This window comes from Massilia sp. 2TAF26, from assembly GCF_052115005.1.
In the GTDB taxonomy this organism is placed as follows: domain Bacteria; phylum Pseudomonadota; class Gammaproteobacteria; order Burkholderiales; family Burkholderiaceae_D; genus Telluria.
In genome coordinates this window covers 57,672-113,823 of the sequence record NZ_JBFRFV010000016.1, presented here as the reverse complement: position 1 = coordinate 113,823, position 56,152 = coordinate 57,672, and the positions used below count along the sequence as shown (strand labels likewise).

Here is a 56,152-nt window from a genome sequence, read left to right as displayed (position 1 = left end):
ATGGTGTTGCGCGCCATGATCAAGCTGATGAAGGACGACTGCGGCGGCGCCAGTGGCACCACGGAAACGCCGGACGGCGTCATCCTCGACGGCATGAAGTCCTGCAAGACCTTCTCCCGCGACGCCTACGTCACCACGATCGAGGGCTTGCCGGTATTCGGCGACCCCGCCACCGGTGCCGCCATGACGGCCGCCTGCACTGCGCGCCATGCGCTGGTGCTGGGCCTGAAGGACGGCGGCACGCTCAGCGCGCCTTGCCCCGAACCCTACCGGATGCGCACGGCCTTCTACCAGGTTGACATCGGAAAGCTGCTGGCCGCGCTGCGGCGCGCGGAATAGCCGCCGAATGACCGCTAGCGCGCATCCTGGTAGCTGCGCAGATAGGCCTGCAGCGCGAGGATCTGGTTGGCGTCGCTGATGCCCCAGAAGCGCATCTTCGTGCCGGGCACCGCCTTGCCGGGGTCGCGCAGGAAGGCGGCCAGGGTCTGTTCGTTCCAGACGATGCCGGCGTTCTTCATCGCCGTGGAATAGGCGTAGTCGGGCGTGGAGCCGGCGCGGCGGCCGAACAGGCCGTTCAGCTGGGGGCCGAAGCCGCCGTGAGCGTTGGGGCCGACCTGGTGGCAGGAGGCGCATTGCTGGAAGATGCGCTGGCCGGTGGCGGCGTCGGTGCCGGAGGGGGCGCAGCCTTGCAGCAGCGATGTTGCGAGCAGGAGAGTGACAAAATGCTTCATGCCGCGATTATAGGCTGCCGGCCCAGACCGGACCGGTAGCCCGGCGGGCGGCGTCAGGCGCTGGCCTGGGCTTGCGCTTGTGCCTCGGCTTGCGCCGCGGCACGCACTGCCAGCCGGGCGGCGTTGCCGGCGGCGCTCTCGGCCGCGGCCGGGAAGTGTTCGCGCCAGTGGCGGTAGATGCGCAGGGCCACGTGGGCATCGTCGGCCGCGTACTGGATCTGCTGTTCGGACAGGCGCGGCAGCGCCCAGTTGGTGGTGGTGATACGGCGCGACTTCTGCAGCCGCTTGCCGAAGAAGCGCGCGACCGCGGTCTTCGCGCCCCAGGCGTTGCGATCGCGCGGCTGGACCGAGCGCAGGGCGGTGGCGAGGTCGATCACGTTGCGGGTGTCGATGCCGAGCTTGGCGCGCAGGCGGCGCAGGTCGTCGCCGAGGCCGAAGCCGACCTTCAGGATCGCCGGCGACTCCAGCACTTGGCGCAGTACCTCGGCCAGGTGCGGCGCGGTGGCGGAGCCGGTCTGGAACAGCCAGGCGCGACGGTCGTCCGCGAGCTGCACCAGATGCGGCCCGGTCGATACTTCGCCTTTCTGGAAAGTCGGCTTCGATTCGGTATCGAAGCCGATCGCATCCGCGGCCAGCAGGGCGGCAAGCGCGGCCTGCGCATCCTCACTGGAACGCACCAGCCGCACGTCCGCCAGCGCGATGCCCTGGTAGGGCGGCAGCTCGTCTTCGGCGGCCGGGATGGGTTCGCTCATATGATCAGTTTTATCTGCTCATTTGCGCGAGAACTTCGACGCCAGCTGCTGCAGCTTTTCCTGGCGCTTGCGCTCCGCCTCTTGCTGGGCCGCGGCTTCGCGCTCGGCCTTCTTGCGCTCGGCTTCCTTCTTGAAGCGCTGCTGCAACAGTTCCTTGGCGTGCTGGCGATGGGTGTCCGTCACCTCGGCGCCCGGCTTGCCGTCCAGGTCGTAGCGCACCGTCGCCTTTTCCATGGCGCGCAGGTAGCGCATCGAACCGGTGTGGATGCCGAGTGCGGCGCGCATCAGCTTGCGGTTCAGGCTGGGCAGGCGGGCCAGCAACTGCTTGTCGATGCCGATCTCGAGCGGCAGGCAGTTGCGGAACGCTTCGAACTGCTGCTGCAGTTGCTTGAGCAGGGCGCGCGGAGAATCCGCGGCCGGCGTCCCGGCGGCCGGCGCTCCGGCGGCCGGCGCATCGGCCGGCGTGGTGGCGGCAGCGACCGGCTCCGGCGTGGTGTCGGCAGCGTTGTTTTCGTTGGCCTCGGGGGATTCGGCGACGTTACTAATCGTATTCATTGACTTCATGGTAAGAACAGGAAGCGGAAGGATAGCATGGCAAGGCGGCAGATGTACCGCTGAGCCGTGTAAGGGTTCGTCGACTCCGCCGGCAGACCGTGATTTCCTTCGCGTGCGGCGGGCGCGGCAGCAAGAAATCGTGTATGATCCGCCCCTTTGCTTGCGCACGGCTTGCGCCGACGCAGACCGGCCAGGGGTCGGAGAATGCAGCGCCAATATGCGGATTCGTTATATCCATTATCGGATATTTCAATTATCGCTAAATATTTCCTTGGTGCATAATATGCCTGTCTCCTCTATTTCTCCCTTTGGAAAATAGCTCAAGCCCGTTCCTTGACGGGCTTTTTTTCGTTCCGACATGCTAAACCGCGATTTCAACCATTTTCCGAGCTGCTCTTGCCCTCCGTCCGTGCGTCCCGATGCCGCCAGTCCAGGCCGCGTCCCACGTCCGCCGGCAAGCGCTGTACGAAGTGCTTGATATCCGGCCGTCTGCCCTTAGTTAGGGCCATCCCGTTATTCCTCGCCCGAGGTCCGCAAGCGGACCAGGTGGCTTATTGACTTCGCAGGCGCGCATCCCGCCTCGACTGGAGAATGTTAATCATGAAAAACACCGCCAAGACATTGACACTGACAGCGAAGAAGGCGCCGGCGAAGAGCACGGCCCAGCTGTCCGTGCCGAAAACCGCGACCTCCTACTTCCTCGAAACGGAAGCGGCGGCAGGCGGTCCGGCGGCCAAGGTCACGGTGGTCAAGACGCGTTCCCGCCTGGCCTCGCTGAAAGCGGCCCAGGCCGAGCAATCGGCCGCCGCCAGCAGCCCCGCCGAAGTCCAGGCCGCGCAACTCCAGCCGGAGCAGTTCGAACGGTCCGCCGCTGCGGAAGCCGTCGCCGAAGGTGAGCAAGCCGCCGAGATCGTCGCCGAGACCGTGGACGACGCCGCACCGGAGGCGGCACCCGTGGTTGGCGCAGTTGCCGCGGTCGCCGCCGACGACGCCGATCCTGTCCCGATGCCGACGGCTCCGGCCGCGCCGCCGGTGATCGTGCGCAAGCGCACCTCGAAGCTGGCCGCCCTGAAAGCCGCCGCCGACACCGCCGTCGTAGCACCGGCCGCGGCACCCGCCGCCGCCGCGGCACCGGTCGCCGAAGAAGCGCCGGCCGCGCGCGTGGTCCGCACCCGCACCCGCCGCATCGACCCGTCGGCGTCGCCCGCCGCCGCGCCGACCGGCAGCGTCAGCACCACCACCGACGCCGCCGCGCTGGCCGCGATCGACACCTCCGGCTATCTGCTGCCGCAGGTGAAGGTGCCGGGCCGCCGCGGCCGCAAGCCGAGCGAGTTCGTGCCGGAGAACGACGAGATCGCCGCGCTGAACGCGGTCGAGCGCGCCGAAATGAAGGCGGCGTCCAAGCTGCGCGAACGCAAGGCCAAGGGCATCCCGGCCATGCTGGGCGCAGAGCAGGGCTTCTCGGGCGAGGAGCTGGAAAAGCGCCGCACCCAGCTGAAGAACCTGATCAACATGGGCAAGGAGCGCGGCTACCTGACCCATGCGGAGATCAACGACCACCTGCCGGAAAACATCATCGATCCGGAAGCGATCGAAGGCATCATCGCGACCTTCAACGACATGGGCATCGCCGTCTACGAGCGCGCTCCGGAAGCCGAAATGATGCTGCTGTCGGACGCCGTCGTGACCCCGACCAGCGAAGACGAAGTCGAGGCCGCCGCCGCGACCGCGCTGTCGACCGTCGACTCCGACTTCGGCCGCACCACCGACCCGGTCCGCATGTACATGCGCGAAATGGGCGCGGTGTCGCTGCTGACCCGCGAAGGCGAGATCGCGATCGCCAAGCGCATCGAGGAAGGCCTGAAGGACATGGTGCAGGCGATCTCCGCCTGCCCGGTGACGATCTCGGAAATCATCGCCCTGTCGCACAAGATCGCCAGCGACGAGCTGAAGATCGATGACGTGGTCGACGGCCTGATGGCGCCGGACGAAGGCGCCCCGGCCGCGCCGGCCAGCGCATCGTCGGACGAGGACGACGAGGAAGAGCTGGAAGACGAGGAAGAGGAAGAAGGCGCTACCTCCGGCAGCGCCGCCGCCGGCTACTCGGCCGAGCAGCTGGCCGCGCTGAAGAAGACCGCGCTGGACAAGTTCTCCATCATCGAGAAGCAGTTCGACAAGATGGGCCACGCCTTCAAGACCCACGGCTACGGTTCGCTGCAGTACATCGCGGCCCAGGACGTGATCTCGACCGAACTGCTGGGCATCCGCTTTACCGCCAAGATCGTCGAAAAGCTGTGCGACACCCTGCGCGGCCAGATGGACGAAGTGCGTTCGATCGAGCGCGCCGTGCTGGACATCTGCGTGAACCGCTGCGGCATGCCGCGCGCCCACTTCATCAAGGTCTTCCCGGGCAACGAGACGGACCTGGAATGGGTGCAGCGCGAAGTCGATTGCGCCTACCCGTACAGCGCCGTGCTGTCGCGTAACGCGCCGGCCATCATGGAACTGCAGCGCCGCATGATCGACCTGCAGGCGCGCGTGGCGCTGCCGCTGGCCGATCTCCGCAAGATCAACAAGCAGATGGCGGCCGGCGAAAAGCGCGCCCGCACCGCGAAGCGCGAAATGACGGTGGCCAACCTGCGCCTGGTGATCTCGATCGCGAAGAAGTACATCAACCGCGGCCTGCAATTCCTCGACCTGATCCAGGAAGGCAATATCGGCCTGCTGAAGGCGGTCGACAAGTTCGAATACCGCCGCGGCTATAAATTCTCGACCTACGCGACCTGGTGGATCCGCCAGGCGATCACCCGTTCGATCGCCGACATGGCCCGCACCATCCGCGTGCCGGTGCACATGATCGAAACGATCAACAAGATGAACCGCATCTCGCGCCAGATCATGCAGGAAACCGGCAGCGAGCCGGACATGGCGACCCTGGCGGCCAAGATGGAGATGCCGGAATCGAAGGTCCGCGAGATCATGAAGATCGCGAAGGAGCCGATTTCGATGGAAACCCCGATGGGCGAGGACGGCGATTCCCAGTTGGGCGACTTCATCGAGGACAACGCGACCCTGGCGCCGCTGGAAGCCGCGATGCACGCATCGATGCGCGGCGTGATCAAGGAAGTGCTGGACTCGCTGACCCCGCGCGAAGCCAAGGTCTTGCGCATGCGCTACGGCGTCGAGATGTCGAACGACCACACGCTGGAAGAAGTCGGCAAGCAGTTCGACGTGACCCGCGAGCGTATCCGCCAGATCGAAGCCAAGGCGATGAGCAAGCTGCGCCAGCCTTCGCGTTCGGACAAGCTGAAGACTTTCCTGCAGAATCAGTAAGCCTCGCGCTTTCTTCTAAAACGCCCCGGTCCGCCGGGGCGTTTTTTTGCCAGGAACAGGGGCGCCAGCACAGGCGCGCTAGAATAGGTCACATGACGAACCGACGACTTCTTTCACTGGCGGCGGCCATCCTTTGCGGCCTGGCCGCCGCCGGCGCGCGCGCCGATGACGGCGATGCAATCTCCACCGACCGTCCCGGCTTTGCCGAATCCAGCCAGACCGTCGGCAAGGGCCGCGTCCAGCTCGAGACCAGCCTGCAGTGGGACCGCCAGCGCGACGACGAACTCCATACCCGCACCTTGAGCACGCCGACCCTGCTGCGCATCGGCCTGGGCGCGAGCAGCGAGCTGCGCATCGAGACCGATGGCCGCACCGTGGTCCACGCCAGCGAGCCGTCCAGCGGCGTGCACACGACCGTGGCCGGCTATGCGGACACCGCGCTCGGCATCAAGTGGCACCTGGCCGATGCGCAAGCTGAAGGCCTGGCCGGCCGGCCCTCGCTGGGCCTGCTGCTGCACGCCGACCTGCCGAGCGGCAGCCGCGAGCTGCGCGGCCATGGCCTGCGGCCCTCGCTGCGCCTGGCGGCCGACTGGGACCTGGCGCAGGGCACCACCTTCAGCCTGATGCCGGGCCTGGCCACCGACAGCGACGACCAGGGCCGGCGCTACGGCTACGGTCTCCTGGCCGCCAACCTGGGCCGGGAATTCAGCGAGCGCCTGCGTGGCTTCGTCGAAGCGGCGGCGACCCAGATCGCCAGCGCCAAGCATGGAGGCACCCAGGCCAGCGTCGACGCCGGCCTGGTCTACCTGGTGAACAAGGATTGCCAGCTCGACGTCTCGCTGGTCCATGGACTCGACCGCCGCAGTCCGGACCTGAGCCTGGCTTTCGGGCTGTCGCTGCGCCGCTAGTGCGGCGGCTCGATCGCCAGGTACATGACGCCATGCAGCAGGGCGTACCAGGACAGTCCGAATTCCTTCGGCAGGCGTGGATGGACGCGATTCCAGGGCCGGGTGTCCGCTTGCGGACACTGTCCGCCGGCTTTCCCTCAGCTGTGGTGTGAGCAAATTGCAGTCTTGCAATCTGGCATGTTAGGATATTTTTAACTTAACATTTGCATAGGCAAGCCATGGCAGAGCTGGAAGTCGCCAAGCACGGCAAGAACGTCATTCACCTGATGACGAAAAAGGAACACAAGGTCTCGCACCGGATCCGCGAAATCGTCATCGAGATCGCGATCATCGTGTTTGCCGTCACCATGAGCATCTGGCTGCATGGCCTGAGCGAGCACCATCACCAGCAGCAGGAGGTGAGGACCTTCCTGATCGGGCTGAAGAGCGACCTGGCCGAGGATGCCGCCTCGCTTGCCGGCATCAAGGAAGGCTACCGCGGCTTCGATGCGAACTATGCCTACCTGGCCAGCCTCGATCCGGACAAGCAGCCGGACTGGGCGAAATTCCGGACCGCCTACGCCGGCTTCGACAGCAACTGGTTCTTCATCCCGACCAGGAGCCGCTACGACGGCTTCCTGATGAGCGGCAAGCTGACGAACATCGAGGACCAGAAGCTGCTGGCCGCCATCCTCAACCTCTACCAGTCCTTGCTCCCGCAGATCCAGACCTCGGAGGGAGGATGGCTGACCCGCCAGCGCAAGCTGCGCGACTATCGCGACGACAAGCTGGAGGCCGATGACGACCTGGCGCATTACCGATTCCTGACCGCGCCGAAGGCCAAGCGCCTGGTGGGGCAGATGCAGACCAGTCCCCAGCTCTACGAGCGCTACCAGGCCTATATCGACCAGAGCAGGCAGATCATCAAGACGGTCGACGCCCTCTATCCGGACCAGGCCGGCCGCAAGGCAAACTGAGCGGGAGGGAACCGTCGCTCCCGCTTTCGCGGGGACGACGGCAATGTCGGATCAGCCGGTGTTGCGCAAGCCAGCCGCAACACCGTTAATCGACAAATGAATCCCCCGATGCACCCGCACATCGATCTGCTCGGGATCCTGCGACAGCGCCCGGTGCCGCTGGATCAGCTCGACCTGCAAGTGGTTCAGCGGATCCAGGTAGGCGAAGCGGTTCTGGATCGACCGTGCCAGCAGCGGGTTCGAGGCCAGGCGGTAGGCAGCGCCGGTCACCTGTTCCAGGCAGCGCAGGGTCGCGCCGTACTCCGCCGCGATGCGCTTGAAGATGCGCTCGCGCAGCTCCACGTCCGGCACCAGCTCGGCGTAGCGGCCGGCGATCGGCAGGTCGGTCTTGGCCAGCACCATGTCCATGTTCGACAGGAGCGTCGCGAAGAAGGGCCACTGCCTGAACATCTCCTGCAGCAGCGCCAGGCGCTCCTCGCGCTTGCCTTCATCTTCGCCAAGCCAGCCCGAGACGGCGGCGCCGAAGCCGTACCAGCCCGGCAGCAGCAGGCGGCACTGGCCCCAGGAGAAGCCCCAGGGGATCGCGCGCAGGTCTTCGATGCGGCGGGTCGACTTGCGCGAGGCCGGGCGCGAACCGAGATTCAGTTCCGCGATCTCGGCGATCGGCGTGGCGGCGAAGAAGTAGTCCGTAAAGCCCGGGGTCTCGTACACCAGGTTGCGGTAGGCGCGATACGCCCGTTCCGACAGCTCGGCCATCACCTTTTCGTATTCGGCCAGGCGCGCCACCTGCACCGGGTCGACGCCGTGCGGCATCAGGCCGGCTTCCAGCGTGGCGGCCACCAGCAGCTCGAGGTTGCGGCGGCCGATTTCCGGGTTCGAGAATTTCGAGGAGATGATCTCGCCCTGTTCGGTCAGGCGGATCTGGCCGTTCACGGTGCCCGGCGGCTGGGCCAGGATCGCATCGTAGCTCGGGCCGCCGCCGCGGCCGACGGTGCCGCCGCGGCCATGGAACAGGCGCAGCTTGACGCCGGCCTGCTCGAACACCTTCACCAGCTTCAGCTCGGCCTGGTAGAGCTCCCAGTTCGAGGTCAGGAAGCCGCCGTCCTTGTTCGAATCCGAATAGCCGAGCATGACTTCCTGTAGCCGGCCCTGGTGCTCGATCAGCTCCTTCACGCCAGGGATCGCCATCCACTCGCCCATGATCTCGCTGGCGCGCTGCAGGTCGGGGATGGTTTCGAACAGCGGGATCACCATCACGTCGCATTCCTTGTCGCCGGGGCGCAGCAGGCCGGTCTCCTTCTGCAGCAGCAGCACTTCCAGCAGGTCGGACACGGTCTCGGTGTGCGAGATGATGTAGTTGCGGATCGCGCGCGCGCCGTAGCGCTGGCGGATCTCGCGCGCCGCGCGCAGCACGCCCAGCTCGGACTGCGTCTCGTCGGAGTAGGCGGCGTAGGGCGTGGTCAGCAGGCGCGGGTGGGCGATCTCGGCCAGCAGCAGCTTCACCTTGGCGGCTTCGTCGAGGCCGGCGTAATTCGCTTCGACGCCGGCGCCCTTGAACAGCTCGGCCAGCACGCGCTCGTGGATGTCCGAACTCTGGCGCATGTCCAGCGAGGCCAGGTGGAAGCCGAAGATGGCGACCGCGCGCAGCAGGCCGGCCAGGCGCGGCTTGACCAGGATGGCGCCGTGGTTGTTGGCCAGCGAATCGGCCAGCACCTGCAGCTCGGCCTGCAGCTCGGCCGGGCCGCCGTAGGCGTCGGCGTGGCCGACTTCCTTGCGCAGCGGATTGGTGGCGCCCAGCAGCCGCGCGGTCGAGGCCAGGCGCGCGTAGATGCCGATCAGGGCGCGCCGGTAGGGTTCGTCGGCGCGGTGCGGCGAGGTGTCCGGCGAGGCCGCCGCCAGGGCTTCGAGAGCGGCGTCGGCCGGCACCAGCAGGGTCGAGGTCGACAGCTCGGCGCCCAGCGCGTGCACTTCGTCGAGGTAGAAGTCGAAGATGGTGGTGGCGTGGCGCACCAGGGCGCGCTGCATGGTGCCGGCGTTGACGTTCGGGTTGCCGTCGCGGTCGCCGCCGATCCAGCTGCCCATCTGCAGGTAGGTGGCATCGCCCAGCTCCGCCTGCAGCTCGTCCTCGATGTCGTCGTACATGGCCGGCAGTTCGCGCAGGAAGGTCGTGCGGTAGTAGGACAGCGCGTTCTCGATCTCGTCGGCCACGGTCAGCTTTTCGTAGCGCAGCATGCGGGTCTGCCACAGCGTCGCCACGCGCGCCTGCAGCAGCATCAGGTTGTGGGCGCGCTCCTTCGGCGTCAGCGGCAGGTCGCGTTCGGCCAGCAGGCGGGCGATGTCGTGCTCGGCGTCGAGGATGGACTTGCGCTGCACCTCGGTCGGGTGGGCGGTCAGCACCGGCGAAATCAGGGCTTCGCGGAGAAAAGCCTTCACCTGCTCGCGCCCGACGCCGGCATCCTGCAGGCGCGCCAGCGCATAGGCCACGCTGGCCGGCTGGGCCTTCGATCCGGCCAGCTGGTGGGCGCGGCGGCGGCGCACGTGGTGCTGGTCTTCGGCGATGTTGGCCAGGTGCGAGAAATACGAGAACGCGCGCACCACCGAATTGGTCTCTTCGCGCGTGAGCTTCTTCAGCAGGGTGGTGAGTTCTTCGCCGGCCTGCGGATCGTCTTCGCGGCGGAAGCGCACGGCGGTCTGGCGAATGGTCTCGACGACGTCGAACACCGCTTCGCCCTCCTGGTTGCGCAGCACGTCGCCCAGCAGGCGGCCGAGCAGGCGGATGTCTTCTTTCAGCGGCGCGTCCTTGTCGCCGGCCTGGACAGGGGCGGCGGTTTGCGGATCGGCTTGGGGATCAAGGTTTGCAGCTTTGTTCATTATCGAGCACAGGTTGAATGATCGGGGTCCCATTGGGGGCACGGATGTACAACGATGCCATGGCGGTTGCCACGGTTCTGCAAGGGGCCGCATGCTAGAATTTGTGGTTGCAGGCATGCCGCCAACCGGCGTCGGCCGATCCTGGCACAACGACAGTGAAAGAAATTGTTTTGAACGCTAATAACGACACGACGCAGCGCGTTCCAACCCGCCTCATTATCGCATCCCGCGAGAGCCGGCTGGCCATGTGGCAGGCCACGCACGTGCGCGACCGCCTCGCGGCATTATATCCGCATTGCCAAATCGATATTCTCGGCATGACCACCCGCGGCGACCAGATCCTCGACCGCACCCTGTCCAAGGTCGGCGGCAAGGGCCTGTTCGTGAAGGAGCTCGAGGTCGCGATGCAGGAGGGCCGGGCCGACCTGGCGGTGCACTCGCTCAAGGACGTGCCGATGGAATTGCCGGAAGGCTTCGAACTGGCCGCCGTACTCGAACGCGAGGATCCGCGCGACGCCTTCGTCTCGAACGACTACGCCAGCCTGGCCGGACTGCCGGCCGGCAGCGTGGTTGGCACCAGCAGCCTGCGCCGCCAGGCCCTGATCGCGGCGCGCTATCCGCAGCTGGTGATCAAGCCGCTGCGCGGCAACCTCGACACCCGCCTCGGCAAGCTCGACCGCGGCGACTACGCCGCCATCATCCTGGCCGCCGCCGGGCTCAAGCGCTTGGGCCTGGGAAGCCGCATCCGCGCCTGTCTGCCGCTGGAAGAAAGCCTGCCGGCTGCCGGCCAGGGTGCGATGGCGATCGAGATCGCTTCCGCCGAACGCAGCGACGGCGTCGACCTGCGCGCACTGCTGGCGCCGCTGAACCACGACGATACGTCGCGCGCCGTGGCCGCCGAACGCAAGGTCTCGCGCGTGTTCGGCGCCAGCTGCCAGATCCCGCTGGCCGCCCACGCTACCGTCGACGGCGCCACGCTGCACCTGCGCGCCATGGTCGCGACCCCGGACGGACGCCGCAGCGCCTTCGCCGAAAGCCACGGTCCGGTGGACGGACCTGAACAGCTGGGCCAGCAGGTATCGGACCGCCTGCGCGAACAGGACGCCGACGCCATCCTGGCCGAGTGCAAGGCCGAGTCGGCCGCACCCTGATGACCGGCGCGGTCGTCATCACCCGTCCCCGCCAGCAGGCCGAGCCGCTGGCGCGCGCCGTGGCCGCCCTCGGCCGCAGGCCGGTGCTGCTGCCGCTGCTGGAGATCTCGCCGCTTTCTGAAACGGAGCAGGGCGGGCTGCGCCGGGTGCTGGCCGGCCTGGACGCCTATGCGCTGGTGGTGTTCGTCTCGCCGAACGCGATCGACGCCGCCTTTGCCCACCTCGCGCACTGGCCCGAGGGCGTCGACATCGGCGTGGTCGGCGAAGGCAGCCGCGCGGCGCTGGCCAGGTACGGCGTGCCGGATGCCGGCGTGCGCGTCCATTGCCCGGCAGACCCGGCCCACAGCGATTCCGAACACTTGCTGCAGGCGCTCGACCTGCGGGCGCTGGCCGGCCGCCGCGTGCTGGTGGTGCGCGGCGACGGCGGGCGCGAGCTGATGCCGGACGCGCTGCGCGGCGCCGGCGCCACGGTCGAGACGGTAACGGCCTACCGTCGCGCGGTGCCCGAGCTGACCCAGGCGCTGGCCGAACAGCTGTCCGGCTTGCTGGCCGCGCCGAACGACTGGATAATCACGAGTTCGGAAGCCCTGCGCGGACTGGTATCCCTGGTCGAGCGCATGGGCGAGTCCCCACAGCGGCTGCGGCGCCAGCGCCTGATCGTGCCGCATGCGCGCATCCACGAGACGGCGCTCGCGCTCGGGTTCGAACAGCTGGTCCTCACCGGTTCCGGCGACGAACGCCTCCTTGCCGCGTTACAATCACAAGCATGAACGAATTGCCCAAACATTCCGAACAACCGAGCACGGGCGGCCAGGTGGTCCCGGAGACCTATATCTCGCCTTCGCCCGCCGAACCGCGCGTGCCGGAAGGCCCCCGCGTGGGCGGGCTGCTGAACAAGCCGCAGAACGTCGCCATCATCGTGCTGGCCCTGCTGCTGGGACTGCAGACCTGGTCGACCCACAGCCGCTTCAACAAGCTGCGCGAAGACGTCGCCAAGACCCTGCAGAAGGATAACGCCGCCAACGCCGAGACGTCCCAGCGGTTGGCAGACACCCAGGAGACGGCCAAGGAGCTGCAGGTCAAGGTCGGCGTGCTGGAAAGCCGCCAGACCGAGTCGGCCAGCCAGCAGGCCGCGCTCGAGCAGATGTACCAGGACATCTCGAAGAACCGCGACGAATGGGCGCTGTCCGAGATCGAGCAGGTGCTGTCGACCGCCAGCCAGCAGCTGCAGCTGGCCGGCAACGTGCAGGGCGCCCTGATCGCGCTTGCCAACGCCGACCGCTCGCTGTCGCGCTCCGACAAGCCGCAGTTCATCACGATCCGCCGCGCGATCGCGCGCGACATCGACAAGCTGAAGGCGCTGCCCCAGGTCGACCAGGCCGGCATCGCCCTGCGCCTCGACAACGCGATCTCGCAGATCGACAACCTGCCGCTGCTGGCCGACGAGAAGCCGGCCGAGCCGATCGCGCAGACCCGCGTGAATCCGCCGGCAAAGGCGGCAAAGCCGGCGACCGGCGCGGTGGCCGGTGCGAACGCGGTCCCGGCGGAAGAGATGTCGCTGGGCCGGCGCATGATCGGCACCTGGCGCAACTGGAGCCAGGAGATGTGGGACGACATGCGCCAGCTGATCCGCGTGCGCACCGTCGACCATCCGGAGGCGCTGATGCTGTCGCCGGGCGAGGCCTATTTCGTGCGCGAGAACCTCAAGCTGCGCCTGCTGAACGCGCGCCTGGCCCTGCTGTCGCGCAACGAAGGCACCTTCCGCGACGATATCGGCAGCGCCCAGGAGACGCTGGCGCGGTATTTCGACACCAAGGCGCGCTCGACCCAGTCGGTGCAGGCACTGCTGCGCCAGGTCCAGGCCAACAACGTCACCATCGAGGTGCCGGACCTGTCGGAGAGCCTGAACGCGGTGCGCAACTACAAATCGAAACCATGAGGAGCTGACGATGCGCTTGCTCCTCTGGTTGGTCGCCCTGATGGCGACGGCGATCGGCATCGCCGTGACCGCCCGCTTCAACCCCGGCAACGTGGTGTTCTTCTACCCGCCGCACCGGATCGATCTGTCGCTGAACCTGTTCGTGGTGCTGGCGGCGCTGCTGTTCCTGGTGCTCTACGTGCTGTTGCGCGCGGTGCGCGCCACCCTCGGCATGCCCGAGCGCGTGGCCGAGTACCGCCAGCGCAAGCGCGAGCGCGAAGCCAACCGCGGCCTGCGCGAAGCCCTGAAAGCCCTGTTCGAGGGCCGCTTCGGCCACGCCGAAAAGGCCGCCAAGCGCGCCGCCGAACTGCCCGAGAACGCCGGCCTGGCGGCCCTGATCGGCGCCCGCGCCGCCCACCGCATGCGCGAACCGGCGCGCCGCGACGCCTGGCTGGCCGGGATCGTGCACGACCAGTCGCTCAAGACCGCGCGCCTGATGACGGTGACCGAACTGCTGGTCGACGAGCACAAGCCGGAAGGCGCGCTGGAAGCCGTGGCCGAGCTGAACGCCAGCGGCCAGCGCCACATCCACGCCCTGCAGTGGGCGATGAAGGCCAACCAGCAGGCGCGCAACTGGCCCGAGGTGCTGCGCCTGGTGCGCACCCTGGACAAGCGCAACGCCCTGCATCCGGCGCTGTCGAGCCGCCTGCGCGAGATGGCCTACGAGGCCCTGCTGTCGGAAGGCGGCCACGATGCCGAATCGCTGCGCCGCATGTGGTCGACGGTGCCGAACGTGGACCGCTGCAAGCCGTATATCGCGGCGCGCGCCGCTAGCGCCTTCAATGCGCGCGGCCTGCACGACGAAGCCCGCCTGATCGTCGAGAACGCCTTGGCGTCCGAGTGGGACGAGCGCGTGGTGCGCGCCTACCGCGAAGCCGCCGGCCCGGAAGGCTCGGCCACGCTGCTGGCACAGATCGAGAAGTGCGAGGGCTGGCTGCGCGAGCACCCGGGCGACCCCGAGCTGGCCCTGACTCTGGGCGCGCTGTGCCTGCGCCAGAAGCTGTGGGGCAAGGCCCAGCGCTACCTGGAGGACGCGCTGGTCGATGCGACCAATCCGGAGCACGTGCGCGAAGCCCATCTGAAGCTTGCTCAATTGCACGAAGCCCTCGGCCAGCAGGACGAGGCGAGCCGCCATTTCCGCCAGTGCGCGCTGGCGACGGTGCTGTAAGCGGCGTCCGCTCGGGCTTGTGCGGCGCACAAGCCCAGGCCGATTCGCTATAATGGCCCCCTTTATTATTCCTACAGCAACCAAGCAAGGACCACCATGAGCCTGAACAACGTCAACGCCGGCCGCGACGTGCCGAACGATTTCAATGTCGTCATCGAAATCCCGATGAACGGCGACCCGGTCAAATACGAAGTGGACAAGGAATCCGGCGCGATCTTCGTCGACCGCTTCATGGGCACCGCGATGCACTATCCGTGCAACTACGGCTACGTTCCGAACACCATCGCCGACGACGGCGACCCCTGCGACGTGCTGGTGATCACCCCGTTCCCGCTGATCCCGGGCGTGGTGGTGCGTTGCCGCGCGCTGGGCGTGCTGAAGATGACCGACGAAGCCGGCGGCGACTCGAAGGTCCTGGCCGTGCCGGTCGAGAAGCTGGCTCCGCTGTACGCCAACATCAAGACCCATGAAGACGTGCCGGAACTGACCCTGCGCCAGATCCAGCACTTCTTCGAGCACTACAAGGACCTGGAGAAGGGCAAGTGGGTCAAGGTCGAAGGCTGGGAAGGCCCGGAAGGCGCCAAGGCCGAGATCCTCAACGGCGTGAAGACCTACGACGCACAGGCGAAATAATCGAAGTCTTTGCTGAAAAAACAGAGCCGGGCTTGCCCGGCTTTTTTCATGGTCGCTGCTTTATTCAGCGGCAGTCGTCCGGATGCAGCGCGACCCGGGTGGTGCTGGTGTGGTCGTTGAGCGTCTTCGGCGGGATCCGGATCTCGAATTCGACCGAGACGCCGGCGTTCACGAAGGCCGTCATGTCCTTGCAATACTTCGTCTTGAGGCCTTGCTCGACCGACTGCGCTTCTTCCGGCGAGCGTTCGAACCAGGTGCTGGACTTGGCGTCGTAGTGCAGCGTCCTGTTTTCGTAGGAAACGTCGGTCAGCTCGATCTGGTCACTGATCTTCACCGGCAGCATGGCCTGCTGCTTGGCCACGAGCTGAGGAATTTCCTCGTCGGCCCGCTTGCCCTGCCTGTCGTGGATGAAGGTTTTCGCTACCGCGATCACGACGACAGCGACCAGAAAGACTTTCAGATATCGCCACATTGCCGACCCCCAGGTTTGTATTTTTAGATAATGTTGATTCCAGGCAATTTTACAACAAGTTATAAATAATTGCCGGAATTACACATCAACACAACCCCTGGGTGGCCTGCTTCTCCTCACCAGCCGCTCGTCACCAGCCAATGTCCTGCAGCAGCGGATAGGTCAAATCGCGCGGCGGCGTCACGTCATGCGTCAGGTCGTCGTTGATCGACGGTTCCATCAGCTGGTTCGGCTTGGTCTCGGTGGTGTAGTGCGACACCGTCGAGCCGGGCGAGTAGATGGTCGGCGTGTACATCAGGATCCGGCCCTGCGCATCGGTGCCGGCCAGCCGGTTCTGGTTGATGCCCAGGCTGGCGACCACGCCCGACTGAGTGCGCGAGCGGCGCTGCAGGCTGGCTTTGATCGACACCCCGTTGGCCTGGGTGATGCGCACCGAGGGGATGGCGATGGTCGGATCGTTGCCGCTCATGCCGGTGACGTCGCCCGGCTGATTGTCCGCCACCACCATGCCGATCGCGCCGGCGGTCTGCACGTTCTTCGCCTTGGTGACGAAGTCGCAGCTGCCGCGGTCGACCAGGGCGATGTTGCCGCGTACGGCCAGCGCGTTCAGGGCGCTCAGCGGCGTGCAGGCCAGGCCGTTGCCGTCGCCCTGGTCGACCACCGGCATCAGCTGGCCGCTCACCGGCGGATTCGCCAGCGGCGGGCCGAAGGAGGCGTCGCCGACCTCGTAGTTGCCGGCGGCCTGGCCGGCGGCGCTGCCGGAGACCGCCAGGTTCGACATCGGCGCCAGCACCTGGGGCACGGCGGCGGTCACGCGTGGACCGTTCCACGACAGTCCGCGCCAGGTCACGGCCGAATGGGCGCGCTCGGCGGCGGTGCTCTCGACCCAGGTGCGCTTGGTCTGGTTGTTCAGCAGGTAGTAGTCCCAGATCGAGGGAATGTCCATGATCTCCTGGCCGGTCTCGTCGTCGGTGAAGGTCTGGAAGCCCAGGCCGTGGGCGAACTCGTGCAGCAGCACGGTGACGAGGTCGATCTGGTCGCCGAAGTTGCGGTCCAGGCCGAGGTAGAAGCCGGAGCCGGGCAGGCAGTCCGAAAACAGGCCCAGACGCGAATTGAAACGCGCGATGATGTGCGGCTGACCCGGGGTGGCGACGTCTTCGCCGGCCAGCTTGCTGGCCAGGGCGCTCGGATACCAGGTATTGGCGCGCGGCGCGTTCGGAAAGTCGCTCCAGATCTCGTTGGCGCCGGCCGAGCCCAGCACAGCGCTGGTGGCGGTGCAGGACAGCGGCACGAAGGAAGCGCCGATGCGGATCGTGACGTTGCTGCTCAGGGTCGAGCCCCAGAGGCCGGCGGCGTTCTGGAAGGCGACCAGGCGCTGCTGGCCCAGGGTGGTGCCGGGATTGCCGCCGACCGGGGTGGCCGGGGTCGGGTCGTTGAAGCCGACGCCGGGATCGTTCAGGTTGACGATCACGATGTTGGCGGCCGCATGCGCGCTGGTGACGGCGCCGATGGCCAGCGCCAGGGCCAGGGCGATGGTGGCGACGGCGGCGCCGGCGGCCTGCTGCAGGCGTGGATGGCCATTCGGCTTGTCAGCGGGCTTCATGGCTGTGCTCCTTGTGCTCGGCGTTGGCGGGATGGTGCAGCGCATCGTCGGCGGCGGCATCACCCTGCACGCACTGGCTGCTCAGCTTGCCGTCCGGGCCGCGCGTGACGACCTCGTAGACCAGGTTCTTCTCGCCCAGGCGCACGCCGCGCGCGCCGTCGCGCCGCGTCAGGGCCTTGTTCTGCTGCGGCGTGCCGCTCAGCGCGGCGGCCGAGGGCGGCGCCTTGGCGCGCAGGACGCGCAGTTCTTCCGGCGTCGGCGCCCGCATCTTGCCGGTCTGCGGATCGCGCACCACCACCATGCCTTCCTGGCGGTCGCCCCGGTCCTGCTTTTCCTGCTGGCCGGCGGCCTTGGCGTGCATGGCAAGCGAAGCCGGCACGCACAGCGCGGCCAGCATGCTCATGGTCATCATCTTCTGTCTGGACATGGCATCCTCCGGTCAGGCTTGCGATTTACGGCGGCGCAGGCCGAGCAGGCCGAGGCCGGCGCCCAGCATCGCCCAGGCGGACGGCTCGGGCACCGCGGTCACCACGCTGACCGAATCCAGGCCGACGTAGCTCAGGGTGTCGGCCGGTCCATGGTAGCGGAAGGCGAAGCGCCCGGTGCCGCTGGCGTCCAGCGTGGCGCTGAACTGCTGCCAGTCGGTGGGGTAGTCGGCATTCCCGCCGATGGTGGTGAGGATGGTGGTGAAGCCGGCCGGATCCAGGCTTGAACCGGACGAGAAGCGCACTTCGAGCAGGTCGTTGAAGCCGGGATCGGCAGAGTAGCGGGTAGCGAAGTTCAGCACCGTGATGCCCGACAGGTTCAGGGTCGGGGTGATCAGCCAGTTGTCGACCGTGCCCATGCCGTTGGCCGCGCCGAGGAAGTTGGCGGCGGCATAGGCGTCGGCGGCGCCGGCCTGGGCGGAGAAGATGGCGGTGTTGCCCTGGAACCAGCCATCGCCCGCCGCCGGCAGGCTGTTGTTGACCTGGGCCCATCCGCTCAGGCCGCCGACATTGCCGAATCCTTCGTTGAGTACTTCGACCCCTTCGGCCTGCGCGGCCGGGGCGCCGATCGCGGCCAGCGAGAAGGCCGCTGCCGCAATCACATTGTTGACGGGTTTCATTGAAAGCCCTTTCCTGTTAGCCAGTAGGATGGTGAACCGCTCGCGCTGGCTGATCGACGAGGCCATGCTGAACTCATCATATGATCGAGATGACAACAGGCGTTGATATCCAACTAAGGTGCGGGCTGGACTTTGGAAGTACCGCCGCGCTGGCTGGAAGGGGGCGTGGAGTGGGACTGGGGCGGGACGAAAGAGGCGGAGAGAATGAGGCATGTCGCTCCCGCGAAAGCGGGAGCGACGGGGCATCATTTGCGGCGGAACCGCAGCTTGCCGACGATGCCGATCGGGAAGAAGTAGATCGAGAGGATGAACAGCACGCCCAGCCACAGCATCCAGCGGTCGGGATGCAGGGCGGCGGCCAGCATCGGCAGGCTGGACAGCGCCTCGGAGGCCTGGCCCATCAGGGTCTTCAGGTAGTTCTGCGCGATGATGAAGAGGGCGGCGCCGACCACCGCGCCGTACATGGTGCCCATGCCGCCGATCACGACGATCAGCAGGATGTCGGTCATCACCTCGAAGCCGAGCGACGTCTTCGGGCCGACATAGCGCAGCCAAAGAGCCATCAGGGCGCCGGCCAGGGCGGCCACGACGGCGGCCAGCACATTGGCCCAGATGCGGTAGACCACGGTGCGGTAGCCCAGCGCCTCGGCGCGGAACTCGTTCTCGCGGATCGCCTGCAGCACGCGGCCGAAGGGCGAATTCACCAGGCGCAGCAGGAACAGGAAGAGGACCAGGCAGCCGAGGAACACGATGTAGTAAGTGATCAGCTTGCCGTCGATCGAGCGCCCGAAGACCTCGTTCTCGACCAGGGTGAAGCCGGGCGACAGCAGCTCGGGCACGCTGAAGGTGCGGCCGTCCTCGCCGCCCGTGAAGTCGGACAGCTGGGACGCCAGCACCGCGAACGAGGACGCCACCGCCAGCGTGATCATGGCGTAGAAGATGGCGCGCACGCGCAGCGCGAACAGGCCGATCACGAAGGCCAGCACGACGGTCAGCAGCAGGGCCAGGCCGATGCCGGCGAAGACGATGCCCCAGCTGGGCTCCTCGCTGCTCGCCAGGGCGATGCCGACGCCGTAGGCGCCGATGCCGTAGAACATGGTGTGGGCGAAGGAGACGATCCCCGTATAGCCCAGCAGCAGGTCGTAGGACGCCACCAGCACGATGTAGACGCAGATGGTCGCCGCGGTGTTCAGCGGCCGCGCGCCGCTGAACAGGAAGGGCGCCAGCAGCAGTCCCAGCAGGGTCAGGAGCAGGAGGGCGGTCAGCGCGCGGCTGCGCGGCAGGTCGCCGGAAAGAAGTTTGATCAGCATGCTCAGCCTCGCGACTTCGAATACAGGCCGGCCGGACGCCATAGCAGGATGGCGATCATCAGCACGATATTGGACACCAGCGCCACCTTGGGCGCCAGGAAGCCGGCATAGTTGGCCAGCAGGGCCATCAGCAGGGAGCCGATGAAGCAGCCGCCCACCGAGCCCAGGCCGCCGATGATGACGACGATGAACACCATGATCATGACTTCGCTGCCCATGCTGGCGACCAGGGTTTCCTTGTACAGGCCCCACATCACGCCGCCCAGGCCGGCCAGGCTTGAGCCAGCCGCGAACACGCCGACGAACAGGCGGCGGATGCGATAGCCCATGGCTTCGACCATTTCGCCGTTCTCGACGCCGGCACGGATCAAGAGGCCGATCTTGGTGCGGTTCAAGGTCAGGAACATCGCGGCAAAGACCAGCAGGCCGACCACCACCGCCAGCAGGCGGTATTTCTCGATCGCGGCGTCGCCGATGAAGATGGCGCCGCGCAGGGTGGCGGGCAGGGGCAGCGGGATCTGCTCGGCGCCCCAGATCACGTTGATCAGCTGCTCGGACACGATCATGCCGCCCATGGTGATCAGGATCTGTTTCAAGTGCTGGCCGTAGACCGGCATGATGACGATGCGTTCGAAGGCCCAGCCGATCAGTGCCGTCACCAGCATGGCGACCAGCACGGCCAGGCCCAGCACGCCGAGGTTGGCGAGCAGGGAATCGGCTTCGAGCCAGCCGCGCATCGGCAGCAGCACCATGGTGGCGCTGAAGGCGCCGACCGAGACGAAGGCGCCGTGGCCGAAGTTCAGCACGCTCATCAGGCCGAACACGAGGGTCAGGCCGCTGGCCATGATGAAGATCATCATGCCCATGGCGAGTCCGGCCACGGTCAGGGTGAGCCAGGTCGGCAGGGAGACGAAGGGCAGCACGGCCAGGGCCAGCGCCGGGACCAGCAGCAGGGGCGCGAGGTCGCGCCGGGCCGCCGGCAGCGGGGCCTCCGCCTGGGATTGGGAGATGGGAAGGGTTGCGCTCATTGATGGCTCATTGATGGGAATCCAGTGAAAGGCCGAGCAGGCGCTGCTGCAGCGCCTCGTCCCCGGCCAGGTCGTGCATCAGGCCGGCATGCGCGACCCGGCCGTCGTCCATCACGCTGACGGTATCGCCGAGGCTGCGAACGAAATTGAAGTTCTGCTCGACCAGCAGGATGGTGGTGTTGGTGTCCTTCAGCTCGCGGAAAGCCATCATCAGGCTCTGCACGATGGCGGGGGCCAGGCCCTTGGTCGGTTCGTCCACCAGCAGCAGCTTCCTCGGCTCGACGATCGCGCGGGCGATCGCCACCATCTGCTTCTGGCCGCCGGACAGGTTGCCGGCCGGGTAGTTCCAGAATTTCTTCAGGGCCGGGAAGAAGCCGCAGATCCAGTCGACGCGCGCCTCATCCAGCGCGCCGTTGCGGGCCGCCAGGTAGAGGTTCTCGCGCACCGTCAGTTCGGAAAACACGGCCATGCTCTCGGGGACGTAGGCGATGCCGGCGCGCGCGATGTCCGGGGTCGACATCCTGGTGATGTCGCGGCCGTCGAAGACGATGCTGCCGGCGCTGGCCTTCCACAGGCCCATGATGGTGCGCAGGGTGGTGGTCTTGCCGGCGCCGTTGCGGCCCAGCAGGACCGCCAGGCCGCCGCGCGGCACCACCAGGTCGACGCCCTGCAGGATGTGGTACTGGCCGATGTGGGTGTGCACGCCGGACAGGGTCAGGATCGGCTCAGACATGTTCCGGAGTTCCAAGATAGGCTTCCTGTACGATTTTCGATTGCATGACTTCGCGCGGCTCGCCGTCCGCGACCAGGGTGCCGTTGTGCAGCACGATGATGCGGTCGGCCAGCGAACGCACCACGTCCATCTTGTGCTCGACCAGCAGCACGGTCCTGTTGCGCTCGGCCTTGACTTGATGGATCAGGTCGAGCACCACCGGGACCTCGTCCACGCTCATGCCGGCGGTCGGCTCGTCGAACATCAGGATCTCCGGTTCCAGCGCCAGCAGGATCGCCACTTCGAGCTTGCGCTGGTCGCCGTGGGGCAGGGTGCCCACCAGTACGTCGCGTTTGGCGATCATCGACACGCGCTCGAGGTAGTGCTCGGCGCGCGCGATGATCTCCTTGTGGCCGAACCAGACCGAGAACATGTTCAGGCCGATGCCGGCGCGGCTCTGCACCGCCAGGCGCACGTTCTCCAGCACCGTCAGGTGAGGGAAAAGATTCGTGAGCTGGAACGCGCGGCCCACGCCGAGGCGGGTGCGTTGCGCCGCCTTGTAGCGGGTCACGTCGCGGCCGGCCACGTGCACGCTGCCGGATGTCGCCGCCAGCTGGCCGGAGATGAGATTGAAGTAGGTGGTCTTGCCGGCGCCGTTGGGGCCGACGATCACGGTCAGGGTGCCCGGGTAGAACGCGGCCGTCACCCCGTTCACCGCGACGTGGCCGCCGAAGCGGATCGTCAGGTCGCGGGTCGCGAGGGAAGGCTGCGCCTGTCGTTCCTTGTCCGCCATGTCAGCGCTTGTTCCGCACCGGCAGCGGCAGTTCGCTGGCCGGGATCTCGCGCACCAGTTCCAGCAGGTCCCACTCGTTCTTCTGGTCCTTCTTGATGCGGAAGTGGTACATCGGCTGCAGGGCCTGGTGGTCTTCCTTGCGGAAGGTCATGGTGCCCTTCGGCGTCTCGAAGGACATGCCTTCCATCGCCGCCGCCAGCTGGTCGCCGTTCGCGTTCGGCACCTTCGACAGCGCCGCATAGACCGCGCCGGCCGCCGCCATGCCGCCCGCCGTGAACATGTCGGGCGGGGCCTTGAAGCGCCTGGTGTGCTCGGCCACCAGCCAGTCGTTCATCTTGTTCTTCGGGAAGCCGTAGTAGTAATAGATGGTGCCTTCGGTGCCGGCGTAGGCCTTCCAGGTCTTCATCACCGGCAGGATGTTGCCGCCCGGGGCCAGCGTGATGCCGTAGCGCTCGGGCTTCATGTCGGCGATCTTGTTCAGCGGGTTCGGGCCGGCCCAGACGATGGCCAGCACGCGCGGCTGCGGCTTGTCCTTGAGGGCGTCGAACAAACGCTGGGTGGGCGCGGTGAAGTCGGTCGAGGCGGCCGGCGCGTATTCCTCGTGCACGACATTGGCCTTGCTGCCGGTGGCGGCCAGGGCTTCCTTGCCGGCCTTGATGGCGTCGCGGCCGAAGGCATAGTCCTGGGCCAGGAAGGCCACGCTGCCGCTCTTCAGGGTCGAGGCGGCGGCCAGCGCGTCCTGCATCGAGTTGCGCGCGGTACGGAAGATGTACTTGTTCCACTTGGCGCCGGTGATCTCGTCGGCCACCGCCGGTTCGACGATCAGCACCTTCTTGTATTCCTTGGCCACCGGCAGCATCGCCAGCGCCGAGCCGGACGAGGTGGTGCCGACCGCGAGGTCGACCTTGTCGTCGCCGTAGGCTTCGGCCAGCAGCGTGCGGCCGAGGTCCGGCTTGCCCTGGTCGTCCTTGACGATCACCTTGATCTTGCGGCCGTTGATTTCCATCTTCCCGCCGGTCAGGTACTCGAGGCCCATCATGAAGCCGGTCTCGGTTTCCTTGGCATAGGATTCCAGGGCGCCGGTCTTGCCGGCGATGAGGGCGACCTTGAGATCGGGCGCGGCGAGGGCGCTGCCGCCGGCGGTGGCGATGAAGGCTGCCAGCAGGGCAGTTGGGAGGGGCTTGATGCGGGTCATGTGGGTCTCCTCGTTTCTCTTACTGCGTTTTATTCAGGGCACGGTCGCCAGGAAGCGGGCGATCGCCTCGAGTGCCGCCGGTTCGGTCAGCATCGGCGCATGGCCGACCTGGGGCACTTCGACGTACTGCATGCCGGGGGCGGCGCGCCGCATCCAGTCGGACTGGCGCGGCTCCAGCAGGTCGGACAGCTCGCCGCGCACCAGCAGGACGGGACGCTTGCGCGCCAGCCGCCGGAAGGCCATGCGGCCCGCCAGGGACGTCGGACGGAGTTTACCGGTTTGTAATGCAATGGCAATGTTTGGATCGTAGCGCGGCGCCAGCCGGCCCTCGCCGTCCTGCTCGAAGGCGCGGCGCGCCCACTTGTCCCACTCCGCATCGGAGTTGTCGGGGAAGGCGCACAGGTTGATGTCCTTGACGTGGCGGGCGGCGTCGTTCCAGGACGCCAGCGAGGCGGTCTTGCCGGCATAGCCGGCGATGCGCGCCAGGCCTTTTTCGGACAGCACCGGACCGATGTCGTTGATGATGGCGGCGGCGATCAGCTCGATGTCCCGGGCCGCCAGCGCCATCGTGATCAGGCCGCCCATCGAGGTGCCGATGAAGACCGCGCGGGCGATGCCGAGGTCGGACATCAGCTTGACCACGTCGCCGGCATAGACGTTCGGGTTGTAGTTGTCGGGATCGGGATCGCGCTGCGAGCGTCCGCGTCCGCGCACGTCGAGCGCCAGCACGCGCCGCGACAACGCCGCGATCATCGGCGCGAGTTCGTCGAAGTCGGCCGAGTTGCGGGTCAGGCCGTGGATGCAGATCACTGGCAGGCGCGCGGGTCCCGAGGCGGAGGCGTAATCGCGTGCGTACAGCTGCAGGCCGTCATCACTAGTAAAGCTGATTTCAGTGTAGTTGGACATTGGAGCCCGTTGTGATTTTAAAAAAGGGCGCCCCGCGGGACGCCCTGCAGCCATCGGGCGGGGCGATCAGAACTTCACGTTGAGGGTGGCGCGCACGGTGCGCGGGTCCCCGTAGAACGCGGTCACGGTATTGAAGAAGCCGGAGAAGTTGTAGCCGGCGGTCTTGTAGCGCTTGTCGGCCAGGTTGCGGCCATGCAGTCCGACCTGGATCTTGCGGTCCGAACTGGTCCAGACCACGCCCGCATCCCACAGCGCATAGCCATCCTGGGCCAGCATCAGGTTGCCGGGGATGGTCGCGTCCAGGGTGGCCACGCCGGTGCTGCGCGCGATCTCGGTCTGGTACACCTTGCTCTTGTAGGAGACGCTGTTCATGAAGCTCATCGAACCCGAACGGCCCATGATGCTGACCGGCCAGTCGTAGTTGATGGCGATGTTGGCCGAGTTCTTCGGGGTGTTCTGGAACTCGGTGCTGCCGGCGATGTTCACCAGGCTGGCGCCGTTCGCCACCATCCACTCGTTGTACTTGGCGTCGATGTAGCTGTACATCGCGTTCACGCTGAGCTGGTTGGTCAGGTAGGCGACCGCTTCCAGTTCCAGGCCCTTGATCTTGGCCTTGCCCGCGTTGGTCAGGCTGCCGGCGAAGCCGTTCACGCTGCCGTCGGCGGCATAGGTCGGGATCGAACCCGGGATCTGCACGTTCTTGTAGTCGGTGTAGAAGACCGCGGCATTGGTCTGCAGGCGGCCGCCGTTCATCGACGACTTCACGCCCAGTTCGATGCTGCTGACTTCCTCAGGGTCGACGCCACGGCGCTTGGCCAGCGACACCACGGAGTTCGGGCCGCCGGTGGCGGCCAGGTCCATGCGCGGATCGAACATGCCGCCCTTGAAGCCCTTCGACCAGGTGGTGTACAGATTGTGTTCCGGGGTCAGCTTGTAGCCGAAGCCGAGTTTCGGCGTGAACTTCTTGTCGGTGCGGTGCAGGGCATCCTTGCCGAGGTTGGTGTTCGGCGCGCCGAAGGCGACAGCGCCGGCATTGCCCAGGCGCGGCGAATCGTTCAGGCCCAGGTAGGTCTGCTTGAAGATCTCGGCGCGGCGCTCGTCCTCGGTATACCGGCCGCCCACCGTGACGCTGAAGGCATCGGTCACGTTGTAGCTGGCGTCGGCGTAGGCGGCCCAGGTCTTGGAGTCGATGTCGTCGTGGGTCAGCAGCGACAGGCCGCCGGCGGCGTTGTACAGCACGTCGAAGTCGTTGTAGGCATTGGTCTTCATGTAGAACAGGCCGGCCACGCCCTGCACCTTGTCGCCGGTGTAGGTCAGCTGGAATTCCTGGCTGGTCTGGTTGTCCTTGTAGAAGGACGGCGCTTCCCACAGCGGCAGTTCGAGCGAATCGAAGTCGATCGGCGCATAGGACTTCGACTTGCGGTAGGCGGTGATCGACTTCACCGACAGGGTCGGGTTGATCGTGTATTCGGCCAGCAGCGAGCTGCCTTCGGTGGTGACCTGCTGCTCGTGGCCCAGCACCTTGTACAGGTTGGCGCGGGTGTCGTAGGTGCCGGAGGCCGGCTGGATATTGCCAGGTGCCGGGCCCAGGGTCAGGCGCCGGCCCTGGCGCGCCTCGGAATCGTCGACGGTCTTGTCGGTGGCCAGGCGGATGAACAGCTCCGGGGTCGGGGTCAGCTCGAGGCTGACGCGGCCGGCGACCACGTCCTTGTTGTAGTTCTGGCGGCCGTTCAGGATGTTGTGGCCGAAACCGTCGCGGTTGAAGGTGCCGACGGTGGCGCCGATGCGCAGGATGTCGGAGATCGGCATGCTGCCCTTGACCACCAGGTCCTTCTCGCCGTAGTTGCCGAAGGTGAGCTTGGCGTCCAGGGTGGGCTTCGGCGCCAGCTTGCGGGTCACGTACTTGACGGCGCCGCCGATGGTGTTGCGGCCGTACAGGGTGCCTTGCGGGCCGCGCAGCACTTCGATGCGTTCGAGGTCGTAGATGTCGGTGAGGGCGCCTTGCGGACGGGCCAGGTAGACGTCGTCGAGGTAGATGCCGACACCCTGCTCGTAGCCGGCGACCGGATCCTGCTGGCCGATGCCGCGGATGAAGGCGGTCAGCGTGGTATTGGTGCCGCGCGACGCCTTCAGGGTGGTGTTCGGGGTGGAGTCGGTCAGGGCGGTGATGTCGGGCACGGCCTGCTTTTCCAGCTCGGCGCCGGAGATGGCGGTGACGGCGCCCGGCACGTCCTGGATCAGTTCGGCGCGGCGGCGGGCGGTGACGACCACCTGGTTGATGTTGTCGCCGTTGGCATTGGCATTGGCGTTGGCGGTGGCGGTGGCGGCGGGCGCGGCGCTGGCGGCGGCGTCCGCACCTTCCTGGGCATGGGCTACCCCGACCGCGGCGCCGTAGAGCGCCAGCAGGACGGCGGTGGAGATGGCGGAACGGTTCAGCAGCATCAGTCTGTTTTCGGTACGACGCATTGTATGTCTCCTAATATTATTGATAGCGCATGCGTTCAGGTTTTTTCGCACGGAGGGAAGTTTGCCCCGCACAAGACTGGTTGAATAGATAACAACGCGCTCAACAGGTGTGCAAAAATGCACAGGGATGTTTTGAGACGCACCCATGTGTGACCTGAAAACGCCGGGTCTCACTCTGGCGGTAGGCGGCCGAAGACCTGATTCAAGGAAAGTCTTGGCGCCAAAATGTGCACTGGTGCACAATAATTGTTGCTGATATCAGACAATCAACCTATGAATGCCTTGCCCGAGTGGACTGACCTGCGTTTCTTTCTTGAACTGGCGCGTGCGGGGACCCTGTCGGGCGCCTCGCGCCGGCTGGACGTCGAGCACACCACCGTGGCGCGGCGCATCGACCGCCTCGAGAGCCAGCTCGGGACCACCCTGTTCGACCGCTCGCGCGAGGGTTACGAGCTGACCGAGATGGGCCACGCCCTGCTGCCGCATGCGGAAGCGATGGAAGGGGCGTCGCTGGCCGCGCTCGAGCGGCTGGGCGGCACCGAGGTCGGCGCCCAGGGCGTGGTGCGGCTGGGCGTGCCGGACGTGTTCGGGGTGAGGGTGGTGGCGCCGCTGCTGGTCAAGCTGCTCGACACGCATCCCGACCTGTCGATCGAGATGCTGTCGCTGGCGCGCTTCGCCAACCTGGCCAACCGCGAGGCCGACCTCGGCGTGATGCTGGATCCACCGGCCACCGGCCGCTACGTGGTCACGCGCCTGGCTTCCTTCCGCTTCTACCTGTACGGATCGCCCGCCTACCTGGACCGCCATCCGCCGATCCGTACCCACGCCGACCTCGAAGGCCACGATTTCGTCGATTATGTGCAGGACCGCCTGGCGAGCCGCGAGCTGTCCTACCTGAACGAACTCGGATTCACGCCGCGGCGACGCTTCTGCTCGCTCGGCATGGGCGCCCAGGTCGAGGCGGCGGCGCTGGGCATGGGCCTGATGATGGCGCCGCCTTATGCGATCCCGGACGACGGCCGCCTGGTGCCGGTGCTGCCGGGCTTCTACGCCGAACGCTCCTTCTGGCTCGCCGCGCCCACCGACCTCTATCGCCTGCGCCGGGTGAAGGTGGTATGGGACCTGCTGCGCGACCTGGCCGACAACAATCCCTCGCTGTGGTGGATCAAGGACGACATCGGGCGGGCGGCATGATCCGCGTTCGCCCGTATGCGGACGGCGACCGCGAGCTTGTGAACGCGGTGGCGCGCGCCGCCTTCTTGCAGTATTCGCGGGATTACGCCGACTGGCCCAGCTTCATCGAGGGGATAGCGCGGATGGCCGATCTCGCGGCAGGCGCGGATATCCTGGTGGCCGAACAGGCGGGCGAGATCGTCGGCGCGGTCGCCCACGTCGGGCCCGGCCGGCCGCGCGCCGCCTTCTTCCCGATGGCGTGGTCGGTGATCCGCATGCTGGTGGTGGATCCTCGGCGGCGCGGGCAGGGCGCGGGGAGGGAACTGGTGGCGGGCTGCCTGCGCCTGGCGCGGGACGCCGGGGCGCCCGCGGTTGGCCTGCATACGAGTCCGATCATGGCCTCGGCGTTGCGCATGTACGAGGCGCTCGGCTTCGTGCGCGACGCCGACCTGCCGCCGATCCGCGGCGTGCCCTACGGACGCTACGTGCTGCCGCTCAAGCCATGAAGTCGAACAGCGACATCGGCTTGACCTGACCGTTGCCGAACAGCGCGCTGCCGCCGATGCCCGATCCGGCCAGCGAATACTGCTGCGCCAGCATCGCCGCCTGGCGGCTGACGGTGTCGACGATCTTCGCCTTCTTGTCGCTCAGCTTGTCGGCATCCTGCTTGACCGCGTGAGCCTGGTTCGCGACCGTGCCGCCGGTGGCGATCTGCTCGCCGGCGCGCTTGGCCAGCTGTTCGGCCAGGCCCTTGCCGCCATTCGCGAACAGCGCCGTCACCTTGCCCGGGTCGGCGGCGATGGCCGCCTTCAATTTGGTCTCGTCGAGCACCAGGGCGCCGCTCTTGCGCGTAACGCCGATCTCGGCCAGCGCCTTCGGGTCGGCGGCGTCGAGCACCTGGTTGATCTGCGCGGTCACCTGGTTCAGCGCCGAGTCCGAGCCCGGGTCGCCGCTGCGCAGCGTGGCCAGCTGGCTGCCCATGGCGTTGAAGGCGCTTACAAGGCTCTTCACGTTGGCGGCGATCGCGGACGGATCGCGGGCCACCTGCACCTCGCTCTTGCCGACCGCGCCCAGGGTCAGCGAGACGCCGGCGATGGCCTTGTCGACCTTGTTCGTGCTTGCCGTGACGGTCTTGCCGTCGACCACCAGCTGGGCGTCCTGGGCCGCGGTCTTTTCCGTCATCGCGCTGTTGCCGCCGTTGCCGTAGGAGAGCAGTCCTTGCACTGCCGGGTCGCCGCTGACGCTGATGCGCATGCCGTTTGCCGCGCCGCTGGTGCCGGTCAGCCTGAGGGCGAAGCCCTTGCCGTCCTGCACCACCTCGGCGTTCAGGCCGGCGTCGCGCATGGCCTTGGCGATGCCGTCCAGGGTGTTGTTGCTGCCGTCGATGCGCAGCGATTTGGACGCCGAACCGGTGTCGATCTTGATCACCGTGACGGCGCCGCTGCCGATCGGGGCATCGCGGGCGGCCAGGGCCTTGCTGGCCAGCTGCTGGGCCTGGGCCAGCTGTTTGACCTCGACCGTGTGCGAGCCGGCCGTGGCGGTGGCGCCGCTCAGGCTGGCCTCGACCGCCTTGGTGCTGCTGCTGGCCGACATGTCCATCCCGGCGGCGGACAGGCCGCCGGCGGCGTTCCGGAAGCCGTCCAGCGCGAGCGCCATCCTGCCCAGGCTGGACAGGCGCGCATTGTCGCGCTGTAGTTGGGTGTCGATGAGCTTGACGGCCGGGTTCTTCGCCAGCAGCGACTGCGTAGCGCTGGTGTAGAGGCTGGACAGGCTGCCGCTGGTGGCGCCAAGGCCCGGCGACGAGGTCGAGGTCGAGATAGTCATGCGCTCATTATGGGCCAGGCGGCTCCCTCTCGATGTATTCAATTGCAAGGGGTTTACCCGTCAATTCAAGCGTGCGGACCGATTGCCGGCACTCGCCTATACTAGGTAAAGTATCAAAAAAACAACTACATAGCCACCAATCCATTCCTTTAGCTGATAAGCAATCCAATGGCACCGCCGTTTTCCAAGCCTGCCGTGCTGGTCGTCAAACTGGCTTTACTGCTCATCCTCGGCATCGCCGTGGCGGCGGTGGCGGTGGCACGTTGGGAGATGACGCCGCGTAACGGCATCTACGAACCGGTCAACCAGCCGATCGCCTTCAGCCACAAGCACCACGCCGGCGACGACGGCATCGATTGCCGCTATTGCCACACCTCGGTCGAAAAATCCGGTTTCGCCGGCATGCCCTCGACCGGCATCTGCCTGAGCTGCCACTCGCAGCTTTTCCTCGATTCGCCCGCGCTGGCCCCGCTGCACGAGAGCGCGCGCAGCGGCCGGCCGATCCACTGGGTGAGGGTGCACGACCTGCCCGACTTCGTCTATTTCGCACACGATATCCACGTGAACAAGGGCGTCGCCTGCGTCGAATGCCACGGCCGCGTCGACCAGATGCCGCTGACCTGGCGCACCGCCACCCTCGAAATGCAGTGGTGCCTGGGTTGCCACCGCACCGCGCCGCAGCACGTCCGCCCGCTCAGCAAGGTGCTGTCGATGGCGCCGCAGCGGCCGCTGACGCCGGAGGAAGTGCGCCAGCTCGACCGCCTGTACCGCCTGCGCAGCACGAATGCGCTGACCAACTGTTCGACCTGCCACCGATGAAAAGAACCGGCCATCCCGTCATCCCCATCCACGGCCACGATCACGATCACGATCATGATCACGGCCAGGACGAGCCGTCGCGGCGCCGCTTCCTGAAGCTGATGGCGGCTTCCGCGGCGCTGGCCGGCGCCGGCTGCAGCGGGCCGCCGCCCGAGGCCATCGTGCCCTATGTGCGGATGCCGGAGCAGGACGTGCCGGGACTGCCGCTGTTCTACGCCACCGCCTTCGTCCGGCGCGGCTTCGCCCACGGCGTGCTGGTCGAGACCAATATGGGCCGGCCGACCAAGGTCGAGGGCAATCCCGAGCATCCCGTCAGCGGCGGCGCCACCGACGTCTTCGCCCAGGCCTCGATCCTGCAGATGTGGGATCCGGACCGTTCGCAGACGGTGCAGCAGGGTACGGAGCTGTCGAGCTGGTCGGCCTTCGAGGCGGCCCTCGAAGCGCGCCGCCCGCGGTTCGCGCGCGACGGCGGCGCCGGCCTGCGCGTCCTGAGCGGCCCGGCCACCTCGCCGACCCTGGCGGCCCAGCTGGCAGCGCTGCAGAAGAAGTATCCGGCGATGCGCTGGCACGCCTGGGATCCGTTGCACGACGACGGCGCCGCGGCCGCCTCCAGCCTGGCCTTCGGGCGTCCGCTCGACACCCTGTACCGGCTCGACAAGGTGGCCGTGCTCCTGACCCTGGACGCCGACCTGTTCGGCGCCGAGGGCGGGCGGGGCGGCAGCCTGGCGCATGCGCGCGCCTTCACCGCGCCGCGCCGGCTGGGCGCCAGCGTCGCCGCCAACCGCCTGTACGCGATGGAGTCCACGCCGACCCTCACCGGTGCCTACGCCGACGAGCGCCTGGCGCGGGCGCCGCACGAGATCGAGGCCTCGCTGTGGCGCATCGCCGGCCTGCTGGAAGCGGCGCCCGGCGGCGGCACCGCGCCGGATCCCGCCGTCGCGCGCTGGGAGACGGCGGTGGCGATGGCGCTGCGCGGGGCGCGCGGCCATGCGCTGGTGGTGGCCGGACCGAGTTTGAGCCCGGCCGGCCGCGCCCTGGCCCACCTGCTCAACCAGCGCCTGGGCGGGCAGCAGGGGCCCATCGCCCATATCGAGCGGGTGGCGCTCGGCGCGCCCGAGCATGGCGCCACGCTGGCCGGACTGGCGGCCGACATGCAGGCCGGCAGGGTCGACACCCTCTTGATGCTGGACACGAACCCGGTCTACACCGCGCCGCCCGCACTCGGCTTCGCCCAGGCCCTGCGTCGCGTGCCGTTGAGCGCCCACCTCGGCCTCTACCGCGACGAGACCGCGCGCGAGGCCGGCTGGCACCTGCCGCTGGCGCACGGCTACGAAGCCTGGAGCGATGCCCGCGCCATCGATGGCACGGCCAGCATCGTGCAGCCGCTGATCGCGCCCCTGTATGGCGGACGCTCCGCGCACACGGTGCTGGCGACCCTGCTGGGCGAGGGCAGCCGCGACGGCCTGGTGCTGGCGCGCGCCGCCTGGCAGGCCGCGCGTCCCGAACTGGCCGGCCCGGCCTTCGACGCCTTCTGGCGCGAAGCCCTGCGCCGCGGCCTGGTGGAGGGCAGCGCGGCGCCGGCGGTGACGGTGCGCGAGGTGCCGCCGGTGGACATGCCGAAGCTGGAAACGCCGCCGCTGGTGGCGTGCTTCGTGCCCGATCCGGCCGTCGATGGCGGCGAGTTCTGCAACAACGCCTGGCTGCAGGAGCTGCCGCGGCCGCTGACCTCGCTCACCTGGGACAACGCCGCCCTGATCGGTCCCGCCACCGCCAGGCGCGCCGGCCTCCTCGATGGCGGCGTGGCCCGGCTGACGGTGGACAGCCGCAGCATCGAGGCGCCGGTGATGGTGCTGGCGGAGCAGGCCGAGGGCGTGGTCACGCTGCCGCTCGGCTACGGGCGCAGCGGCGCCGGCTCGGTCGGCAATGCGGTCGGCTTCGACGCCTACCGCCTGCGTCCCCAGGCCGCGCTGGGCGGGCCGGTGCCGCTGCGGCTCGACGCCACCATGGGCGGCCATGTGTTCGCGCTGCGCCAGCGCGAGGTCGACATGCACGGGCGCGATCCGGTGAAGGTGGCGCGGGCCGGAGCCAAGGCGGCGCCGAAGAAGCGCGAAGAGGAAGAGGGCGGCAAGACCTCGCTGTATCCGGAATACCGCTACGACGAGTACAAGTGGGGCATGGCGATCGACCTCAACGCCTGCATCGGCTGCGCCGCCTGCACCGTCGCCTGCCAGGCCGAGAACAATATCCCGGTGGTCGGCAAGGAAGAGGTGATGCGCGGCCGCAGCATGCACTGGATCCGGGTCGACCGCTACCGCCTGGGTGCGCGCACGCTGTTCCAGCCGGTGCCCTGCATGCATTGCGAGCATGCGCCCTGCGAAGAGGTGTGCCCGGTCGGCGCCACCGTGCACGACGACGAAGGCCTGAACGTCCAGGTCTACAACCGCTGCATCGGCACGCGCTTCTGCTCGAACAACTGCCCCTACAAGGTCCGTCGCTTCAACTTCCTGCAGTATTCGAACCAGAAGCTGGAAAGCCTGAAGGCGCTGCAGAACCCCGAGGTGACGGTGCGCCGGCGCGGCGTGATGGAAAAATGCAGCTACTGCCTGCAGCGCATCACGCGCGCCCGCATCGACGCCGAGAAGCAGGGCCGCCGCATCCTCGATGGCGAAGTCGTCACCGCCTGCCAGGCGGCCTGCCCGACGGCGGCGATCCACTTCGGCGACCTGAACGATCCGCGCAGCGACGTCCTGGCTGCCAAGTCCTCGCCCTTCGACTACGCCCTGCTGCAGGAATTGAACACCCGGCCGCGCACCAGCTACACCGCGCGCCTGGTCAACCTGGACCCGGAGCTGGAATGAGCGCGCCGCAGCCCAGGTCCCGCGACACCCCGGAGCTGCGCGCCGGCTGGGGCTATGCCGACGTCAGCGACAAGATCGCCGGCATCGTCCTGAACGGGAAGTTCGGCTGGAAGTGGTGGAGCGCCTTCCTCGCCGCCTCGGCCGGGGTGATGGCGCTGCTGGTCGCGGTCAGCTGGCTGCTGGCGAAGGGCATCGGCATCTGGGGCGTCGACATCCCGGTGGCCTGGGGCTTCGCGATCGGGAACTTCGTCTGGTGGATCGGGATCGGCCACGCCGGCACCTTCATCTCGGCCGTCCTGCTCCTGCTGCGCCAGCGCTGGCGCACCTCGATCAACCGCTTCGCCGAGGCTATGACCCTGTTCGCGGCCAGCATCGCCGGCCTGTTTCCGATCCTGCACCTGGGACGGCCCTGGTTCTTCTACTGGATCGTGCCCTATCCGAACGTGATGAACGTGTGGCCGCAATGGCGCAGCCCGCTGGTGTGGGATTTCTTTGCGATCGCCACCTACCTGCTGGTGTCCCTGATGTTCTGGTACCTGGGCCTGATTCCCGACCTGGCCACCCTGCGCGACCGCGCCGGCCTGCGCGGCCAGCGCGGCGCCCAGGTGGCCTACGGCCTGCTGGCTTTGGGGTGGCGCGGCGAGGCACGGCACTGGGCCCGATTCGAGAAAGCCTATCTGCTGCTGGCGGGGCTGGCGACGCCGCTGGTGGTGTCGGTGCACACCATCGTGTCGCTCGACTTCGCGGTCGGCAACACGCCCGGCTACCACTCGACCGTGTTCCCGCCGTACTTCGTGGCCGGGGCGCTGTTCTCGGGCTTCGCGATGGTGCTGACCCTGGCGATCCCGCTGCGCGCGGCCTTCGGGCTGCAGGACTTCATCACCGGGCGCCACCTGGCAAATGCGGCCAAGGTGCTGCTGGCGACCAGCTGGATGGTGGGCTACGGCTACCTGTCCGAGATCTTCACCGCCTTCTACAGCGGCGACAAGTACGAGACCTATATGACGATCAACCGCTGGGTGGGCCCGTATGCGCCGGTCTACTGGAGCATGCTGGCCTGTAATATCGTGCTGCCGCAGATCCTGTGGTGGCGGCGTGTGCGGCACAGCGTGCCGGTCCTGTTCCTGCTCAGCCTCGCGATCAACTGCGGCATGTGGATGGAGCGCTTCCTGATCGTGGTGTCCTCGCTGCATCGCGATTTCCTGCCATCGAGCTGGGGCATGTTCTATCCGACCCGCTGGGACTGGATCACGCTGTTCGGTTCGATCGCCTTCTTCGTCTGGCTGTTCCTGCTGTTCGTGCGCTTCCTGCCCCTGATCTCGATGGCCGAGATGCGCGAGCTGGTGCGCGACACCGCGGAGGGCAAGAAATGAGGCAAAAACCGAGCCGGGCAGTGTACGGCCTGCTGGCCGAATTCCCCAACGCGGACAGCCTGTGCGCGGCGGCGAAGGAGGCGAGGGCGCACGGCTACACCCAGGCCGAAGCCTACAGCCCGTTCCCGGTCGAGGGCCTCGAAGAAGTGCTCGGCACCCGGCGCAGCTGGGTCGCGCCGGCGACCCTGATCGGCGGCGTGCTGGGCGGCGCGGCCACCTATTTCCTGCAGTGGTATGCGGCCGTGATCGACTACCCGATCAATGTCGGCGGCCGGCCGCTCCATTCCTGGCCATCCTTCATTCCGCCGACCTTCGAGCTGACCATCCTGGGAGCGGCGGTGGCGGCGGTGCTGGCCATGCTGATCCAGAACGGCCTGCCGCAGCTCTATCACCCGCTGTTCGAGGTCGAGGAATTCGAGCTGGCCAGCCGCAACCGCTTCTTCCTCTGCCTGCCCGCCCACGACCCTGTGTTCGCGCCGGGCCCGGCGCGCGATCTGCTGGAAGGCCTGCATCCCATGCTGCTGCGCGAGGTGCCGGCATGAGATTCCTGCCCGGCCTCCTGTTGCCGCTGGTCTTGCTGGCTGCTTGCGAACGGGCCAAGCAGGACATGTACGACCAGCCGCGCTACAAGACCTTCGCCGCCAGCACCCTGTTCCCGGACGGCGCCTCGGCGCGCATGCCGCCGGCCGGCACCCAGCCGCGCGCCCGCGGCGCCTTTTCCGACAGCACCGGCGGGCGCAAGGGCGGCACCGCCGTGCAGGAAGACATCGCCGCCGAGACTGCGCAGACGAATCCCTATCCGGTCGACCTGCGCCTGCTGAAGCGGGGCCGCGAGCGCTACATGATCTACTGCCTGCCCTGCCACAGCCCGGTGGGCGACGGCGACGGCCTGGTGGTGCGGCGCGGCTTTCCGGCGCCGCCGACCTATCACCAGCCGCGCCTGCGCGAAGCCCCGGACCGCCACATCTACGAGGTGATCACGAATGGCTACGGCGTGATGGTGCCCTACGCCGACCGCATCGAGCCGGCCGACCGCTGGGCCATCGTGGCCTTCATCCGCGCCCTACAGCTGAGCCAGAACGCGCCGGCCGACGGCCTGCCGCCGGATATCCGGGCCAAACTGGACGCGCAACCCGAAACTGCCGCCGCCGCCGGAGCTACGCCATGAGCCGCACCGTGCTCGCGATCGCCGCCGTGGCGACAGCCGCCGTGCTGGCCCTGATCGGCTGGCGCATCGACCTGCGCGCACTGCTGGCGGGCTACCTGGTGCTGTGGTGGTTCGTCACCGGCGCGCTGCTGGGCGGGCTGGCGAATGTCTGGCTGCACCAGCTCACCGGCGGCGACTGGGGAGAAATCATCCGCACGCCGCTGCTGCGCGCGGCGCGCTGGCTGCCGCTGGCCTGCCTGCTGTTCCTGCCGGTGCTGGCCGGCATGCATCTGCTCTATCCCTGGGCCGGCGCCGGGCCGGTGGCGCCGGAAACCGCCTTCCGCAAGCTGTGGCTGAGCCCCGGCTTCTTCGTGGCGCGCAGCCTGGCCTACCTGCTGCTGTGGAGCGCGCTGGCCTGGATCGAATTGCGCGCCCGCCACCGTTCGGCTGGCCGCGCCGCCGCCTGCCTGCTGGCCTTCGTCTTCTCGAGCGGACTGGCGTCGGTCGACTGGCTGATGTCGCTGCGGCCGGAATGGTATTCGAGCGTGTTCGGCTGGCTGACCGGCACCGGCCAGATGCTGAGCGGGCTGGCGCTGGCGGTGCTGCTGATCGACAGGGAGGCCGCGCGCCAGCGCCTGCCGGACTTCGGCAACCTGCTGATGATGTATGTGCTGACCTGGGCCTACCTGGCCTATGTGCAGTTCCTGATCATCTGGTCGGCCGACCTGCCGCGCGAGATCTCCTGGTACCTGCTGCGCGCCACGCCGGGCTGGAAGACGGTGGCCTGGACCCTGGCCGTCGTGCACTTCGCGGGGCCGCTGCTGATCCTGCTGTCGCGCCATGCCAAGCAGGCGCCGACGATGATGGGGGGACTGGCCGCGCTGCTGCTGGCGGTCCACCTGCTCGATTGCTGGTGGCTGGTGCTGCCCTCGGTGACGGGCCTGACGGATCACTGGACGTGGCTGGCGCCGCTGCCGGTGCTGGCCGGCGTCCTGCTGGCCTGGCTGGCCTGGCGCGGCGCGGAGACGAAGAGGAGGGCGGCCCATGCCTGAGAGCGAAGACAGCGGCATCCACGTCCGCGCGATCCGGCGCGGGGCGCTGGCGATCGCGGGCGGCATCGTGTTCGCGGTGGCGGGCTCGTGGTGGCTGCTGCACAGACTCGGTCCGGTGGCGAACACGGCGCAGCCGCCGGCCGCGATCCCGGCGCCGCGCCTGCAGCCGGCGCCGCAGGACGAGCGTGCGGCTTACTTCGCGGAAAAAGAGAAGCGCCTCGGCAGTTACGGCTGGGTCGACCGCCAGGCCGGCGTCGCCCACATTCCGCTGGACGAGGCGATACGGCTGATGGCGGCGCGCCGGCAGCAGGAGAGCAAGCCATGATCCGCTTGTTACGCTTGCTACGGCTGCTGGTGGCGGCCTGCTTCATGCTGGCGCTGTGCCGGGGGACGGCCTGCGCCCAGGCCATGCGCCTGCCGGCCCAGCCGGCGGCGGATTTTTCGCCGGCGATCGGCACCCGCCTGCCGCTCGACGCCATGCTGCGCGACGAAGCCGGCCGGCCGCTCCGCCTGGGCGAGCTGTTCGGCGCCGCGCCAGTGGTGCTGGTGCCGGGCTACTACAGCTGTCCGAACCTGTGCAGCACCCTGTTCGAGGGCGTGCTGCAGGCCCTCTCGCTGGGCGGGATGGCGGCCGGCAGCTACCGCCTGGTCGGCTTCTCGATCGACCCGCGCGACGGCGCCCAGGCAGCAAGCTCCAAACGCCAGGCCTATGCTTCCCTGCTGCCCGGCGGCGCGGCCGACCTGCGCATGCTGACCGCCGATGCGCCGGCGCTGGCGCAGATCGAGGCGGCGCTGGGCTACCGTGCGCCGCGCGACCAGGAGACGGGGGAATTTGCCCATGCCGCCGGCTTCGTGGTGGTCGATGCCGGCGGGCGCGTCACGCAATATTTCCCCGGCGTGCGCTTCGATCCGGCCGCCCTGCGCACGGCGCTGCAGGCGGCTCGCGATGGAGGTATCGGCAGCAATAGCGGCAGCGGCGCGGCCTCCCTCGGCGAACGCCTGCTGATGCTGTGCACCCATTACGACCCGGCGCTCGGCAGGAACAGCGGCGCGGCGATGGCGGCGGTGCGCGGCGGCGTGCTGCTGGCCTTGCTGGGCCTGGGCGGCTGGCTGTGGCGCCGGCGCGGCTTCGATGCCACGAAGGAGGGCAGGCCATGACGGTGCCTTTCCACCTGTTGCCGGCCGACGGCGCCGCGTCCGCCACCCGCCTCGACAGCCTGGCGCTGTGCCTGCTGCTGCTGACCGGCGCGGTGGCGCTGGGCGTGCTGGTCATGATGATCGTGTTCTGCGTGCGCTACCGCGCCCGCTCCAAGGCCGACCGCAGCCACGTGCCGTCCAGGGACCTGCCCGTGGAAATCGCCTGGACCGCGATCCCGATGCTGCTCTTCCTCGGCCTGTACGCCTGGGGCGCGATCGACTATGCCGCCCTGTACCGCCCGGATCCCGCCGCCACGCCCGTCTTCGTGGTGGCCAAGCAGTGGATGTGGAAGGCCGAGCACCGCAACGGCCGGCGCGAAGTGGGCCAGCTGCACCTGCCGCTGGGGCGGCCGGTACGCCTGGTGCTGACCTCGCAGGACGTGATCCACAGCTTCTTCGTGCCGGCCTTTCGCATCAAGCAGGACGCGGTGCCGGGGCGTTACACCTCGATCGGCTTCACGCCCAGCAAGGCCGGCGAATACGAGCTGTTCTGCGCCGAGTACTGCGGCACCGAGCACGCCATGATGACGGGGAAGATCGTGGTGCTGCCGCCCGCCGAGTACGGACGCTGGCTGGCCGAGGGCCCGCGCCAGCCAGGCATGGCCGCGCGCGGCTTCGCGCTGTTCCGCCAGTACGGCTGCAGCGGCTGCCACGCCGCCGGCTCGAGCGTGCACGCGCCCGACCTGACGAACCTGCTGGGACGCCGCGTGCACCTGCAGGACGGCCGCGAGATCATCGCCGACGAAGCCTACGTGCGCGATTCCATCTACCTGCCGCGCAAGGACGTGGTGGCGGGCTACGAACCCATCATGCCCTCGTTCGCCGGCCAGATCGGCGAGGAGGACCTGCTGGCGATCATCGAATACATCAGGGAGAGCGGACATGACCCGTCCACAGAGCGACCTTAGCCTGATCGAGGAAGACGACACCCGGGCCGGCCGCAGCTACCTGTCGGAAGGCTGGACCCTGGGCTCCTGGCTGGGCACGCGCGACCACAAGCGCATCGCGCTGCTGTATGCGGTGTCGATCACGCTGTTCTTCTTCCTGGGCGGGATCGCGGCGGCCCTGATCCGCCTGGAGCTGGCCACGCCGCAGGGCGACCTGGTCAGCGCCGACACCTACAACAAGCTGTTCACCGCCCACGGCGTGATCATGGTATGGCTGTTCCTGATTCCCTCGATTCCCTCGGTGCTCGGCAACTTCCTGATGCCGATGATGATCGGCGCGCGCGACCTCGCTTTCCCGCGCCTGAACCTGGCCAGCTGGTACCTGTACATCGCTGGCGGCGCGATCGTCCTGTGGGCGCTGCTGGCCGGCGGCGTCGACACCGGCTGGACCTTCTACACCCCGTTCTCGACCATGTTCTCGAACTCGCACGTGGTGCTGGCCCTGACCGGGGTGCTGGTGGTCGGCTTTTCCTCGATCCTGACGGGGCTGAACTTCATCGTCACGGTGCACACCATGCGGGCGCCCGGCATGGGCTGGTTCCGGCTGCCGCTGTTCGTGTGGGCCAACTATGCCACTTCGCTGATCCTGGTGCTGGCCACGCCGGTGCTGGCCATGACCCTGGTGCTGGTGGCCGTCGAGCGCCTGTTCCAGGTCGGGATCTTCGACCCCGCGCTGGGCGGCGACCCGCTGCTGTTCCAGCACCTGTTCTGGTTCTACTCGCACCCGGCGGTGTACATCATGGTGCTGCCGGCGATGGGCGTGGCCAGCGAGATCATTCCCTGTTTCGCGCGCCGGCCCGTGTTCGGCTACCGCTTCATGGCCTATGCGATCCTGGCCATCGGCGTGATCGGCTTCCTGGTCTGGGGCCACCACATGTTCGTCAGCGGCCAGTCAGTGTATGCGGGCATGGTGTTCTCGCTGCTGTCCTTCATGGTCGCGGTGCCGTCCGCGATCAAGGTCTTCAACTGGACCGCCACCCTGTACAAGGGCCGCATCAGCTTCAGCGCGCCGATGCTGTACGCGCTCGGCTTCGTCGGCCTGTTCACGATCGGCGGCCTGACCGGGCTGTTCCTGGCCGCGCTGGCCCTCGACGTCCACCTGTCCGATACCTATTTCGTGGTCGCCCACTTCCACTACATCATGGTCGGCGGCTCGGTGATGGCCTACCTGGGCGGCATCCACTTCTGGTGGCCGAAGATTACGGGACGCATGTACTCGGAGGCCTGGGGCAGGCTGGCGGCGGTGGTGATCTTCGCCGGCTTCAACCTGACCTTCTTCCCGCAATACCTGCTCGGCTATGCAGGCATGCCGCGCCGCTACCACAGCTATCCGGAGGAGTTCCAGATGCTGCACGTGCTGTCCTCGGCCGGCGCGGTCACGCTGGCGATCGGCTACCTGCTGCCGCTGGGCTACCTGGCCTGGTCGCTGCGCTATGGCCGGCCGGCGCCGCCGAATCCCTGGCAGGCCACCGGGCTCGAATGGCAGGCGGCATCGCCGCCGCCCGTCCACAACTTCGCCCAGCCGCCGGTGGTGGCGCGCGGCCCCTACGCCTACCATACCGATTGAATCCCATGACTACGGTCAAGCAGCCCCACGCCGAGCAGTTCACCAGCCGCGAGCAGCAATCCTTCGCCGGCACCTTCGGCATGTGGGTGTTCATCGCCAGCGAACTGCTGTTCTTCGGGCCCCTGCTGTTCGGCTACCTCTACCTGCGCGTCCACTATCCCGAGGCCAGCGCCGCCGCCAGCCGCCATACCGACTACCTGCTCGGCACGGCCAACACCGCGGTGCTTCTGACCAGCAGCTTCCTGATGGCGCTGGCGGGCAATGCCGCGGAAAGCGGCCGGCGGCGGCGCGCCATGCGGCTGTTGTGGGCGGTTGCGGCGCTGGGCTTCGTCTTCCTGGTGCTGAAGGGCTGGGAATACCACAATGATTTCCTGGACAAGCTCTTCCCCGGTCCCGGCTTCCGGCCGGAGCATGGCGGCCACTTGCAGCAGATGCCCGGCATGCAGCTCTTCTTCATCCTGTATTTCGTCCTTACCGGGCTGCATGCGGTCCACCTGACGATCGGCATCCTGGTATGCCTGGCGATGGCCTGGCGGTTGCGCCATCCGCCGCCAGTGGGGGTATCCGCCGATGCGATCGAATACGCGGGCCTGTACTGGCACTTCGTCGACGTGGTCTGGATCTTCCTGTATCCGCTGCTCTACCTGGTCGGCAGGGCGGGAGGCTAGCATGGAGCGCGATACCCGTATCCTTCGCCGTCCCCCGGTCCTGACCTGGCTGGCCTTGCTGGTCCTGCTGGCGATCAGCGCCGGCACGTCCTGGCTGCAGCTGGGCTGGATCAATACCGCGATCGGACTGGCGGTCGCCACGGTCAAGGTGGTGCTGGTGGGCCTGGTCTTCATGCGCCTGCGGGTGACCCATCCGCTGCTGCGCCTGACGGCGCTGGCGGGGCTGGCCACGCTGGCCCTGCTGTTCATCCTGTCCGGCACCGACTACGCCACCCGCAGCGAGGTGCAGGCGCCCTGGCAGCATCCATCCACGGTGGCGCCGCGCCTGGGACGCTGATCCGGCCCGGGTCCGGTTTCAGGCGTCCAGGCGGACCGCCCAGTCGGCGATCAGCTTGCGGTAGGCTTTGCCGACCGGCCGGATCTTGCGGTCCAGGTCGAACAGCCCGCGCGGATTGACCACGCCGCGCTGCTCGCGCAGTTCGATGTCCCAGTCGACCTGGTCGGTAACCGAATACCAGGTGAAGCCCGTCACCGCGACCCCGGCCCGCATCAGGCCGCGCACCAGCGCCCATTGCCTGGCCAGCCAGGCGCAGGCTTCAGTGCCCTGCGGTCCCTGGTCGCGGTTGGTCTCGGTATGCATCAGGGGCAGGCGGTAGCGCTCGGCGTATTCGCGGGCGATCACCGCATAGCCCAGCAGTTCGTCGACCGGATGCATGCCGCCGTCGGCCTCGACGTGGTGCTCGTTCGAGCGGTAGTAATCGGTGCCGAGGATGCAATGCTTGCGCAGCGCATGGTTCTCGAAGAAGCGCAGCTCTTCCTCGCTCATGCCGTTGTCCAGCACGAAGCCGCGCAGCGTGGGTTCCAGCTCGCGCCCGTAATTGAGGTCGAGGGTAAGGAAGCGCCGCAGGTTGCGCGTCTCGGCGATCGGTTCGGCGTCCGGCTCGGTGGCGTGGAAGTATTCGCTGGACTCGCTCTGGATGAAGCGGGTACCGGGACGCAGGGCGCGGATCGCATGCATGGCCAGCAGGTTGGCCTTGACCAGGTGCTTGATGGCGGTGACGTAGGCATGCTCGTCGCTCAGCTGTTCGTTCCACAGGCCATAGAGGGCGGAGAAACGCGCGCACACATACATCTCGTTGACCGGCGTGAACATGTGGATCCAGGGATAGCGCCGGGCGAAATCGGCGGCATAGCGCGCGAACAGCTCGGGGAAATCCGGATTCTGGAAATTGCCGATCCAGTCCGGCACGCCGAAGTGGCAGAGGTCGGCGATCGGCTCGATGCCGAGGCGGCGCAGCTCGGCGAAGGCCTGGTCGGCGAAATCCCAGTCGTAGCGCTGCGGGGCCAGCCAGCTGCGGTGCAGGGGCACGCCGTAGCGCAGGGTGCGGATGCCGAGCCCGTCCGCCAGCGCGAAGTCGGTGCGCCAATGGGTGTAATGGCCGCATTCCTCCATCTGGTCGCGGCGGATGCGGCCGTGGCCGATGGTGGGGCTGCTGTTCTCGATCCCGCTGGCGAACTTGAAAGAGGAGGGTGGCGCCGTCATCGGCGTCCTCCGAGCGGCGGCTGCGGGGTGACGACGCCGGGCGGGACCTCGGACACGCTGGACAGCCCGGACAGCATCATGCAGTCCTGCAGCTCCTGCTCGAACAGCTGCAGCGCGCAGTAGACGCCGTCGCGGCCCTTGGCGCACAGGCCGTACAGGCAGGCGCGCCCGCTCAGGCAGGCTGAAGCGCCGAGGCCGAGGGCCTTGACGATGTCGCCGCCGGTGCGGATGCCGCCGTCGAACAGCACTTCGATGCGGCTGCCGACCGCCTCCGCGATCTGCGGCAGCACCGAGATCGAGGAGGGCGCGCTGTCCAGCTGGCGCCCGCCGTGGTTGGAGACGACGATGGCGTCGGCGCCGATGTCGAGGGCGCTGCGCGCGTCGTCTGGATGCATCACGCCCTTCAGGATCAGCTTGCGCGGCCATTCCTTGCGCACCCAGCGCACGGTGTCGAGGTCGAAGCTCGGGTCGAACTGGGCTTCGATCCACTTCGACAGCGAGCCCACCGAGCCGCCTTCCTTGATCTCGTGTTCGAGGTTGCCGAAGGTGTGGCGGCGGCTTCCCGCCATGCCGGCCAGCCAGCGAGGATGGGTCAGCATCTCCATCAGGTTCTTTGGCGTCAGCCGCGGCGGCACGCCCAGGCCTTCCTTCTCGTCGGCCCAGCGCTTGCCCTGGGTGTGCAGGTCGATGGTCAGCACCAGCGCCGAACAGTTGGCCTCCAGCGCGCGGCGGATCAGGTTTTCGTTGACCTTTTTATCCTTCATCAGGTAGAGCTGGAACCAGAAGGGCTTGCCGCTTGCCTCGGCCACGTCCTCGATCGAATTGATCGAGCAGGTCGACAGGCAGTAGGGCACGCCATAGTCCGCCGCCGCGCGCGCCGCCTCGCACTCGCCGTTCGGCCACATCAGCCCCGCCAGCCCGGTCGGCCCCACCGCCAGCGGGATGCGGGCGGGGTCGCCGGCCATGGTGGTGGCGGTGTCGCGCCTGGCCACGTTGCGCAGGCTGTGCTGGCGCAGCGCCAGGGCGCGCAGGTCGTCCAGGTTGCGCTGCAGGGTCAGCTGCTGCTCGCTGCCGCCGTGGATGTAGTCGAACAGCACGCCGGGCAGGCGGGACCTGGCCAGGGTTTCGAGGTCGAAGATGCTGGCGATTTTGCTCATGGCTTGGTCATGTCAGAGTTCTCCACGGGCGGCCAGGATGCGGATGCGGTCGCCGATGCGGCAGGCCAGTGCCTGGATCGTGAGCGAGGGGTTGACCCCGCCGCTGGTCGGGAACAGCGAGCCGTCGCAGACCCACAGGTTACGCACGTCCCAGCTGCGCCCGTCGGCGTCGACCACGCTGGTGTCGGGATCGAAGCCCATGCGGCAGGTGCCGAGGATGTGGCTGGTGTCTTCGCTGGTCCACAGGTCCTTGCCGCCCGCCGCCTCCAGCATCCGGCCCATGTAGCGGCGGGCATGTTCCTGCATGCGGCGGTCATTGTCGGAGTACGAGAATTCGACGTGGGCGATCGGCAGGCCATGCTGGTCGCGTTCGCCGGCCAGGATGACGCGGTTGCCGGGCCGCGGTTCGGTCTCGGCCACCGCCACCAGGCCGCTCATGTAGTTGTAGTCGAGCATGGCCTGGCGCAGCCGCGCGCCCCACAGCTGGCGCGAGGTGGCGACCAGCTGGGCCCAGGCGCGCGGCAGCGGGCCCTGGCTCATGAAGGCATAGCCGCCGGCGAAGTCCTTGCCTTCGTCGGCGTAATTCCAGTGCTCGCAGACGGCCATGTTGGGCGGCCCCTTGTTCCAGCGGATTTCCTCGTCGAAGCGCGCCCACACGCCCGGTCCCGCATGGGTGGTCAGGTGGGTGCCGACCAGGCCGGAGCGGTTGGCCAGGCCCTGGGGAAAGGACGGGCAGCTCGAATTCAGCAGCAGGCGCGGGGTCTCGATCGCGTAGCCGGCCACCACCACGTTGCGCGCGCGCTGGAAGCGCCATTGCCCGCTGCGGCGGTAATGCACGCCGCTGGCCAGGCCATTCGCGTCCAGTTCGATGCGCCCGGCCATGGCGAGGTCGCGCACCTCGGCGCCGGCGCGCAGCGCGCGCGGGATCCAGACCACCAGCGCGCTCTGCTTGGCATTCGTCGAGCAGCCGAAGTTGCAGAAGCCGCGGTAGACGCAGGGCGGCGACTTGCCGCGCGGCGCCGACACCGTCGCCAGCGGCACCGCCGACCAGGCCACGCCCATGCGCTCGGCGCCGCGCGCCAGCACCAGGCCGGCGGCGTTCATCTCGTGCTCGCGGTAGGGAAAGCGACGGTGCGGCGGGCCCCAGGGATAGCGCAGCGGGCCGGCAATCGCCAGCGCGTGCTCGGCTTCCTCGTAGTACGGCGCGATCTCCTCGTAGCTGAGCGGCCAGTCGAAGCCATAGCCGAGCAGGCTGCGCGAACGGAACCACTCGGGCCGGAAGCGCAGCGAGATCATGCTGAAGTGGACCGTCGAGCCGCCCACGCCCCAGCCTGAATTATTGCCGCCGAGGGCGATCGGGTCGTCACCGGAGGTCAGGCGTTCGTCCAGCCAGTACAGCTGCTGCTGGGCTTCCTCGTCGGAGGCGAAATCCTCGAGCGGGCGCCAGAACGGACCGGCCTCCAGCACGACGACCGAGAAGCCGGCCTCGGCCAGCTTGCAGGCGAGGGTGCCGCCGCCGGCGCCGGCACCGACGATGGCGAAGTCCACGGCGGCGTCGTCGCGGTACTCGCGCATCGGCATCCAGCCCCCGCGTTCGAACACGTCGGGCGCGCGTCCTTGTCCGGTGCGTGGCTGGTAGTCCATCAGCCCGGGTCCTCCGCCTTGCCTGCGCGCGCCTCCCATGGGTCGCGGCTGTCGATTCCGAGGCGCACGTAGCCGCGCGGGCTGGCCGGGCCGCCGAACCCGATCTCGCTCCAGGACCAGGGGTGGGCGTAATAGATGCCGGCCGCGGTCTTGAGCAGCCAGTGCGTGAAGAAGCGTTCCGAATGCAGGGCCTGCCATTGCGGCGAGCGCACGTCCTGGTCCGCCAGCGCCTGCAGCACGGCATCCTGTTCCGCCGCATCGAGTGCCGTGAAGTCGCGGCCGTGGCGGCAGCGGGCCTCGTCGGCGAGGGCGGCGAGGCCCAGGCGCCAGCATTCGCGCAAGGGAGGCATGTCCGGATGGCGGAAGCCTTCGCCGCGATCGTCATGCAGCATGGCGTCGATCCAGGGCGTGATCGGGATCGGTTCGAGACGGTCCGGCTGGGGCAGCAGGCGCCGGTTGACGGCTTCCAGCAAGTCCCATTCGGCTTCGCTCAGGAAGCGGCGCGGTGGAACCTGGTCCAGGCGTTGGGCCAATACGCGCCGGGTGGTGTCGTCGAAGGAAGGGCTGTCCCACTTGGCCAGCACGTCGTAGCCGGGATAGCGGGCGTTGGTGTTCATGCCGCCTCCCGCCAGGCCGGCTCGCGGGCGCGCAGCGCCAGGGCGGCGCGTCCGGCCAGCGCCAGCGCGGAAAAGCTGGGCGGCGCCGGCAGCGGCGGGCCGCTCAGCAGGTTCTGGCTCCAGTTGCGCCAGCCGCCCATCTGGCGCGCGATCCCGAAGGCGTGGAAGGCGACGCCCCCAGCGCCCAGCCAGGCGGTGGCGGCCAGCCAGCCGCGTGCCAGGCGCGAACGCCTGCGCGATGGCGCCGCCGGCGCGCTCGCCGCTGCCAGCAGCGCGGCGCCGACCGGCGGCAGGCCGACCGGCAGCCACATCGCCGGGTTGTGGTAGGCGCCGCGGAAGTGCAGCAGTGCCGCTTCCATGCTGGTGCCGGCCAGGCCGGCCGCCGCCAGCATGCCGAGGGCGCGGCCGCGCGGCATGCCGGCCAGGGTCGGCTCGCCACGCCCGACCTCGCGCGCGGCCAGCCCGAGCAGGCCGGCCAGGGACAAAGCCGCCGGCGCGCCGACCGGCGCCGCATAGAACAGATTGCCCCAGGACAGGCCGCCGGGCCGGCGCAGCACGTTGTAGACGTGAAAGCCCAGACCCGCCACGCCGATCGCGCAGGCGGCGCCGAAGGGCAGGGCGGCCACGCGCCGGCCGGGTTGCCGCGCCGCCTTCGAGGCGCCGGCCAGGACCAGGGTGGCGCTCGCCAGCGGCGCGAACATGCCCGGGTTGTCGAAGTCGCCGCGATAGTGTTCGAGGGCGCTGTCGCTCAGCACCGAGGCGGCCAGCATCGCCGAGGACAGGTAGAGCTGGCCTGCGGCGCGGGTTTCGGCGTCGGCGGCGCGCGGCGCTGCCGGGGAGCGCACCGGGCGCACGGAACGCGGCCGCGAGCGCGCCGCCAGCACCGCCGCCAGGGCCAGGCCGAGGGTGACGGCGCCCAGCGCCCGCGCCCCCGGCCTGGACTCTGTGCGCGCCAGCCGGGTCACGGCTTTTCCTTGGGCAGGATGCCGCTCAGCACCTGGCGCGCGACCCCGGCCAGCATCGAGCCTTCCTTGGGATCGCCCTTGACGACGGTCTCCATGAAGGCCTTGGCCTGTTCCAGCGTGATGTGGGAGGGTAGCGGCGGCACTTCCGGATCGGTCCTGAACTCCAGCACCACCGGGCGGTCGGCGTGCAGGGCTTCGCGCCAGGCGGTGCGGACTTCTTCCGGATTGTCGCAATAGATGCCCTTCAGGCCGATCAGCTCGCCGAACTTGTGGTAGGGCACGTCGGGGATCTGCTGGGTGGCATTGAATTTCGGATCGCCTTCCATCACCCGCTGCTCCCAGGTCACCTGGTTCAGGTCGCCGTTGTTGAAGACGCAGACGATCCAGCGCGGATCCTTCCACAGGCGCCAGTACTTGGCCACCGTGATCAGCTCGGCCATATTATTCATCTGCATGGCGCCGTCGCCGACCATGGCGATCACCGGCCGGTCCGGGTGCGCGAACTTCGCCGCGATCGCGTACGGGACCGCCGCGCCCATCGAGGCCAGGCCGCCGGACAGCGAGAACATCTGGCCGCGCCGCACCTTCAGGTCGCGCGCATACCAGTTGGCGCAGGAGCCGGAGTCGCTGGTGACGATGGCGTCGATGGGCAGCTGCGGCGACAGGTCCCAGGCCACGCGCTGCGGATTGATCGGATTGGCCGGCTGCAGGGCGCGGTTCTCCAGCAGCTTCCAGGAGTCCGCCACTTCGCTCTCGACGTGGCGGCGCCAGTCGTCGGCCTTCTGTTCCAGCAGGGGCAGCAGCAGGCGCAGGGTCTCGGCGCTGTCGCCGTGCAGGTTGACCTCGGCCGGGTAGCGGATGCTGAGCATGGTCGGGTCGATGTCGATCTGGACCGCGCGCGCCTTGCCTTCTTCCGGCAGGAACTCGGCATAGGGGAAGCCGCTGCCGATCATGAGCAGGGTGTCGCAATGCGTCATCAGGTCCCAGCTGGCCTTGGTGCCGAGGATGCCGATCGAGCCGGTGACCCAGGGCAGCTCGTCGGGCAGGACGCCCTTGCCGAGCAGGGCCTTGGCGGCACCGGCCTGCAGGCGGTCGGCCACGGCGATGACTTCGTCGGTGGCGTGCAGGGCGCCGGCACCGACCAGGATCGCCACCTTCTTGCCGGCGTTCAAGACCTCGGCCGCGCGCCGCAGGTCGGCCTCGTGCGGCACCACGCGCGGCTTGCTGTAGCCGATGCCGGACCGGACCGAGCCGTGCTTGCGCGGCGGATCTTCGTAAGGCAGTTCCTGCAGGTCGCCGGGAAGGATCAGCACGCCGACGCCGTTGCGCCCGAGCACCGTGCGCATCGCACGGTCGACCAGGTGGCGCAGCTGGGACGGGGCCTCGGCCTCGTAGACGTAGTCGGCAACGTCCTGGAACAGGCGGTCCAGGTTCAGCTCCTGGGTGTAATGGGCGCCGCGCGCGGTGCGCGGGGCCTGGCCGCAGATCGCCAGCACCGGCATGTGGTCCATCTTGGCATCGTACAGGCCGGTCACCATGTGGGCCGCGCCGGGGCCGCCGGTCGACAGGCAGACGCCTGGCTGGCCGGTGAACTTGGCATGGGCGGACGCCATGAAGGCCGCCATTTCCTCGTGCCGCACCTGGATGAAGCTGATCTTGTGCCTGGACCGCTGGAGGGCGCCCAGCACCCCGTTGATGCCGTCCCCGGGATAGCCGAAGATGGTGCGTACGCCCCAGTCGTACAGGCGCTCGACGAAGAAATCACCGACGGTCTTGCTCATCCTTTCCTCCTTTTGCTCAATCCAGGCAGTCGCACGCCCAGCGCGGCGGCGCCCCACCGCCAGCCGCGGTGCTTCGCCGCCCAGAATTCCGGGCTGACGGTCCAGGCGCCGCGGTCGAAGCTGGCGTGGGCGGCGAAGGGCCGCGGCACCGGCTTCCACAGCTTGTCCGGCCGGTCGGCCGGAATCGCTTCATCGGTCTGCTGGCCGGCGATGCCGGTGCGGGCCCGGTAGCGGTCGAGCAGGTGGGGCATGAATTTCTCGGCCAGCACCGCGCCCAGGGTCGGATAGCCGAGGCAGATCTCGGCGCGCCGGGAATGCGCGGCCCAGTAAATGGCGCGACCGGCCACCTCGGGCCGGTAGCAGGCGGCGGTCGGCCTGGGATGGCGGTGCAGGGTGGTCTTGCACCACTCGAACTGCGGCGTGTTCACGCCCGGCATGTCGACGATGACGAGGTGGACCTTGCTGCGATCGTGCTCGCGTTCGGTGTGCAGGGCTTGCGTGAAGCCCTTGATCGCATGCTTTGCGCCGCAATACGGCGACTGCAGGGGAATCGAGCGGTAGGCGAGGGCGGAACCGACCTGCAGGATGGTGCCGCGGTCGCGCGCCCGCATGCGCTTGAGGGCCACCATCGCATTGTTGACCCAGATGGCTATCGGGCCCAGTTCCTGTTCGGCGCGCTCGGCGGCAGCGTCCGCCGCGCGGCCGATGCCCGCGTTCGCGCCGGTGATCACCACCACTTCTGCGGCTCGGTCCGGCATGCTCTCTCCTTGCGTTTGCCAGGAATGAGGGAAGCTTAGCACCGCGCGGCTTGACGCCGCGTTCCGTTAGGTTTGTGCAAATGTTCCGGGCTTGAAGGGATTGCGATCGTTTAACTCATCGATATAGTCGTCGATCCCGCCGCTTTCCCTTTCCAGGAAGCGCTCGACCGCATCGGCAAACGAGGGATGCGCCAGCCAGTGTGCCGACCAGGTGCGGGTCGGCAGGAAGCCGCGCGCCATCTTGTGCTCGCCCTGGGCGCCGCCCTCGAACACCTGGATGCCCTGCTCGATGCAGAATTCGAGCGGCTGGTAATAGGCGGTCTCGAAGTGCAGGCAGGGCACGTGTTCGAGCGCCCCCCAGTAGCGGCCGTACAGCGTGGTCTCGTCATGCACGACCAGCGAGGCGGCGATCGGGTTGCCGTCGCGCTCGGCGATGACGAGCAGCAGATTGCCCGGCATCTCGCGCCCGATGCGGCGGAAGAAATCCAGGTTCAGGTAGGGCTTCGAGAAATGCTCGGCATAGGTGTGGCGGTAGCAGCGGGTGAAGAAGCGCCAGTCCTCATCAAGCGCGTCGACGCCGCGCACCCGGCGCATCGTGATGCCCGCTTCGGCCACCTTGCGCCGCTCGGCCCGGATGTTCTTGCGCTTCTTTTGCTCCAGGGTCGCCAGGAATTCCTCGAAGTTCGCGTAGCCGGCGTTCATCCAGTGGAACTGCACGCCGCTGCGCAGCAGGTAGCCTGCGTCCGCCAGCTGCCTGGCCTGCTCGTCCGGCGGGAACAGGATATGGGTCGAGGAGACATCGGCGGCCTGCTGGGTCGCGCGCAGCACCTCGACCAGGGCCGCGCGGGCGGCGTCGTCGCGGGCCAGCAGGCGCGGTCCCGTCACCGGCGTGAACGGAATCGCCGACAGCAGCTTGGGATAGTAATCCAGGCCGTTGCGCTGGTAGGCGTCGGCCCAGGCCCAGTCGAACACATATGACGTAATGCTTTTAACCCAGCTCGTCTGTATGAGCAGGCGTCGACTTCTTACTCTTGATTCCTTCCGGGGGTAAACGAGATATGTTTACATCGACTCTGTCGAACGTTTCTCACTGCGAAGGCCGCCTCACAAGTTGCAGCTCTAACGGAAAATACGTGAAATTTTAGGCAGCGTTCTTCAAAAAGTACCTGAACGTTTAGCACTTGTCTTGCTAAAAATTCTTATTTGTTAATCGCTTTGCGTGTTCGCATTCACGCGGCTGTTGTGGGCAGAGTGTGAACAAGCTGTTGGCAACGGTTTTTCGTTGTCAACGGTTTGTTCATACGTTCCGAAGGACTGTCCACATCCGAGGTTTAGCTGCTTCGAACGTTAGAACTATTGATAGATAGGGGCATCTGTTGGCGCAGAGGATAGGTTTATCGCAGTAAAGGGTACAGACTACGCACTCTGCAACTACTTGTTGAGTTGCGTTCCGGCATGAAACCGAGGCAACCGATTTGCAGAATTTTCTGCAAGCAAGTGAACATCGCTTCGATGTGCTCTGCCATGCTGCATTTGTCGCTGTGTCGAGCGAGACTACATATGGTTAAGTTGACTCGCAACCGCAACTAGCTCAACTTTACTTTCAGGTGATAGCAATCCTACGGCGCTGGATGCAATCGGACCTTTACTTCCCATCCCGTCTCGAACATCCAGCTCTCAACATCGCGAGCACGCCAACGCAGCATTTTCGAGCCGGGAATGTGCATCTTAGGCGGTACCAAAAATGGCCTTCGAGCTAAGTTGCGGCGTATTGAGCTCGAGCTCCGCCCGAGCATCTGCGCCAGTTCGTCGATATCAAGGTATGCCGACATGTTTTTCCTTGAGTGGTTACTAGGCTGAGCCGTTAAGCTGGCTCAGCTGTGATTTGTCCCCGGCGCGCGTGCCGAAGACTTGGTCTAACGGTGTTCACACTGGAGGGCGTTGCTCAGGCACCTTGGTGAGGAAGCTCTGGTGCATCAGTCTCTGCGCGACCGGCAAATACTTTTCAAGTAGGTCAGTTACTTTCTGAGCTTCCTCTGCGGATGCGGATGGAAACGAAGAGTTGCGCCATGTCGGATTTCTCATATCGTGCAAAACGCTAACAAAGCACTGTTCGGCTACATTCATCCCCAAATCTCGGCATACGACCTGTGTGGCACTCGTCCAGCAACCATCTACCGGGCGCACTTCGCGGTACTCGAACATGGTTCGAAATAGCTGGGAAAGACCTTCGTATGCTGATGTGAAAGACGGCGTTATAAGCCCTGATGCGCGTAGGAGCTTAGAAGCTGTTAGATGGTTTTGGGCATTGCTCAGCAAAGTTTCGGTTGCGCCAGGCAGTGCTGGCTTTTGTCGGAAAAATTGCTTGCTGATGAGGGTTTCGTAGTCAGATGGATTTGGCATTGGAATGTCCTTGATTGGTCAGCGACGGTTAGACAGCGACTCCTTCGTCCCTGTGCTTCCTGCCTGTCCACAGAGAGCAGGAATCCAATGTAAGCATCCGATTTATATGCGCTGCATCCAGCCTGCGAGGGCGTGTGCGGAGGCGGCAGTCCTGTCAAACTTCCGGCGGGCGAGCTAATTCTGATTTGACTGCACTGGTTGAAGACTATCGGACCCTTATCAAAGCGTGGGACCAGTTCTCTGGGCCGGTCAAGCCTAGAACCCACGAGGCCAAGCTCAAAGCGAGTCACGAGTTCATCGCACGCATTGATGACCCGGCCATTCGAGCGCTAGAGCACAAGGCACTAATCGACCACGACCGTTTGCGAGCCGAGGTCGATTTGCTCAAGTCGCTGACACGATATATAAAGGGAGTTGCTAGACATGGTTTCCGACATGGTTCTGGAGACCACTCATGCAGGTGTACCTTTTGCGTCCTCACGGCGAGACAGTCCGAATCCCTACGTTGCCTTTAACTCGTGAGGAAGTAACGACTCTTATTTTGCGCTACAGCCCTCAATCTGGTGCTGTGGGCGCATATCGCATTGTCACCGACGAACACGTCAACTTGTCTTTTGACGAGTCGTGCGATGTACCCGCCTTCGCGGTTGAGTTCCAGCTGTACGCAAATGGCGAGTGGGGACTGATGGAGGCTTCGGCTATGGCGCACCGGATGTCTGGAGAGTTTGCGATGACCATCCGTGATGTGATGCTTCTACTCGAGCATGAACTCAAACTGGCAAGTGATATCCGTAGCATTTAGATGACTCACGTGGTCTGGCTTTTTCCATAGTTCGAACTACTTGAACTGACCGCCCAGGAATTCACTGAGTACTACCGGTGCTAACAGCAACCGAGGCAACTGAACAGTGGCGGAGAGATACTTCTCCGCCATTTTCCATTACACCCTAGCTCGGTGAATCTTTTGCGTTACTTAGCTGTGGACAAGACTCCTATAGGCGCGGATGTAACTTCGCGAATTTTTCATTATGAGGCTTGGGACGTATAAAACTGAGTCCAACATTAGGAGCTCTCAAGTCGGGTGTGAGCCGACCTGCGAGCTTGGGCTTCTCAAACCAGAGGTTCGAACTTCTTCAACTGATGACCCAGGTTTTTACCTAGTACTACCAGCCCTAACAGGAACAGAGGCAACTGAACAGTGGCGGAGAGGGGTTTCTCCGCCACTTCCCAGTACAACTCGCCGGCGCCCTTGTCTTCACGTTGAGAACTTCGGTCTCTATACATGTCATGTGTATTGAAGACCAAAATGGAAAAACAACGTCATCTATCTATTTTTACATGGCTCAGCCCAAAATCATTCGTAGCGTGCCGCGCAGCGCTTAGCGTTTCTGAGTTCTTGAGCGTCGAGGACTCTCTTCGGAGACGCCACGCGTTAGTTCGTAAACATGCATGTAGAATCGTTGCGGCTACGGGTGCAGCATCTACACTTTACTGCCGAGGGTGGGCTGAGTGTATGTGCAGGTTCTACCTTCTCGGAGGTCTTGGCGCCGGACTGGCAGCGTTGTACGCTGCCCTCAAGTATAGAATCCGGTTGCTAGATGGCGTAGTAGACGCCGGAGTTGCAGTACATCTGCATGAAATAGCTCTTGGCTCTTCAGAGGCGCGCGCATATCTAACGTACGTCGCACACAACCACGTGCATTTTAGGGTCTTCGACTATGAGATTGCCTGCAGACTGGCAAAGGTGCGGCAACAACCTAATAACGAAGGCGATTGCCAGATGCAGAGAGACGCAGTTTGGAAGCTTCTTGACGTTTGTTTGAACACCGAAGGCTACGACAGAGGTTCTCTGCGGTAAAATGTGCGTTTTTCACCTGCGTGAACAAATGCGTGCAATCGGACAAGAAACTGGCAAAATTTACTCAGAATCTGACATTTCGGACAAAGAAAAATTTGCCGAAATGAAGTCTGAACCGCTCGCAAGCGAACACGACCCTGATAGCGTAGTTGTTCCCGTTCGCGCAAGTACTCCCCACTTTCGAACCCTGTCGACGCTACGCCAAGTGAGGGTCGGCAAGGGCGAACCAGATGAGACGCATAATGCGACTATTACAATGCTGCATAAGCATTTCGATTCGACGAGAATAAAACTTGTAACTTACGTTTTCACTAACGGTACGTCAGATACTCAGGTGCTTTTTGATTCGAAAAGTGCCTATGAATGGTGGCCTGACGGAGATGGAAACCGCATATCTTTTCAAGGTGGAGACTATATCCAGCCTGACTTATGCGGACGCGACGCTTCTACCTTTTGCCAAACTAGAAAAAAAAGAGCTCTGCTTGTAGAGGTCATCAATACTCACATTCCTGACCATAAGACGCTTCAGTACCTCGTTCAGCTCTCTGAACAAAATTATATAATTGCGTTCTATTATGTCAGCAAGGACAGGAAGTTTAGTAAATATAATTCTTTCGTACTAGGAAAAAAATATGTGGAACTTCGCACTGCATATTATTTGATGGATGGGGTGTTCTACAAAAACGACCAACCTGTAATCGCTCAGACGGCCACACAAGACATTCTTTGGTATCAAAACGTTAAGTCTACATACTTTGACCCCGCACTTGTGGCAAAGTAACCGGCAGCAGAGTTTCCACAGATTGCTTATCCGTGACACTGCTAAACTTCGTGATGAAGTTCCTCCTGCGTTAGGGGCTGCATCGTAGCCCCCTCTCCTGATGGAACGTAGCTCGCTTCACGTCTTGTCAGAGCTATCCGCTGTCGCCACCTCCAAAACAATCTTTCCAGGAATATGGTCAGCACGCCCCTCCATCATTTCATGGGCAACGCGTGCGTCTGCTAGCTTTAGCACTGAGCCTACCCACGGAAACAAGCTTCCGTTATCGAATTGGTGGTTCAGGCGCGTTAGGGCTTCTGTGTTCACGTCAACTAACATGAAGCGGGCAGAGACTCCACGCGCTTGGGCGACCGCTTGGTCCGGTTCGGCCACAGCAGAGATAAATTTGCCGCCAGCCTTAAGAAAATCGAACAGCTGCGGCTGGGTTGGCCCACCCACAAGGTCGATGACCGCGTCGACGACTGTGACGGGCTGCAACGTCCGGCCGATGACTTGGTCGGCTCCAAGCGCCGTTACAGCCGCGGCATCAGCATCGGAGCTCGTTGCGACGACCTTAAGTCCGGCCGCGTGGGCCAGCTGGACGGCGTAGCGACCCACATTGCCGGCGGCGCCATGAATCAACACGGTATCTCCACTATGGAGGTCTGCCGCATCGAAAAGCATTTGAGCAGCGGTCACTGCCACTACTGGTACTGCTGCAGCTTCCACGTATGAAAGCGAGACAGGTTTATGAGCAATCATGCTGGCCAAGCAAGCTGCGTACTCAGCGTAGCCGCCCGTGAACCGCTTGTTTGTGACGCCATATACGTCTTCGCCTACTTGCCACTGCGTGGCCTTGCTTCCGACTGCCACTACTACGCCAGCAATGTCGGAGCCGAGTGTCAAAGGTAGCGGTTGCGGCAGTACGCTGTTCCCGCTGCGAATCCAGCCGTCCCAAGGGCCGACCCCTGCCGCCATCACCTTGACAAGAACCTCATCATCCTGGATTTCAGGTAATGCGACCTGCTCCAGGCTCATGGCTTCGGTATCGCCGAAAGCGTGCACAAGAATGGCGGTCATGGTGGAGGGTGTGTTCGCAGCGGTCGAATTGTTCATTTGCAGTCCAATCTCAAGTGAGCCTGGCGGGGCGCCAGTCAATGAAACTATCTTACGACTGCAAGTTGCGACCCTGAGTTACCAATCTGAGGATTAATCGGGGGGCCAAGTAAAGTCGCTTACAAAGCGTGCCACTCGAAAGAGGGTATTCCAAGCTCATGCAGTTGGCGAACATGACAAAACGATGCTGAGGAAGCAAATCAAGCGCACTAAACCGTCAGGTTTCTCGGCGAACTGGCCTTACTGGCTCGTCGGTACCGAAGGGCGAAGCTACCGCTAGTAGAGTACGCACCTGCAAA

Annotated in this window: 51 protein-coding genes and 1 pseudogene (1 of these 52 running past the window's edge); 26 read left to right on the top strand and 26 right to left on the bottom strand. The window is 66.4% G+C overall.

Annotated elements, in window-relative coordinates; genetic code table 11:
• On the top strand, positions 1-339 hold the 3' end of the coding sequence (locus AB4Z32_RS17345; RefSeq protein WP_442123101.1) for a hypothetical protein. The gene continues 1,302 nt to the left of window position 1, outside the view; the window shows 339 of its 1,641 coding nt (coding positions 1,303-1,641); its start codon lies beyond the left edge, outside the window; it ends in the stop codon at positions 337-339.
• A gap of 14 nt (positions 340-353) precedes the next feature.
• On the opposite strand, the gene AB4Z32_RS17340 is transcribed toward AB4Z32_RS17345, so the two are convergent.
• Genes AB4Z32_RS17340 through AB4Z32_RS17330 form a run of 3 tightly spaced genes read right to left on the bottom strand, consistent with a single transcriptional unit; the run spans position 354 to position 2,038 of the window.
• Positions 354-731 carry a c-type cytochrome gene (locus AB4Z32_RS17340; protein ID WP_442123100.1) on the bottom strand — a complete coding sequence of 126 codons (378 nt, stop codon included), beginning with the start codon at positions 729-731 and terminating at the stop codon, positions 354-356.
• A gap of 53 nt (positions 732-784) precedes the next feature.
• Complete coding sequence (locus tag AB4Z32_RS17335) at positions 785-1,483, bottom strand: 3'-5' exonuclease (protein ID WP_442123099.1); 699 nt, start codon at positions 1,481-1,483, stop codon at positions 785-787.
• A gap of 18 nt (positions 1,484-1,501) precedes the next feature.
• On the bottom strand, positions 1,502-2,038 hold the full coding sequence (locus AB4Z32_RS17330) for a ProQ/FINO family protein (RefSeq protein ID WP_442123098.1): 537 nt from the start codon (positions 2,036-2,038) through the stop codon (positions 1,502-1,504).
• Between the two features lie 600 nt (positions 2,039-2,638).
• On the opposite strand from AB4Z32_RS17330, the gene rpoD reads away from it, so the two are divergent.
• The 3 genes from rpoD to AB4Z32_RS17315 all read left to right on the top strand — a co-directional run bounded on the left by rpoD (position 2,639) and on the right by AB4Z32_RS17315 (position 7,235).
• Positions 2,639-5,371 (top strand): RNA polymerase sigma factor RpoD, encoded by a 2,733-nt coding sequence (gene rpoD / locus AB4Z32_RS17325; protein WP_442123097.1) that lies wholly within the window; start codon positions 2,639-2,641, stop codon positions 5,369-5,371.
• Between the two features lie 92 nt (positions 5,372-5,463).
• Positions 5,464-6,279 carry a transporter gene (locus tag AB4Z32_RS17320; protein WP_442123096.1) on the top strand — a complete coding sequence of 272 codons (816 nt, stop codon included), beginning with the start codon at positions 5,464-5,466 and terminating at the stop codon, positions 6,277-6,279.
• A 218-nt stretch (positions 6,280-6,497) separates the two neighbouring features.
• The gene (locus tag AB4Z32_RS17315) at positions 6,498-7,235 is read left to right on the top strand and encodes a hypothetical protein (protein WP_442123095.1); all 738 of its coding nucleotides are present in this window, start codon (positions 6,498-6,500) and stop codon (positions 7,233-7,235) included.
• Between the two features lie 51 nt (positions 7,236-7,286).
• Here AB4Z32_RS17315 and ppc read toward each other — a convergent pair whose 3' ends face one another.
• Entirely contained in the window at positions 7,287-10,106 is a 2,820-nt protein-coding gene (ppc, locus tag AB4Z32_RS17310; RefSeq protein ID WP_442123094.1) for a phosphoenolpyruvate carboxylase, read from the bottom strand.
• Positions 10,107-10,276: 170 nt separating this feature from the next.
• Between ppc and hemC the strand changes: the two genes are divergently transcribed.
• The 5 genes from hemC (at position 10,277) to ppa (ending at position 15,036) form a co-directional block, all read left to right on the top strand.
• Positions 10,277-11,257, top strand: coding sequence for a hydroxymethylbilane synthase (gene hemC, locus AB4Z32_RS17305; RefSeq protein WP_442123093.1), 981 nt, complete (start codon positions 10,277-10,279; stop codon positions 11,255-11,257).
• Positions 11,257-12,027, top strand: a complete 771-nt coding sequence (locus tag AB4Z32_RS17300) for a uroporphyrinogen-III synthase (protein WP_442123121.1) — start codon at positions 11,257-11,259, stop codon at positions 12,025-12,027. The genes hemC and AB4Z32_RS17300 overlap by 1 nt, the downstream gene beginning before the upstream one ends.
• Positions 12,024-13,196, top strand: a complete 1,173-nt coding sequence (locus tag AB4Z32_RS17295; protein ID WP_442123092.1) for a uroporphyrinogen-III C-methyltransferase — start codon at positions 12,024-12,026, stop codon at positions 13,194-13,196. The genes AB4Z32_RS17300 and AB4Z32_RS17295 overlap by 4 nt, the downstream gene beginning before the upstream one ends.
• Positions 13,197-13,206: 10 nt before the next feature.
• Positions 13,207-14,403, top strand: coding sequence for a heme biosynthesis protein HemY (locus AB4Z32_RS17290; protein WP_442123091.1), 1,197 nt, complete (start codon positions 13,207-13,209; stop codon positions 14,401-14,403).
• A 96-nt stretch (positions 14,404-14,499) separates the two neighbouring features.
• Positions 14,500-15,036, top strand: a complete 537-nt coding sequence (ppa, locus tag AB4Z32_RS17285) for an inorganic diphosphatase (RefSeq protein WP_442123090.1) — start codon at positions 14,500-14,502, stop codon at positions 15,034-15,036.
• 64 nt (positions 15,037-15,100) lie between these two features.
• Here ppa and AB4Z32_RS17280 read toward each other — a convergent pair whose 3' ends face one another.
• The 11 genes from AB4Z32_RS17280 to AB4Z32_RS17230 all read right to left on the bottom strand — a co-directional run bounded on the left by AB4Z32_RS17280 (position 15,101) and on the right by AB4Z32_RS17230 (position 26,626).
• Positions 15,101-15,508, bottom strand: a complete 408-nt coding sequence (locus AB4Z32_RS17280) for a hypothetical protein (protein WP_442123089.1) — start codon at positions 15,506-15,508, stop codon at positions 15,101-15,103.
• A 130-nt stretch (positions 15,509-15,638) separates the two neighbouring features.
• Positions 15,639-17,111, bottom strand: a complete 1,473-nt coding sequence (locus tag AB4Z32_RS17275; protein WP_442123088.1) for a PA domain-containing protein — start codon at positions 17,109-17,111, stop codon at positions 15,639-15,641.
• On the bottom strand, positions 17,098-17,538 hold the full coding sequence (locus AB4Z32_RS17270) for a post-PEP-CTERM-1 domain-containing protein (protein WP_442123087.1): 441 nt from the start codon (positions 17,536-17,538) through the stop codon (positions 17,098-17,100). Before AB4Z32_RS17270 ends, AB4Z32_RS17275 begins: the two co-directional genes overlap by 14 nt.
• A gap of 12 nt (positions 17,539-17,550) precedes the next feature.
• Entirely contained in the window at positions 17,551-18,216 is a 666-nt protein-coding gene (locus AB4Z32_RS17265; RefSeq protein WP_442123086.1) for a choice-of-anchor J domain-containing protein, read from the bottom strand.
• 245 nt (positions 18,217-18,461) lie between these two features.
• Positions 18,462-19,526: a branched-chain amino acid ABC transporter permease gene (locus AB4Z32_RS17260; protein ID WP_442123085.1), complete on the bottom strand. Its 1,065-nt coding sequence runs from the start codon at positions 19,524-19,526 to the stop codon at positions 18,462-18,464.
• A gap of 2 nt (positions 19,527-19,528) precedes the next feature.
• On the bottom strand, positions 19,529-20,554 hold the full coding sequence (locus AB4Z32_RS17255) for a branched-chain amino acid ABC transporter permease (protein WP_442123084.1): 1,026 nt from the start codon (positions 20,552-20,554) through the stop codon (positions 19,529-19,531).
• A gap of 7 nt (positions 20,555-20,561) precedes the next feature.
• Positions 20,562-21,287, bottom strand: coding sequence for an ABC transporter ATP-binding protein (locus AB4Z32_RS17250; RefSeq protein WP_442123083.1), 726 nt, complete (start codon positions 21,285-21,287; stop codon positions 20,562-20,564).
• Complete coding sequence (locus AB4Z32_RS17245; RefSeq protein WP_442123082.1) at positions 21,280-22,059, bottom strand: ABC transporter ATP-binding protein; 780 nt, start codon at positions 22,057-22,059, stop codon at positions 21,280-21,282. Before AB4Z32_RS17245 ends, AB4Z32_RS17250 begins: the two co-directional genes overlap by 8 nt.
• A 1-nt stretch (position 22,060) precedes the next feature.
• Complete coding sequence (locus tag AB4Z32_RS17240; RefSeq protein ID WP_442123081.1) at positions 22,061-23,254, bottom strand: substrate-binding domain-containing protein; 1,194 nt, start codon at positions 23,252-23,254, stop codon at positions 22,061-22,063.
• Positions 23,255-23,287: 33 nt separating this feature from the next.
• Positions 23,288-24,160, bottom strand: a complete 873-nt coding sequence (locus tag AB4Z32_RS17235) for an alpha/beta fold hydrolase (RefSeq protein ID WP_442123080.1) — start codon at positions 24,158-24,160, stop codon at positions 23,288-23,290.
• 66 nt (positions 24,161-24,226) lie between these two features.
• Positions 24,227-26,626, bottom strand: coding sequence for a TonB-dependent receptor (locus AB4Z32_RS17230; protein WP_442123079.1), 2,400 nt, complete (start codon positions 26,624-26,626; stop codon positions 24,227-24,229).
• 273 nt (positions 26,627-26,899) lie between these two features.
• Between AB4Z32_RS17230 and AB4Z32_RS17225 the strand changes: the two genes are divergently transcribed.
• Together AB4Z32_RS17225 and AB4Z32_RS17220 are read left to right on the top strand one after the other, a co-directional pair.
• On the top strand, positions 26,900-27,820 hold the full coding sequence (locus tag AB4Z32_RS17225) for a LysR family transcriptional regulator (protein WP_442123078.1): 921 nt from the start codon (positions 26,900-26,902) through the stop codon (positions 27,818-27,820).
• Positions 27,817-28,305 carry a GNAT family N-acetyltransferase gene (locus AB4Z32_RS17220; protein WP_442123077.1) on the top strand — a complete coding sequence of 163 codons (489 nt, stop codon included), beginning with the start codon at positions 27,817-27,819 and terminating at the stop codon, positions 28,303-28,305. Before AB4Z32_RS17225 ends, AB4Z32_RS17220 begins: the two co-directional genes overlap by 4 nt.
• Here AB4Z32_RS17220 and fliD read toward each other — a convergent pair.
• On the bottom strand, positions 28,295-29,623 hold the full coding sequence (fliD, locus tag AB4Z32_RS17215; protein ID WP_442123076.1) for a flagellar filament capping protein FliD: 1,329 nt from the start codon (positions 29,621-29,623) through the stop codon (positions 28,295-28,297). The genes AB4Z32_RS17220 and fliD overlap by 11 nt on opposite strands.
• Positions 29,624-29,791: 168 nt before the next feature.
• Between fliD and AB4Z32_RS17210 the strand changes: the two genes are divergently transcribed.
• From AB4Z32_RS17210 to AB4Z32_RS17155, 12 genes are read left to right on the top strand one after another with little or no spacing between them, the layout of a single operon-like run.
• A complete protein-coding gene (locus AB4Z32_RS17210) occupies positions 29,792-30,442 on the top strand; it encodes a cytochrome c3 family protein (protein WP_442123075.1) in 651 nt (216 codons plus the stop codon).
• On the top strand, positions 30,439-33,300 hold the full coding sequence (locus AB4Z32_RS17205) for a 4Fe-4S dicluster domain-containing protein (RefSeq protein ID WP_442123074.1): 2,862 nt from the start codon (positions 30,439-30,441) through the stop codon (positions 33,298-33,300). Before AB4Z32_RS17210 ends, AB4Z32_RS17205 begins: the two co-directional genes overlap by 4 nt.
• Positions 33,297-34,673: an NrfD/PsrC family molybdoenzyme membrane anchor subunit gene (gene nrfD, locus AB4Z32_RS17200; RefSeq protein ID WP_442123073.1), complete on the top strand. Its 1,377-nt coding sequence runs from the start codon at positions 33,297-33,299 to the stop codon at positions 34,671-34,673. Before AB4Z32_RS17205 ends, nrfD begins: the two co-directional genes overlap by 4 nt.
• Positions 34,670-35,215, top strand: a complete 546-nt coding sequence (locus AB4Z32_RS17195; RefSeq protein WP_442123072.1) for a DUF3341 domain-containing protein — start codon at positions 34,670-34,672, stop codon at positions 35,213-35,215. The genes nrfD and AB4Z32_RS17195 overlap by 4 nt, the downstream gene beginning before the upstream one ends.
• Positions 35,212-35,841: a c-type cytochrome gene (locus AB4Z32_RS17190; RefSeq protein ID WP_442123071.1), complete on the top strand. Its 630-nt coding sequence runs from the start codon at positions 35,212-35,214 to the stop codon at positions 35,839-35,841. The genes AB4Z32_RS17195 and AB4Z32_RS17190 overlap by 4 nt, the downstream gene beginning before the upstream one ends.
• Entirely contained in the window at positions 35,838-36,872 is a 1,035-nt protein-coding gene (locus AB4Z32_RS17185; protein ID WP_442123070.1) for a hypothetical protein, read from the top strand. Before AB4Z32_RS17190 ends, AB4Z32_RS17185 begins: the two co-directional genes overlap by 4 nt.
• Positions 36,865-37,197: a hypothetical protein gene (locus tag AB4Z32_RS17180; RefSeq protein ID WP_442123069.1), complete on the top strand. Its 333-nt coding sequence runs from the start codon at positions 36,865-36,867 to the stop codon at positions 37,195-37,197. The genes AB4Z32_RS17185 and AB4Z32_RS17180 overlap by 8 nt, the downstream gene beginning before the upstream one ends.
• Positions 37,194-38,030, top strand: a complete 837-nt coding sequence (locus AB4Z32_RS17175; RefSeq protein WP_442123068.1) for an SCO family protein — start codon at positions 37,194-37,196, stop codon at positions 38,028-38,030. Before AB4Z32_RS17180 ends, AB4Z32_RS17175 begins: the two co-directional genes overlap by 4 nt.
• Positions 38,027-38,977, top strand: coding sequence for a cytochrome c oxidase subunit II (gene coxB, locus AB4Z32_RS17170; RefSeq protein ID WP_442123067.1), 951 nt, complete (start codon positions 38,027-38,029; stop codon positions 38,975-38,977). Before AB4Z32_RS17175 ends, coxB begins: the two co-directional genes overlap by 4 nt.
• Entirely contained in the window at positions 38,952-40,583 is a 1,632-nt protein-coding gene (ctaD, locus tag AB4Z32_RS17165; protein ID WP_442123066.1) for a cytochrome c oxidase subunit I, read from the top strand. Before coxB ends, ctaD begins: the two co-directional genes overlap by 26 nt.
• Before the next feature lie 5 nt (positions 40,584-40,588).
• A complete protein-coding gene (locus tag AB4Z32_RS17160; RefSeq protein ID WP_442123065.1) occupies positions 40,589-41,251 on the top strand; it encodes a cytochrome c oxidase subunit 3 family protein in 663 nt (220 codons plus the stop codon).
• 1 nt (position 41,252) lies between these two features.
• A complete protein-coding gene (locus tag AB4Z32_RS17155) occupies positions 41,253-41,588 on the top strand; it encodes a cytochrome C oxidase subunit IV family protein (protein WP_442123064.1) in 336 nt (111 codons plus the stop codon).
• A gap of 18 nt (positions 41,589-41,606) precedes the next feature.
• Here the strand turns inward: AB4Z32_RS17155 and AB4Z32_RS17150 are convergent, their stop codons facing one another.
• From AB4Z32_RS17150 to AB4Z32_RS17110, 9 genes and pseudogenes are all read right to left on the bottom strand, one after another.
• Complete coding sequence (locus AB4Z32_RS17150) at positions 41,607-42,794, bottom strand: family 1 glycosylhydrolase (protein ID WP_442123063.1); 1,188 nt, start codon at positions 42,792-42,794, stop codon at positions 41,607-41,609.
• Complete coding sequence (locus tag AB4Z32_RS17145; RefSeq protein WP_442123062.1) at positions 42,791-43,951, bottom strand: alpha-hydroxy acid oxidase; 1,161 nt, start codon at positions 43,949-43,951, stop codon at positions 42,791-42,793. Before AB4Z32_RS17145 ends, AB4Z32_RS17150 begins: the two co-directional genes overlap by 4 nt.
• A gap of 12 nt (positions 43,952-43,963) precedes the next feature.
• A complete protein-coding gene (locus tag AB4Z32_RS17140; RefSeq protein ID WP_442123061.1) occupies positions 43,964-45,595 on the bottom strand; it encodes a GMC family oxidoreductase in 1,632 nt (543 codons plus the stop codon).
• Entirely contained in the window at positions 45,595-46,212 is a 618-nt protein-coding gene (locus AB4Z32_RS17135) for a gluconate 2-dehydrogenase subunit 3 family protein (RefSeq protein WP_442123060.1), read from the bottom strand. Before AB4Z32_RS17135 ends, AB4Z32_RS17140 begins: the two co-directional genes overlap by 1 nt.
• Positions 46,209-47,105 (bottom strand): hypothetical protein, encoded by an 897-nt coding sequence (locus AB4Z32_RS17130; RefSeq protein ID WP_442123120.1) that lies wholly within the window; start codon positions 47,103-47,105, stop codon positions 46,209-46,211. Before AB4Z32_RS17130 ends, AB4Z32_RS17135 begins: the two co-directional genes overlap by 4 nt.
• Before the next feature lie 68 nt (positions 47,106-47,173).
• Positions 47,174-48,958, bottom strand: a complete 1,785-nt coding sequence (locus tag AB4Z32_RS17125; RefSeq protein ID WP_442123059.1) for a thiamine pyrophosphate-requiring protein — start codon at positions 48,956-48,958, stop codon at positions 47,174-47,176.
• Positions 48,955-49,716, bottom strand: coding sequence for an SDR family NAD(P)-dependent oxidoreductase (locus tag AB4Z32_RS17120; protein WP_442123058.1), 762 nt, complete (start codon positions 49,714-49,716; stop codon positions 48,955-48,957). Before AB4Z32_RS17120 ends, AB4Z32_RS17125 begins: the two co-directional genes overlap by 4 nt.
• A 66-nt stretch (positions 49,717-49,782) precedes the next feature.
• Positions 49,783-50,703: pseudogene (locus AB4Z32_RS17115) on the bottom strand (GNAT family N-acetyltransferase); the annotation flags it as partial.
• 939 nt (positions 50,704-51,642) lie between these two features.
• Positions 51,643-52,119 carry a hypothetical protein gene (locus tag AB4Z32_RS17110; RefSeq protein ID WP_442123057.1) on the bottom strand — a complete coding sequence of 159 codons (477 nt, stop codon included), beginning with the start codon at positions 52,117-52,119 and terminating at the stop codon, positions 51,643-51,645.
• A gap of 134 nt (positions 52,120-52,253) precedes the next feature.
• Between AB4Z32_RS17110 and gmtX the strand changes: the two genes are divergently transcribed.
• The 3 genes from gmtX (at position 52,254) to AB4Z32_RS17095 (ending at position 54,758) form a co-directional block, all read left to right on the top strand.
• The gene (gmtX, locus tag AB4Z32_RS17105) at positions 52,254-52,634 is read left to right on the top strand and encodes a gamma-mobile-trio protein GmtX (RefSeq protein WP_442123056.1); all 381 of its coding nucleotides are present in this window, start codon (positions 52,254-52,256) and stop codon (positions 52,632-52,634) included.
• Complete coding sequence (locus AB4Z32_RS17100; protein WP_442123123.1) at positions 52,574-52,921, top strand: hypothetical protein; 348 nt, start codon at positions 52,574-52,576, stop codon at positions 52,919-52,921. The genes gmtX and AB4Z32_RS17100 overlap by 61 nt, the downstream gene beginning before the upstream one ends.
• A gap of 1,084 nt (positions 52,922-54,005) precedes the next feature.
• Positions 54,006-54,758, top strand: a complete 753-nt coding sequence (locus tag AB4Z32_RS17095; protein WP_442123055.1) for a hypothetical protein — start codon at positions 54,006-54,008, stop codon at positions 54,756-54,758.
• A 117-nt stretch (positions 54,759-54,875) separates the two neighbouring features.
• Here AB4Z32_RS17095 and AB4Z32_RS17090 read toward each other — a convergent pair whose 3' ends face one another.
• The gene (locus AB4Z32_RS17090) at positions 54,876-55,853 is read right to left on the bottom strand and encodes an NADP-dependent oxidoreductase (RefSeq protein ID WP_442123054.1); all 978 of its coding nucleotides are present in this window, start codon (positions 55,851-55,853) and stop codon (positions 54,876-54,878) included.
• Positions 55,854-56,152: the final 299 nt, after the last annotated feature.

Coding starts and splice junctions, on each gene's coding strand:
- AB4Z32_RS17340 (WP_442123100.1), bottom strand. CDS start 731: ATGAAGCATTTTGTCACTCTCCTGCTCGCAACATCGCTGCTGCAAGGC.
- AB4Z32_RS17335 (WP_442123099.1), bottom strand. CDS start 1,483: ATGAGCGAACCCATCCCGGCCGCCGAAGACGAGCTGCCGCCCTACCAG.
- AB4Z32_RS17330 (WP_442123098.1), bottom strand. CDS start 2,038: ATGAATACGATTAGTAACGTCGCCGAATCCCCCGAGGCCAACGAAAAC.
- rpoD (WP_442123097.1), top strand. CDS start 2,639: ATGAAAAACACCGCCAAGACATTGACACTGACAGCGAAGAAGGCGCCG.
- AB4Z32_RS17320 (WP_442123096.1), top strand. CDS start 5,464: ATGACGAACCGACGACTTCTTTCACTGGCGGCGGCCATCCTTTGCGGC.
- AB4Z32_RS17315 (WP_442123095.1), top strand. CDS start 6,498: ATGGCAGAGCTGGAAGTCGCCAAGCACGGCAAGAACGTCATTCACCTG.
- ppc (WP_442123094.1), bottom strand. CDS start 10,106: ATGAACAAAGCTGCAAACCTTGATCCCCAAGCCGATCCGCAAACCGCC.
- AB4Z32_RS17300 (WP_442123121.1), top strand. CDS start 11,257: ATGACCGGCGCGGTCGTCATCACCCGTCCCCGCCAGCAGGCCGAGCCG.
- AB4Z32_RS17295 (WP_442123092.1), top strand. CDS start 12,024: ATGAACGAATTGCCCAAACATTCCGAACAACCGAGCACGGGCGGCCAG.
- AB4Z32_RS17290 (WP_442123091.1), top strand. CDS start 13,207: ATGCGCTTGCTCCTCTGGTTGGTCGCCCTGATGGCGACGGCGATCGGC.
- ppa (WP_442123090.1), top strand. CDS start 14,500: ATGAGCCTGAACAACGTCAACGCCGGCCGCGACGTGCCGAACGATTTC.
- AB4Z32_RS17280 (WP_442123089.1), bottom strand. CDS start 15,508: ATGTGGCGATATCTGAAAGTCTTTCTGGTCGCTGTCGTCGTGATCGCG.
- AB4Z32_RS17275 (WP_442123088.1), bottom strand. CDS start 17,111: ATGAAGCCCGCTGACAAGCCGAATGGCCATCCACGCCTGCAGCAGGCC.
- AB4Z32_RS17270 (WP_442123087.1), bottom strand. CDS start 17,538: ATGTCCAGACAGAAGATGATGACCATGAGCATGCTGGCCGCGCTGTGC.
- AB4Z32_RS17265 (WP_442123086.1), bottom strand. CDS start 18,216: ATGAAACCCGTCAACAATGTGATTGCGGCAGCGGCCTTCTCGCTGGCC.
- AB4Z32_RS17260 (WP_442123085.1), bottom strand. CDS start 19,526: ATGCTGATCAAACTTCTTTCCGGCGACCTGCCGCGCAGCCGCGCGCTG.
- AB4Z32_RS17255 (WP_442123084.1), bottom strand. CDS start 20,554: ATGAGCGCAACCCTTCCCATCTCCCAATCCCAGGCGGAGGCCCCGCTG.
- AB4Z32_RS17250 (WP_442123083.1), bottom strand. CDS start 21,287: ATGTCTGAGCCGATCCTGACCCTGTCCGGCGTGCACACCCACATCGGC.
- AB4Z32_RS17245 (WP_442123082.1), bottom strand. CDS start 22,059: ATGGCGGACAAGGAACGACAGGCGCAGCCTTCCCTCGCGACCCGCGAC.
- AB4Z32_RS17240 (WP_442123081.1), bottom strand. CDS start 23,254: ATGACCCGCATCAAGCCCCTCCCAACTGCCCTGCTGGCAGCCTTCATC.
- AB4Z32_RS17235 (WP_442123080.1), bottom strand. CDS start 24,160: ATGTCCAACTACACTGAAATCAGCTTTACTAGTGATGACGGCCTGCAG.
- AB4Z32_RS17230 (WP_442123079.1), bottom strand. CDS start 26,626: ATGCGTCGTACCGAAAACAGACTGATGCTGCTGAACCGTTCCGCCATC.
- AB4Z32_RS17225 (WP_442123078.1), top strand. CDS start 26,900: ATGAATGCCTTGCCCGAGTGGACTGACCTGCGTTTCTTTCTTGAACTG.
- AB4Z32_RS17220 (WP_442123077.1), top strand. CDS start 27,817: ATGATCCGCGTTCGCCCGTATGCGGACGGCGACCGCGAGCTTGTGAAC.
- fliD (WP_442123076.1), bottom strand. CDS start 29,623: ATGACTATCTCGACCTCGACCTCGTCGCCGGGCCTTGGCGCCACCAGC.
- AB4Z32_RS17210 (WP_442123075.1), top strand. CDS start 29,792: ATGGCACCGCCGTTTTCCAAGCCTGCCGTGCTGGTCGTCAAACTGGCT.
- AB4Z32_RS17205 (WP_442123074.1), top strand. CDS start 30,439: ATGAAAAGAACCGGCCATCCCGTCATCCCCATCCACGGCCACGATCAC.
- nrfD (WP_442123073.1), top strand. CDS start 33,297: ATGAGCGCGCCGCAGCCCAGGTCCCGCGACACCCCGGAGCTGCGCGCC.
- AB4Z32_RS17195 (WP_442123072.1), top strand. CDS start 34,670: ATGAGGCAAAAACCGAGCCGGGCAGTGTACGGCCTGCTGGCCGAATTC.
- AB4Z32_RS17190 (WP_442123071.1), top strand. CDS start 35,212: ATGAGATTCCTGCCCGGCCTCCTGTTGCCGCTGGTCTTGCTGGCTGCT.
- AB4Z32_RS17185 (WP_442123070.1), top strand. CDS start 35,838: ATGAGCCGCACCGTGCTCGCGATCGCCGCCGTGGCGACAGCCGCCGTG.
- AB4Z32_RS17180 (WP_442123069.1), top strand. CDS start 36,865: ATGCCTGAGAGCGAAGACAGCGGCATCCACGTCCGCGCGATCCGGCGC.
- AB4Z32_RS17175 (WP_442123068.1), top strand. CDS start 37,194: ATGATCCGCTTGTTACGCTTGCTACGGCTGCTGGTGGCGGCCTGCTTC.
- coxB (WP_442123067.1), top strand. CDS start 38,027: ATGACGGTGCCTTTCCACCTGTTGCCGGCCGACGGCGCCGCGTCCGCC.
- ctaD (WP_442123066.1), top strand. CDS start 38,952: ATGACCCGTCCACAGAGCGACCTTAGCCTGATCGAGGAAGACGACACC.
- AB4Z32_RS17160 (WP_442123065.1), top strand. CDS start 40,589: ATGACTACGGTCAAGCAGCCCCACGCCGAGCAGTTCACCAGCCGCGAG.
- AB4Z32_RS17155 (WP_442123064.1), top strand. CDS start 41,253: ATGGAGCGCGATACCCGTATCCTTCGCCGTCCCCCGGTCCTGACCTGG.
- AB4Z32_RS17150 (WP_442123063.1), bottom strand. CDS start 42,794: ATGACGGCGCCACCCTCCTCTTTCAAGTTCGCCAGCGGGATCGAGAAC.
- AB4Z32_RS17145 (WP_442123062.1), bottom strand. CDS start 43,951: ATGAGCAAAATCGCCAGCATCTTCGACCTCGAAACCCTGGCCAGGTCC.
- AB4Z32_RS17140 (WP_442123061.1), bottom strand. CDS start 45,595: ATGGACTACCAGCCACGCACCGGACAAGGACGCGCGCCCGACGTGTTC.
- AB4Z32_RS17135 (WP_442123060.1), bottom strand. CDS start 46,212: ATGAACACCAACGCCCGCTATCCCGGCTACGACGTGCTGGCCAAGTGG.
- AB4Z32_RS17125 (WP_442123059.1), bottom strand. CDS start 48,958: ATGAGCAAGACCGTCGGTGATTTCTTCGTCGAGCGCCTGTACGACTGG.
- AB4Z32_RS17120 (WP_442123058.1), bottom strand. CDS start 49,716: ATGCCGGACCGAGCCGCAGAAGTGGTGGTGATCACCGGCGCGAACGCG.
- AB4Z32_RS17110 (WP_442123057.1), bottom strand. CDS start 52,119: ATGCCAAATCCATCTGACTACGAAACCCTCATCAGCAAGCAATTTTTC.
- AB4Z32_RS17100 (WP_442123123.1), top strand. CDS start 52,574: ATGCAGGTGTACCTTTTGCGTCCTCACGGCGAGACAGTCCGAATCCCT.
- AB4Z32_RS17095 (WP_442123055.1), top strand. CDS start 54,006: ATGCGTGCAATCGGACAAGAAACTGGCAAAATTTACTCAGAATCTGAC.
- AB4Z32_RS17090 (WP_442123054.1), bottom strand. CDS start 55,853: ATGAACAATTCGACCGCTGCGAACACACCCTCCACCATGACCGCCATT.